This window comes from Isoptericola sp. NPDC019571 (assembly GCF_044389385.1).
GTDB classification, from domain to species: Bacteria; Actinomycetota; Actinomycetes; order Actinomycetales; family Cellulomonadaceae; genus Isoptericola; species Isoptericola nanjingensis.
The window spans coordinates 54,997-100,098 of sequence record NZ_JBIRXZ010000013.1 but is presented as its reverse complement, the minus strand read 5'-3'; the positions used below and the strand labels follow the sequence as shown (position 1 = coordinate 100,098).

At 74.9% G+C, this 45,102-nt stretch carries 44 protein-coding genes; 38 read left to right on the top strand and 6 right to left on the bottom strand.

The genetic code is table 11. The features are described 5' to 3' along the window. Window positions 1–135: 135 nt before the first annotated feature. Together ACH443_RS19515 and ACH443_RS19510 are read right to left on the bottom strand one after the other, a co-directional pair. Window positions 136–1,197: a zinc-binding dehydrogenase gene (locus ACH443_RS19515; protein WP_430557480.1), complete on the bottom strand. Its 1,062-nt coding sequence runs from the start codon at window positions 1,195–1,197 to the stop codon at window positions 136–138. Window positions 1,198–1,286: 89 nt separating this feature from the next. After that, window positions 1,287–1,787 (bottom strand): inorganic diphosphatase, encoded by a 501-nt coding sequence (locus ACH443_RS19510; protein WP_416344998.1) that lies wholly within the window; start codon window positions 1,785–1,787, stop codon window positions 1,287–1,289. A 249-nt stretch (window positions 1,788–2,036) separates the two neighbouring features. Between ACH443_RS19510 and dacB the strand changes: the two genes are divergently transcribed. The 24 genes from dacB to ACH443_RS19390 all read left to right on the top strand — a co-directional run bounded on the left by dacB (window position 2,037) and on the right by ACH443_RS19390 (window position 27,257). Then, window positions 2,037–3,449, top strand: a complete 1,413-nt coding sequence (gene dacB / locus ACH443_RS19505) for a D-alanyl-D-alanine carboxypeptidase/D-alanyl-D-alanine-endopeptidase (protein ID WP_430591239.1) — start codon at window positions 2,037–2,039, stop codon at window positions 3,447–3,449. Between the two features lie 47 nt (window positions 3,450–3,496). Next, window positions 3,497–4,594, top strand: coding sequence for a zinc-dependent metalloprotease (locus tag ACH443_RS19500; protein ID WP_430591238.1), 1,098 nt, complete (start codon window positions 3,497–3,499; stop codon window positions 4,592–4,594). Window positions 4,595–4,609: 15 nt separating this feature from the next. After that, window positions 4,610–5,788, top strand: a complete 1,179-nt coding sequence (tilS, locus tag ACH443_RS19495) for a tRNA lysidine(34) synthetase TilS (protein WP_430591237.1) — start codon at window positions 4,610–4,612, stop codon at window positions 5,786–5,788. A gap of 2 nt (window positions 5,789–5,790) precedes the next feature. Then, window positions 5,791–6,342, top strand: coding sequence for a hypoxanthine phosphoribosyltransferase (hpt, locus tag ACH443_RS19490; protein ID WP_430591236.1), 552 nt, complete (start codon window positions 5,791–5,793; stop codon window positions 6,340–6,342). Between the two features lie 113 nt (window positions 6,343–6,455). After that, window positions 6,456–8,528, top strand: coding sequence for an ATP-dependent zinc metalloprotease FtsH (gene ftsH / locus ACH443_RS19485; protein ID WP_429766773.1), 2,073 nt, complete (start codon window positions 6,456–6,458; stop codon window positions 8,526–8,528). Between the two features lie 23 nt (window positions 8,529–8,551). Beyond that, window positions 8,552–9,139 (top strand): GTP cyclohydrolase I FolE, encoded by a 588-nt coding sequence (gene folE, locus ACH443_RS19480; protein ID WP_429766830.1) that lies wholly within the window; start codon window positions 8,552–8,554, stop codon window positions 9,137–9,139. 7 nt (window positions 9,140–9,146) lie between these two features. Next, window positions 9,147–10,121: a dihydropteroate synthase gene (gene folP / locus ACH443_RS19475; RefSeq protein WP_430591235.1), complete on the top strand. Its 975-nt coding sequence runs from the start codon at window positions 9,147–9,149 to the stop codon at window positions 10,119–10,121. Beyond that, window positions 10,118–12,049: a 2-amino-4-hydroxy-6-hydroxymethyldihydropteridine diphosphokinase gene (folK, locus tag ACH443_RS19470; protein ID WP_430591234.1), complete on the top strand. Its 1,932-nt coding sequence runs from the start codon at window positions 10,118–10,120 to the stop codon at window positions 12,047–12,049. Before folP ends, folK begins: the two co-directional genes overlap by 4 nt. 1 nt (window position 12,050) lies before the next feature. After that, a complete protein-coding gene (locus tag ACH443_RS19465) occupies window positions 12,051–12,539 on the top strand; it encodes a DUF3180 domain-containing protein (protein WP_429766779.1) in 489 nt (162 codons plus the stop codon). A gap of 100 nt (window positions 12,540–12,639) precedes the next feature. Next, on the top strand, window positions 12,640–13,164 hold the full coding sequence (locus ACH443_RS19460; protein ID WP_429766780.1) for a PH domain-containing protein: 525 nt from the start codon (window positions 12,640–12,642) through the stop codon (window positions 13,162–13,164). Further along, a complete protein-coding gene (locus ACH443_RS19455; RefSeq protein ID WP_430557474.1) occupies window positions 13,161–14,780 on the top strand; it encodes a PH domain-containing protein in 1,620 nt (539 codons plus the stop codon). The genes ACH443_RS19460 and ACH443_RS19455 overlap by 4 nt, the downstream gene beginning before the upstream one ends. Beyond that, on the top strand, window positions 14,777–15,769 hold the full coding sequence (locus ACH443_RS19450) for a Rossmann-like and DUF2520 domain-containing protein (protein ID WP_430591233.1): 993 nt from the start codon (window positions 14,777–14,779) through the stop codon (window positions 15,767–15,769). The genes ACH443_RS19455 and ACH443_RS19450 overlap by 4 nt, the downstream gene beginning before the upstream one ends. After that, window positions 15,766–16,698: a pantoate--beta-alanine ligase gene (gene panC / locus ACH443_RS19445; RefSeq protein WP_430557472.1), complete on the top strand. Its 933-nt coding sequence runs from the start codon at window positions 15,766–15,768 to the stop codon at window positions 16,696–16,698. Before ACH443_RS19450 ends, panC begins: the two co-directional genes overlap by 4 nt. A gap of 34 nt (window positions 16,699–16,732) precedes the next feature. After that, window positions 16,733–17,146, top strand: coding sequence for an aspartate 1-decarboxylase (panD, locus tag ACH443_RS19440; protein ID WP_429766833.1), 414 nt, complete (start codon window positions 16,733–16,735; stop codon window positions 17,144–17,146). Window positions 17,147–17,165: 19 nt separating this feature from the next. Continuing rightward, on the top strand, window positions 17,166–18,878 hold the full coding sequence (locus tag ACH443_RS19435) for an L-aspartate oxidase (protein ID WP_429766785.1): 1,713 nt from the start codon (window positions 17,166–17,168) through the stop codon (window positions 18,876–18,878). Window positions 18,879–19,038: 160 nt separating this feature from the next. Then, window positions 19,039–19,992, top strand: coding sequence for a carboxylating nicotinate-nucleotide diphosphorylase (gene nadC, locus ACH443_RS19430; RefSeq protein WP_430591241.1), 954 nt, complete (start codon window positions 19,039–19,041; stop codon window positions 19,990–19,992). Window positions 19,993–20,123: 131 nt separating this feature from the next. Then, on the top strand, window positions 20,124–21,584 hold the full coding sequence (gene lysS, locus ACH443_RS19425; RefSeq protein ID WP_430591240.1) for a lysine--tRNA ligase: 1,461 nt from the start codon (window positions 20,124–20,126) through the stop codon (window positions 21,582–21,584). Window positions 21,585–21,598: 14 nt separating this feature from the next. Further along, window positions 21,599–21,781, top strand: a complete 183-nt coding sequence (locus ACH443_RS19420; RefSeq protein WP_429766786.1) for a hypothetical protein — start codon at window positions 21,599–21,601, stop codon at window positions 21,779–21,781. A gap of 102 nt (window positions 21,782–21,883) precedes the next feature. Beyond that, a complete protein-coding gene (locus ACH443_RS19415; protein WP_429766787.1) occupies window positions 21,884–22,219 on the top strand; it encodes a histone-like nucleoid-structuring protein Lsr2 in 336 nt (111 codons plus the stop codon). A 94-nt stretch (window positions 22,220–22,313) separates the two neighbouring features. After that, window positions 22,314–23,411, top strand: a complete 1,098-nt coding sequence (locus ACH443_RS19410) for a lactonase family protein (RefSeq protein ID WP_430591232.1) — start codon at window positions 22,314–22,316, stop codon at window positions 23,409–23,411. Next, window positions 23,411–24,766: a D-inositol-3-phosphate glycosyltransferase gene (mshA, locus tag ACH443_RS19405; RefSeq protein WP_430591231.1), complete on the top strand. Its 1,356-nt coding sequence runs from the start codon at window positions 23,411–23,413 to the stop codon at window positions 24,764–24,766. The genes ACH443_RS19410 and mshA overlap by 1 nt, the downstream gene beginning before the upstream one ends. Window positions 24,767–24,806: 40 nt before the next feature. Next, a complete protein-coding gene (locus ACH443_RS19400; protein WP_430548225.1) occupies window positions 24,807–25,247 on the top strand; it encodes a nitroreductase family deazaflavin-dependent oxidoreductase in 441 nt (146 codons plus the stop codon). Window positions 25,248–25,356: 109 nt separating this feature from the next. Next, window positions 25,357–26,097: a phosphoglyceromutase gene (locus ACH443_RS19395; protein ID WP_430591230.1), complete on the top strand. Its 741-nt coding sequence runs from the start codon at window positions 25,357–25,359 to the stop codon at window positions 26,095–26,097. A gap of 98 nt (window positions 26,098–26,195) precedes the next feature. Continuing rightward, window positions 26,196–27,257: a DUF4037 domain-containing protein gene (locus ACH443_RS19390; protein WP_430591229.1), complete on the top strand. Its 1,062-nt coding sequence runs from the start codon at window positions 26,196–26,198 to the stop codon at window positions 27,255–27,257. A 187-nt stretch (window positions 27,258–27,444) separates the two neighbouring features. Here ACH443_RS19390 and phoU read toward each other — a convergent pair whose 3' ends face one another. After that, window positions 27,445–28,110, bottom strand: a complete 666-nt coding sequence (gene phoU / locus ACH443_RS19385; RefSeq protein ID WP_380318419.1) for a phosphate signaling complex protein PhoU — start codon at window positions 28,108–28,110, stop codon at window positions 27,445–27,447. Window positions 28,111–28,280: 170 nt separating this feature from the next. Here phoU and ACH443_RS19380 point away from each other — a divergent pair, with 170 nt between their 5' ends. The 6 genes from ACH443_RS19380 (at window position 28,281) to pstB (ending at window position 34,495) form a co-directional block, all read left to right on the top strand. After that, on the top strand, window positions 28,281–29,528 hold the full coding sequence (locus ACH443_RS19380; protein ID WP_430591228.1) for a sensor histidine kinase: 1,248 nt from the start codon (window positions 28,281–28,283) through the stop codon (window positions 29,526–29,528). After that, window positions 29,525–30,241 carry a response regulator gene (locus tag ACH443_RS19375; RefSeq protein ID WP_429766800.1) on the top strand — a complete coding sequence of 239 codons (717 nt, stop codon included), beginning with the start codon at window positions 29,525–29,527 and terminating at the stop codon, window positions 30,239–30,241. The genes ACH443_RS19380 and ACH443_RS19375 overlap by 4 nt, the downstream gene beginning before the upstream one ends. Before the next feature lie 250 nt (window positions 30,242–30,491). Next, entirely contained in the window at window positions 30,492–31,601 is a 1,110-nt protein-coding gene (locus tag ACH443_RS19370; protein WP_430557466.1) for a phosphate ABC transporter substrate-binding protein PstS, read from the top strand. Window positions 31,602–31,709: 108 nt separating this feature from the next. Then, complete coding sequence (gene pstC, locus ACH443_RS19365; protein WP_429766802.1) at window positions 31,710–32,702, top strand: phosphate ABC transporter permease subunit PstC; 993 nt, start codon at window positions 31,710–31,712, stop codon at window positions 32,700–32,702. Next, window positions 32,702–33,670, top strand: coding sequence for a phosphate ABC transporter permease PstA (pstA, locus tag ACH443_RS19360; protein WP_429766804.1), 969 nt, complete (start codon window positions 32,702–32,704; stop codon window positions 33,668–33,670). Before pstC ends, pstA begins: the two co-directional genes overlap by 1 nt. Window positions 33,671–33,715: 45 nt before the next feature. Further along, window positions 33,716–34,495: a phosphate ABC transporter ATP-binding protein PstB gene (gene pstB / locus ACH443_RS19355; protein WP_430591227.1), complete on the top strand. Its 780-nt coding sequence runs from the start codon at window positions 33,716–33,718 to the stop codon at window positions 34,493–34,495. A gap of 73 nt (window positions 34,496–34,568) precedes the next feature. On the opposite strand, the gene ACH443_RS19350 is transcribed toward pstB, so the two are convergent. After that, window positions 34,569–35,060, bottom strand: coding sequence for a hypothetical protein (locus ACH443_RS19350; RefSeq protein ID WP_429766806.1), 492 nt, complete (start codon window positions 35,058–35,060; stop codon window positions 34,569–34,571). A gap of 272 nt (window positions 35,061–35,332) precedes the next feature. On the opposite strand from ACH443_RS19350, the gene ACH443_RS19345 reads away from it, so the two are divergent. The 3 genes from ACH443_RS19345 to ispF all read left to right on the top strand — a co-directional run bounded on the left by ACH443_RS19345 (window position 35,333) and on the right by ispF (window position 37,123). Next, window positions 35,333–35,815: a CarD family transcriptional regulator gene (locus tag ACH443_RS19345; protein ID WP_079570762.1), complete on the top strand. Its 483-nt coding sequence runs from the start codon at window positions 35,333–35,335 to the stop codon at window positions 35,813–35,815. An 82-nt stretch (window positions 35,816–35,897) separates the two neighbouring features. Then, window positions 35,898–36,626, top strand: coding sequence for a 2-C-methyl-D-erythritol 4-phosphate cytidylyltransferase (gene ispD / locus ACH443_RS19340; RefSeq protein ID WP_430591226.1), 729 nt, complete (start codon window positions 35,898–35,900; stop codon window positions 36,624–36,626). Continuing rightward, on the top strand, window positions 36,623–37,123 hold the full coding sequence (ispF, locus tag ACH443_RS19335) for a 2-C-methyl-D-erythritol 2,4-cyclodiphosphate synthase (protein WP_430591225.1): 501 nt from the start codon (window positions 36,623–36,625) through the stop codon (window positions 37,121–37,123). Before ispD ends, ispF begins: the two co-directional genes overlap by 4 nt. A 34-nt stretch (window positions 37,124–37,157) precedes the next feature. On the opposite strand, the gene ACH443_RS19330 is transcribed toward ispF, so the two are convergent. After that, window positions 37,158–37,805: a D-alanyl-D-alanine carboxypeptidase family protein gene (locus tag ACH443_RS19330; RefSeq protein ID WP_430591224.1), complete on the bottom strand. Its 648-nt coding sequence runs from the start codon at window positions 37,803–37,805 to the stop codon at window positions 37,158–37,160. Between the two features lie 87 nt (window positions 37,806–37,892). Between ACH443_RS19330 and ACH443_RS19325 the strand changes: the two genes are divergently transcribed. Both ACH443_RS19325 and ACH443_RS19320 read left to right on the top strand, forming a co-directional pair. Then, a complete protein-coding gene (locus ACH443_RS19325) occupies window positions 37,893–38,618 on the top strand; it encodes a response regulator transcription factor (protein ID WP_430591223.1) in 726 nt (241 codons plus the stop codon). Further along, window positions 38,611–39,741 (top strand): sensor histidine kinase, encoded by a 1,131-nt coding sequence (locus ACH443_RS19320; RefSeq protein ID WP_430591222.1) that lies wholly within the window; start codon window positions 38,611–38,613, stop codon window positions 39,739–39,741. Before ACH443_RS19325 ends, ACH443_RS19320 begins: the two co-directional genes overlap by 8 nt. Before the next feature lie 22 nt (window positions 39,742–39,763). Here the strand turns inward: ACH443_RS19320 and ACH443_RS19315 are convergent, their stop codons facing one another. Beyond that, window positions 39,764–41,179, bottom strand: coding sequence for a D-arabinono-1,4-lactone oxidase (locus tag ACH443_RS19315; protein ID WP_430591221.1), 1,416 nt, complete (start codon window positions 41,177–41,179; stop codon window positions 39,764–39,766). A gap of 147 nt (window positions 41,180–41,326) precedes the next feature. On the opposite strand from ACH443_RS19315, the gene ACH443_RS19310 reads away from it, so the two are divergent. The 3 genes from ACH443_RS19310 to rlmB are packed head-to-tail and all read left to right on the top strand — an operon-like array spanning window position 41,327 to window position 44,996. Next, window positions 41,327–42,526 carry an alanine racemase gene (locus ACH443_RS19310; protein ID WP_430591220.1) on the top strand — a complete coding sequence of 400 codons (1,200 nt, stop codon included), beginning with the start codon at window positions 41,327–41,329 and terminating at the stop codon, window positions 42,524–42,526. A 24-nt stretch (window positions 42,527–42,550) separates the two neighbouring features. Continuing rightward, entirely contained in the window at window positions 42,551–43,975 is a 1,425-nt protein-coding gene (gene cysS, locus ACH443_RS19305) for a cysteine--tRNA ligase (RefSeq protein WP_429766813.1), read from the top strand. A 28-nt stretch (window positions 43,976–44,003) separates the two neighbouring features. Next, window positions 44,004–44,996 carry a 23S rRNA (guanosine(2251)-2'-O)-methyltransferase RlmB gene (gene rlmB / locus ACH443_RS19300; protein ID WP_430591219.1) on the top strand — a complete coding sequence of 331 codons (993 nt, stop codon included), beginning with the start codon at window positions 44,004–44,006 and terminating at the stop codon, window positions 44,994–44,996. Window positions 44,997–45,102 lie beyond the last annotated feature (106 nt).

Sequence of the window (45,102 nt, the reverse complement as noted above, 5' to 3'; positions counted from 1 at the left end):
CCCGCCCCCCGGCCCCCCCCCCCGCGGGGGGGGGGGGGGCGGCCGGGCCCCCCCCCCCCCGGGGGGGGGGGGGCGGGGGGGGGCCCCCCCCCCCGGCCCGCCCGGCCCCCCCCCCCCCCGCTCACAACGGTGGGGTCAGGGGCGCAGCAGCACCTTGGTGGCGCGGCGCTCGTCCATCGCGGCGTAGGCCTCGGCGACGTCGGCGAGCGGCAGCTCCAGGTCGAAGACCTTGCCGGGCACGATCGCCCCGGACAGGACCTCGGGCAGCAGCGTCTCCATGTAACGGCGGGCGGACGCCATACCGCCGCCGATGGTGACGTTGCGGTCGAACAGGCGCCGCACGCTCAGCTCGGGGCCGCCGTTCGGGACCCCGACGAAGCCGACGCGGCCGCCGCCGCGCACGACGTCGAGCGCGGTGTCCATCGACTGCTTGGTGCCGACGCACTCGAGCGCCGCGTCCGCCAGGTCGCCGCCGAGCAGGTCGCGGACGGCCGCGAGGCCCTCCTCGCCGCGCTCGGCGACGACGTCGGTGGCGCCGAACTCGCGGGCCAGGGCGGCCCGGTCGTCGTGGCGGCTCATGGCGACGATCCGCTCCGCGCCCAGGAGGCGCGCGCCGATCACGCCGGACAGCCCGACGGCGCCGTCGCCGACCACGACGACGGTGTCGCCCGCGGAGACGCCCGCGGAGAACGCCGCGTGGTACCCGGTGGACATGACGTCGGCGAGGGTGAGCAGGTGCGGCACCAGCCCCGCGGCCTCGAGCTCGGCCTCCGGCCGGCCCACGGGGAAGAGGGAGTGCTGCGCGAGCGGGATGCGCACGCGCTCGCCCTGGGCGCCGTCGACCGGGTTCCCCCAGCGGTCGGTGGAGCCGAAGCCGGTGACGAGGTCGCAGGCCGCGGGGTAGCCCGCCCGGCAGGCCTGGCACTCGCCGCAGCTCATGGTGAACGGCAGGATCACGAAGTCGCCGACCCGCGCCGACGTCACGTCGGCGCCGAGCTCCTCGACCACGCCCACCAGCTCGTGGCCGATGGGGCGCGGCCGCTTCACGGTCGTGACGCCGCGGTACGGCCACAGGTCGGAGCCGCACACGCAGGCGGCGACGACGCGGACCACCGCGTCGCCCGGGGTGAGGATCTTCGGGTCCGGGCGGTCCTCGACGCGGACGTCGCGGGGCCCGTGGATGACGGCTGCACGCATGGGTTCACGGTAGACGCCTCCGCACGGTCCGGGGACGACGGCGGCGCCGCACCCCCGGTGGGGTGCGGCGCCGTCGAGGGTCCGGGCGGTCAGTGACCGTCGTAGTAGCCGGTGTCCTTGGCGCGCTGGAAGGAGCGCTCGATCTCGGCCTCGGCGTCGGCGCGGCCCACCCAGTGGGCGCCCTCGACGGACTTGCCGGGCTCGAGGTCCTTGTAGACCTCGAAGAAGTGCTGGATCTCCAGGCGGTGGAAGTCGGAGACGTCGTCGATGTCCTGCCGCCACGCGGCGCGCTGGTCACCGAGCGGCACGCAGAGCACCTTGTCGTCGCCGCCGGCCTCGTCGCGCATGCGGAACATGCCGAGCGCGCGGCAGCGGATCAGGCAGCCGGGGAACGTGGGCTCCTCCAGCAGCACGAGCGCGTCCAGCGGGTCGCCGTCCTCGCCGAGGGTGCCCTCGATGAACCCGTAGTCGTCCGGGTAGCGGGTCGAGGTGAAGAGCATGCGGTCGAGGCGGATGCGACCGGTCTCGTGGTCGACCTCGTACTTGTTCCGCTGGCCCTTCGGGATCTCGATCGTGACGTCGAACTCCACTGTTCCTCCATGCTCGGGACGTGCTCGGGAGATGCTTCGGACATGCTCGCTGCGGGCATGCTCGGTGCGGACGCCCTGTCAAAGTGTGCCATGCGCGGGCACGCCCGCCCGGTCCGGTGCGGCGGCGTCGAACCGCGGACGGACGTGGGAAGATACGCACGGAGCGCGCCACGGGGTCCGGGCTGTGACGATGCTCACGGACGGCTCCCGGACGACTCACGGACGACTCACGGGGCGCGGGAGGACGACATGGGGTGGCGGGCCAGCGTCGGCGCCACCGTCACGACAGTGGTCGTGCTCTTCAGCGGCTATCTCGTGGCGGACGCCCTCGACGTCGTCCCGGGCATGCTCACCACGGCGCCCCCGCCCGCACCGGCGGCCCCCTTCCCGACGGCACCCGGCGCCACCACCGGCCCGACCCCCGAGCGCTCGCTGCCCGACCTGCCCTCCGACGCGCCGGAGCCCGCGGCGTCCGCCGTCGGCAAGCTCGTCACCGGGCTGACGAAGGACGACCGCCTGGGCAAGCGGGTCGGCGCCGTCGTCGTCGACGCCGCGTCCGGCGAGACGCTCGGCGCGGCCGCCCCGGACCGGCCGATGATCCCCGCCTCCACGCAGAAGCTCTTCACGGCCGTGGCCGCGCTCGCCGGCCCGGGCGGCGACACGACGCTCCCGACGACGGCGGTGCTCGACGACGAGACGCGCCTCGTGCTGGTGGGCGGCGGCGACATGATGCTCGCGGCCGGCTCCGGCGACCCCGACGCGGTGAACGGCCGTGCCGGACTGGGCGACCTCGCGGACCAGGTGGCCGCGCAGGTGCTGGACGCCGGGCAGGACACGGTGACCCTCGGCCTGGACGACACGCTGTTCTCGGGCCCGGCCGTGCCCGCCGACGTGCCCGCCGCGGACGTCAGGGACGGCTACACCGCCCCGGTCGCCGCCCTCGCCGTCGACGTCGCACGCACCACGGACGAGGAGTACGCGCCGCGCGAGAAGGATCCGGCGATGGCGGCCGCACGCACGTTCGCGAAGGCGTTGGAGAAGCGGGGCGTCGCCGTGCGCGGCGAGGTCTCCCGCGAGGAGGCGCCGTCGTCGGCGCGCGAGGTCGGCCGGGTGGAGTCCGCGCCGCTGCGCGACGTCGTCGGCGACATGCTGCGCCGCTCGGACAACACCATCACGGAGGTCGTGGGCCGCATCGTGGCGCTCGACGCCGGCGAGCCCGGCACCGGCACGGCGGCGATCGAGGCCGTGACCGCGCAGGTCGAGGAGCTCGGCGTCGACATGGACGGCGCCAGGCTCGTGGACCTGTCCGGGCTGGGTCGCGGGTCGCGGGCGACGCCCAGCCAGCTCGCCGCGGTGCTGACGCTCGCCGTGGACCCCGACCACCCCGAGCTGCGCGACGTCGCCGACGGCCTCGCCGTCGCGGGCCTGAACGGCACCCTGCACGACCGCTACCCGACGTCGAACCCCGGCCGCGGCTACGTCAACGGCAAGACGGGGAGCCTGCCGAAGGTCACGGGCCTGGCCGGCACCGTCGTCACGGCCGACGACCGGCTCCTGGTGTTCGTGACGCTCGCGGACAAGGTGCCCGAGGGCGGTTCCGCCGGCGCGCGGGTGATCTTCGACGACTTCGCGGGGAAGCTCGCCGACTGCGGCTGCCGGTAGGCCCCGTCGACGCCGGCGGTACGCCCGGCGATGGTTACCGTGGTCCCGTGACCACGCCAGCCCCCGCCGCCGAGCCCCTGCTGGACTGGACGGCGGCGGCGCAGATCGCCGGGCGGCTCGCGCGCCCGGGCGCCACGGCCCCCCGCGACGACCTCGACGCCCTGGTCGCCGGGCTGCGCTCCGCGGCCGGGGACGCCGTCGGGCACGTGCTGGAGGTCACGGGCATGACGCCGGCGACGCCGCGCGTGGAGGGCGTGCTCGGCGACGTGCACGTGGTGGACCGGGCCGGCTGGGCCCGCGCCAACGCGCAGTCGATGCGGGCCATGACCGACCCCGTGATGGCGGTGCTTGCCGGGGAGATGCCGGCCACGTCGTCGGCGGCGCGGCTGGCCGGGGCGGCGGAGGTCGGAGGCCTGCTCGCGCTGCTGTCGGGCCGCGTGCTCGGGCAGTTCGACCCGTACGGTGCCGGCCACGCCCCCGGTCACGGCCGGCTGCTCCTCGTAGCGCCGAACGTGCTGCAGGTCGAGCGGGCGCTCGGGCTGCGCCCCGGGGACTTCCGCCTGTGGGTGTGCCTGCACGAGCAGACGCACGCCCTCCAGTTCGCCGCGGCGCCGTGGCTCGCCGACCACCTGGTGGGGCGCGTCGGCGACCTGATGAGCGGCGTCACCCGCGGCTCGGTCGCGATGGCGCACGCCCCGCTGCGGGAGAAGGCCGCGGTGGTCGGCCGCACCGTGCTGCGGGCGGTGCGCGGCGAGCTCGTCACGCCGCTCGACGGCATCCTCGGACCCGAGCAGCGGCGCGAGCTCGAGGAGATCACCGCCGTCATGGCCCTGCTCGAGGGGCACGCCGACGTGATGATGGACGCCGTCGGGCCGCGCGTCGTGCGCTCCGTGCGCACCATCCGCGCCCGGTTCGAGAAGCGGCGCGACGGCGAGGGGGCGCCCGCGCTGGACGTCGTGCTGCGGCGCGTGCTCGGCATGGACGCCAAGCTCGCGCAGTACCGCGACGGCGCCGCGTTCGTGCGGGCCGTCGAGGAGCGGGTCGGGCGGGACGGGCTCAACGCCGTCTGGTCGGGGCCCGGGTTCCTGCCGTCCGCCCGCGAGATCGCCGACCCGCGCGCCTGGGTGCGCCGCGTGCACGGCTGACGACGGGCGGACGACATGGCCCGCGTCGACCCGGCGCTCGCGGCGGCCCGCGCGGCCGTGCGGGCCGAGCTGGCGGACCTCGCGCGCGACCGCGGGCTGGCGGCGGGCGACCTGGTGCTCGTCGCGTGCTCCGGCGGCGCGGACAGCCTCGCGCTGGCGGCGGCCGCGGCGCTCGAGGCGCCGCGGGTGGGCCGGTCGGTGCGCTCGGCGGGGTTCGCGGTGCGGGTCGGGGCGGTCGTCGTGGACCACGGGATGCAGGAGGGCTCGGACGTGGTGGCGGCCACGGCGGCCGCGCGCTGCCGCGACCTCGGCCTCGACCCGGTGCTGGTGCGTCGGGTCCGGGTGGACGCCGGCCCGGGCGCGGACGGCCCGGAGGGTGCCGCCCGCGCCGCCCGGTACGCCGCGCTCGACGGCGTGGCCGACGAGACCGGGGCCGTCGCCGTCCTGCTCGGCCACACGCTCGACGACCAGGCGGAGTCCGTGCTGCTCGGGCTGGCGCGGGGGAGCGGGGCGCGGTCGCTGGCGGGGATGCCCCGGCGCCGGGGCCGCTACCGCCGGCCGTTCCTCGGCCTGCGCCGTGCGCAGACCGAGGCGGTGTGCGCCGCCGTCGGCGTGGACTTCTGGACCGACCCCACCAACCTGATGCCCGACGGCGCGGAGGGCGTCGACGGCGAGGGCGGCGCCGCCGTGCCCGCCCGCACGCGGGTGCGTGCCGCCGTCGTGCCGGTGCTGGAGGACGCGCTGGGGCCGGGCGTCGTCGAGTCGCTCGCGCGCACCGCCGGCCAGCTGCGCGCCGACGCCGACGCGCTCGACGCCCTGGCCGCCGACCTGCTCGCCGCGGCCACCCTCCCCACCGGCGAGCTGTCGGACGTCCAGCCCACCGGGGCGCACCAGGCCTCTGACCGCACCCTGGTGCTCGACGTCGGCCCCCTCGCGGAGGCGCACGCCGCGCTGCGTCGTCGTGCCCTGCGGTCGGCGGCGCTGGCCGTCGGCTGCCCACCCGGAGCGACGACGGCGCGGCACGTGGACGCGCTGGACGCGCTCGTCGTCTCGTGGCGTGGGCAGGGAGACGTCCACCTGCCGGGCGACGCCCGAGCGCTCCGCGCGTGTGGCAGGCTCTACCTGCGCCCCGCCGAGCCGCACCCCGCCGGGGCGGCGCACCCCCCAGCCCCAACCCCGCCCCTCGAGGAGTGACCGTGGACCAGTCGGACGTCGAAGGCGACCTCGCCAACATCCTGCTCACCGAGGAGCAGATCGGCAGCAAGCTCGACGAGATCGCCGCACGGATCGACGCGGACTACGCGGGCCAGGACCTGCTGCTCGTCGGCGTGCTCAAGGGCGCCGTCATGGTCATGGCGGACCTCGCGCGCCGCCTGCACCACCCGGTGCAGATGGACTGGATGGCGGTGTCCTCGTACGGGTCGGGCACCAAGTCGTCCGGCGTCGTGCGCATCCTCAAGGACCTCGACGCCGACCTCACGGGCCGCAACGTGCTCATCGTCGAGGACGTCATCGACTCCGGGCTCACGCTCTCGTGGCTCGTCGCGAACCTGCGGTCCCGCGGCCCGGCGTCGGTGGCGATCGCCACCATGCTCCGCAAGCCCGACGCCGCGAAGGTGGACGTCGACGTGCGCTACGTCGGCTTCGACATCCCGAACGAGTTCGTCGTCGGCTACGGCCTCGACTACGCCGAGAAGTACCGCAACCTGCCGTTCGTCGGCACGCTCGCGCCCCACGTCTACTCCTGACGAGCGCCGTCGCGCCCTGGGCGAACACCCACGGTTCGTCCACACTCGGCGTGTAGCGTCGTGAACCACACGTTGCCCGACGGAAGGGAAGCGGGGAACCGTCCCCGTCGCCGATGAACATCAAGAAGATCCTGAGCGGCCCGATCATCTGGATCGTGGTCGGCCTGCTGCTCGTCTCGCTGGCCTTCAGCGCGTTCAACACCGATCGGGTGTCGCGGATCGAGACCTCCCAGGGGCTCGAGCTGCTCGCCGGCGACACGGTCGACCACGCCCTCGTCGTGGACGGGGAGCAGCGCGTCGAGCTGGAACTGAGCGAGAAGTACGTCACCGGCGCGGGCACCGAGAGCGAGCAGGACCACGGCACGAAGGTCGAGTTCTTCTACGTCGAACCGCAGGGCGACACCGTCGCGACGGCCGTCGAGAAGGCGGACCCCCCGAAGGGCTTCGACTCCGAGAACCCGCAGCCCAGCTTCTGGAGCTCGATCCTCGGGTTCCTCATCCCGTTCCTGCTCATCGGCGTCGTGTTCTGGTTCATCCTGTCGAGGGCGCAGGGCGGCGGCCGCAACGGCGTCATGGGCTTCGGCAAGTCCAAGGCCAAGCTGATCAGCAAGGACATGCCGCAGGTGACCTTCGCCGACGTCGCGGGCGTGGACGAGGCGGTCGAGGAGCTCCACGAGATCAAGGAGTTCCTCGAGGACCCGGCGAAGTTCCAGGCCGTGGGCGCCAAGATCCCCAAGGGCGTGCTGCTGTACGGCCCGCCCGGAACCGGCAAGACTCTCCTCGCGCGCGCCGTCGCCGGCGAGGCCGGGGTGCCGTTCTACTCGATCTCCGGCTCGGACTTCGTCGAGATGTTCGTCGGCGTCGGCGCCTCCCGTGTGCGCGACCTGTTCGAGCAGGCGAAGAACAACTCGCCCGCGATCATCTTCGTCGACGAGATCGACGCCGTCGGCCGCCACCGCGGTGCCGGCATGGGCGGCGGGCACGACGAGCGCGAGCAGACCCTGAACCAGATGCTCGTCGAGATGGACGGCTTCGACGTCAAGACGAACGTCATCCTCATCGCCGCCACCAACCGGCCCGACATCCTCGACCCGGCGCTGCTGCGGCCCGGCCGCTTCGACCGCCAGGTGGCCGTCGAGGCCCCCGACCTCAAGGGCCGCGAGCACATCCTCAAGGTGCACGCGCAGGGCAAGCCGATGGTCGAGAGCATCGACCTGGCCGTCGTCGCGCGCCGCACGCCCGGCTTCACCGGTGCGGACCTGGCGAACGTCCTCAACGAGGCCGCGCTGCTCACCGCGCGCAGCGGCGCCCAGCTGATCGACGACCGTGCGCTGGACGAGGCCATCGACCGCGTCATCGCCGGCCCGCAGAAGCGTACCCGCGTGATGAAGGTCAAGGAGCAGAAGATCACCGCGTACCACGAGGGCGGGCACGCCCTGGTCGCGGCGGCGATGCGCTACACGGACCCCGTCACCAAGGTGACGATCCTGCCGCGCGGCCGGGCCCTCGGCTACACGATGGTGATGCCGATGGAGGACAAGTACTCCACCACCCGCAACGAGCTGCTCGACCAGCTCGCGTACGCGATGGGCGGCCGCGTGGCCGAGGAGATCGTCTTCCACGACCCGACCACGGGCGCGAGCAACGACATCGAGAAGGCCACGGCGACCGCGCGCAAGATGGTCACCGAGTACGGCATGAGCGAGAAGGTCGGCGCGATCAAGCTCGGCAGCGGGTCCGGCGAGCCGTTCCTGGGCCGCGACATGGGCCACCAGCGCGACTACTCCGAGGCCGTCGCCGGCACCGTCGACCACGAGGTGCGCAAGCTCGTCGAGGCGGCGCACGACGAGGCGTGGCAGGTGCTCACCCAGTACCGCGACGTGCTCGACGACCTGGTGCTGCGCCTGCTGGAGAAGGAGACGCTCAACCAGGCGGAGCTCGCCGAGGTCTTCGCCCCCGTCGTCAAGCGCGAGCCGCGCGACGTGTGGCTGTCCAGCGAGCAGCGCACGGTGCACACGCGCGGCCCGATCATGACGGACGCCGAGCGCGCCGCGTCCAACGGCAACGGTCAGGCCGTCGTGCCTCAGGACGAGGCCGCCATCGTGGGCAACGAGCACGACCTGCAGGAGGCCGGGCCCGGCCTCGGCAGCGACACCGAGCCGCCGGCGGCGGGGGACAACCGGTGACCGACCCGGTGACGGACCTGGGCATGCGGGCTCCCGTCGACGTGCCGCCGTACGACGCCGCCCGCGCGGAGGCCGCGGTCCGCGAGCTGCTGCTCGCGGTCGGCGAGGACCCGGACCGCGAGGGCCTCAAGGAGACGCCGGCCCGCGTGGCCCGCGCGTACCAGGAGATCTTCGCGGGGCTCCGCCAGGAGCCGGAGGACGTGCTCACCACGACCTTCGACATCGGCCACGAGGAGATGGTGCTGGTCCGCGACATCGAGGTGTACTCGACGTGCGAGCACCACCTCGTGCCGTTCCACGGCGTCGCGCACGTGGGCTACATCCCCAACACCGACGGTCGCATCACGGGTCTGTCGAAGCTGGCGCGCCTCGTCGAGGTGTACGCCCGCCGCCCGCAGGTGCAGGAGCGCCTGACGACGCAGGTGGCGGACGCGCTGGTGCGCATCCTCGAGCCGCGCGGCGTCCTCGTGGTGGTGGAGTGCGAGCACCTGTGCATGTCGATGCGCGGGGTGCGCAAGCCCGGCTCGCGGACCGTCACGTCGGCGGTGCGCGGCATCATGCAGAACGCGACCACGCGCGCCGAGGCCATGAGCCTCATCACGGGACGGTGACCCGGGCATGACGGCGCACCCGCGCGACGCGGTGGTCGCCGGGCTCCCGGAGCTGTCCGGCGTGGGCCGGTGCCTCGTCATGGGCGTCGTGAACATCACGCCCGACTCGTTCTCCGACGGCGGCCGGTGGTTCGACGCCGACGCGGGCGTGCAGCACGGCCTCGACCTGCTGGCCGAGGGCGCCGAGATCCTGGACGTGGGCGGCGAGTCGACCCGGCCGGGCTCGGCCCGCGTGGACGAGGCGGAGGAGCTGCGCCGCGTGGTCCCCGTCATCGAGCGGCTGGCCGCGCACGGCGCCGTCGTGTCGGTGGACACGACCCGCGCGTCCGTCGCCGAGGCGGCCGTCGCGGCAGGGGCGCGGATCGTCAACGACGTGTCGGGCAGCTACGCGGACCCCCGCATGGGGCACGTCGTGGCGGAGACGGGCGTGGCGTACGTCGCGATGCACTGGCGCGGCCACGCGGACGTCATGGACAGCCTCGAGGTGTACGAGGACGTCGTCGCGGAGGTGCGCGACGAGCTCGCCACGCGCATGGACTCGCTGGTCGCGGTGGGGGTGGACCCGGAGCAGCTCGTGCTCGACCCGGGCCTGGGCTTCTCGAAGGCCGGGGTGCTGAACTGGCCGATCCTCGCGCATCTGGACGCCCTGAGCTCCCTCGGTCGTCCGGTGCTGGTGGGCGCCTCGCGCAAGCGCTTCCTGGGGCACCTGCTGGAGGGCACGCGCGGCCTGTCCGCCGACGAGCCCGCGCCGCCCCTCGAGCGCGACGACGCCACCGCCGCGATCTCCGCGCTGTCCGCCGCCGCCGGCGCGTGGGCGGTGCGGGTGCACGCCGTGCGCGCCAGCGCCGACGCCGTCCGGGTCGCGGACGCCTGGACGTCGGCCTCCCGCGACGTGTTGGATGCCGGGATGACCGCACCGGTACACCCCACCCACGCCGTGGGCGGAGCAGGAACCGCCGCTGATGAGGAGGGCCCCTCGTGACGTTCGCCGCAGCCGTACCGGGACCGGACGGACAGCCGCTCGACCAGATCCGCCTCGCCGGCGTCACGGCGACGGGGCACCACGGGGTGCTCGCGCACGAGCGCGCCGACGGCCAGGTCTTCAGCGCCGACGTCGTGCTGCACCTCGACACCCGGGCCGCCGCGTCGTCGGACGACCTCGGTCAGACCGTGAGCTACGCGGACGTCGCCCAGGACGTGCACGACGTCCTCGCGGGCTCCCCGGCCGACCTCGTGGAGACCGTCGCCGAGCGGATCGCCGCCGTCGTGCTCAGCCACGCGGCCGTGCAGGCCGTCGACGTGCGCGTGCACAAGCCGCAGGCGCCGATCCCGGTCCCGTTCGACGACGTCGCGATCGTCGTGCGTCGCGACCGCGCTCGCACGCCCGTGGTCGACGCCGCCCCGGCCGCCGAGCCTGCCGAGGCGGCGGTGCCCGTCGCGGCGGCCGTGCCCGTCCCGCCGCTCGAGCCGGCGGTGGCGCACGCGCCCGTGCCGCCGGCCCCGGTCACGGCGGTGCCGGTCGAGCCCGCCGATGCCGCGGCCCCCGCCGAGGCGCCCGCGCCGCCCCCGGCAGACCCGCTGGACGCCACCCCCGCCGAGCCGGTCGACGTCGTGCTGGCGCTCGGGGCGAACCTCGGGGACGCGCAGGTCACGCTCCGCCAGGCCGTGACGGACGTGGACCGCCTGCCGGGCGTGCAGGTCATGGAGGTCTCGCCGCTCGCCCGCACCGCCGCCGTCGGGGGGCCGGAGCAGCCGGACTACCTCAACGCGGTGCTCGTCGTGCGGACCACCCTGTCGCCGCGCGACCTGCTGCGCAGCACGCAGCAGGTGGAGGCCCAGCACGGTCGCGTCCGCGAGGAGCGCTGGGGACCGCGGACCCTCGACGTCGACATCGTGCAGTACGGGTCGCTCGTCGTGACGGCGCCCGACCTCGAGCTGCCGCACCCGCGCGCGAAGGAGCGGGCCTTCGTGCTCGTGCCGTGGGCCGAGGTGGCGCCGGACGCGGTGCTCGGCGGGCCCGGCGGCGGCCCGGTCGGCCAGCTCGCGGTGACCGCCCCCGACCGGGCCGGCATCCGCTGGCTCGCCCTCGACTGGCTGACCGGCCCGACGCAGAGCACCGGTCAGGTCTCCGCGGCGGCGGCCGACGCGGCGCCGTCCGCCCCGGTGCCGCAGTCCGCACCGGCGGCGCCCGCCGACCAGCCTGACGACCAGGCTGCCCACCAGCCCGCCGACCGGCCCGGGCACGACCCCGCCGACGAGGCCCAGGCGTCGTACGCGCCGGAGGCCTACGCCGAGTCGTACGCGCCGGAGTCCTACGCCCCTGAGGCCTACGCGCCGGAGGCGTACCCCGCGGAGCCCGCACAGCCCGCCGAGCCCGCGTCGGGCGGCAGCCCGGTCGTGGAGCAGCAGTACGCGCCCGAGCAGTACGCGCCCGAGCAGTACGCGCCGGAGCCGTACCTGCCGGTGCCCCCGGCGGCCGAGCCGCCCGTCGTCGAGCCCCCGGTCGTCGAGCCGGCTGCCGTGCCGGAGCCGCGCCGGGAGGACCCGCCCGCACCGGGGGCGCGCGCCGTCGTGCCCGACCCGTTCGGCCCCGACCCCGACCAGCCGGTCATGCCGCGCCCGTTCGCACCCGTCGGGCCGCCCGCGCCGATCCCCGCGGAGCCGCGCGGCGACGCCCCGGAGCCCCCGCACGCCCCGGTGCCCCCGGCCCCGACGGGCCCGTTCCCCGCGCCCGCCTCGTCGTCGTTCGCCCCGCCGCCCCCGCGGCACGACCCGGTGCCGCCGGCCCCCGCGCCCGTCGCCGACCTGCCCGCCTTCCCGGACCCGTTCGCCCCGCTGCCGGACGCGCACCCCGGCCCGCTGCCCGGTCGCGCCGCCCCGCAGGAGCGGCTCGGGGAGGACGGCCGCTGAGATGCGCCGCACCTCCGTCCGCCTCCTCGCCGCCGTCGCCGCCGTGGTGGCGGTCGGCGGTGCCGGGCTGCTCCGGCTGCTCGAGTCGCGCGGCGTCTACCTGCCCACCGTCGCGTGGGTGGAGGACGTCGCGATGCTCGCGCTGGCGGGCGTCATCTTCTGGATGGGCTGGGCGGTGCGCGCGTACCAGAAGGGCGACCGCCCGGACCTCGACCCGATGCGCGCGGCCCGCACGTTCGTGCTCGCCAAGGCGGGGGCGCTGACCGGCGCCCTGCTCGCCGGGCGGTACGTCGCGAGCGTGCTCGTCGTCCTGGGTCAGCTGCAGATCGAGGCCCGCCGCGACCAGGCGGTCGCCGCCGCCATCGCGGCGGCGTGCGCCGTGGTGCTGTGCGTCGTGGGGCTGGTCGTGGAGAAGTTCTGCCAGCTGCCGCCGTCCGACGACCCCGACGGGGGCGACACCGAGGAGCACGCGGACCCCCTGCCGTCGTGACCGGCACATACCGGTGTCGTCCGGAGGTCGGACGCCAGACGGTGCGGAAGGGCCGGTCGGACGATGTGGCCGGCGGGGCCCCGGATGGAAGGATGGACCCATGACCAGCATCCCCGCGGGCGCCGACCCGTCGACCACGCGGCAGACCGGTCCCTTCGACCCGCCCGGCGTCGCCTGGCAGGGCGTGTCGCCCCGGCTCGTCCCGGCGCGCCTCATCTCGACGTCCGCGACGCTGGCCGTGCCGATCGTCGCGGGCGTGGTGCTCGCCGTCCTCGTCTCGCCGTGGTTCTGGCTGCTCGCCGGGGTGCCGGCCGCGCTGCTGGTGTGGGCGCTGCTTCTGGTGCCGCGCCAGGTCCGCGCGATCGGGTACGCGGAGCGCGACGACGACCTGCTGATCCGCAAGGGCATCATGTTCCGCACGCTCGTCGTCGTGCCCTACGGCCGCATGCAGTACGTGGACGTGGAGGCGGGTCCGCTGGACCGCAGGCTCGGCATCGCGAAGGTGCAGCTGCACACCGCGTCGGCCAGCACCGACGCGGACATCCCCGGCCTCGTGCCCGACGAGGCCGAACGCCTGCGTGACCGCCTCACCGCGCGGGGCGAGGCGAGGCTGGCGGGCCTGTGAGCGAGCCGAGCCCCGAGCGGGCCCCTGAGGCGGGTCACGCGCCGACGCACGAGCCGGCCGGGCAGGAGCAGGAGTGGCGCCGCGTGCACCCGGTCACGCCGTTCGTGCGGGGCTGGGCGGCCGTGGTGGCGATCCTGGTCATCGGCGGGCAGCAGGTGCTCGACGACGTGTCGAACGCGGTCAGGGCGGTCGACTCGATCCGCAGCCTGTGGTGGGCGGTGATCCTCGCGCTGGTGCTGCTCGTCGCGATCATCTTCGGCTACGCGGCGCTGGCCTGGCGCATGACGGCGTACGCGGTGGACGACGACGCCGTGCGGCTGCGCAAGGGCATCCTGTTCCGCCAGCAGCGGCACGCCCGCCTCGACCGGCTGCAGGCGATCGACGTGCGGCAGCCGCTGCTCGCGCGGCTGTTCGGGCTGGCGGAGCTGCGCCTGGAGGTGGCGGGCGGCTCCGACTCGGGCGTGGCCATCGGGTTCCTCAAGGAGGCGGACGCGCAGCGCCTGCGTGCCGACCTGCTCGCGCGCGCGGCCGGGGTCAAGGCGGCCCGTCGCACCGACCTGTCCGACGCACGGCCCACCGGAGCACGCCCAGGGTCCGACACCGTGTCGGCGCCCGGGGACGCGTCCGACGCCCAGCCCGCCGGAGCAGCCCACGCGTCTGACGACGGGCAGGACGGCGTCGCGCCCGAGGCGCCCGAGCGCCAGGTGTACGAGGTGCCGGCGACGCGCCTGCTGCAGTCGCTGCTGCGGATGCCGGGGGTGTGGATCGGCGTCCTGGTGCTCGTCGGCGTCGGGGTGGCCGTCGCCGTCACCCGCGAGGTGAGCATCCTGTTCTCCGCGCTGCCCGCCATCCTCGGCGTCGGCGGCTACATCTTCCAGCGGTTCGCGGGGGAGTTCGGCTTCCGGGCCGCGCTGTCGCCGGACGGCATCCGGCTGCGCCACGGCCTGCTGGAGACCCGTGCGCAGACGATCCCGCCGGGCCGCGTGCAGGCGGTGTCGCTCACGCAGGGCCCGCTGTGGCGTGGGCCCGACTGGTGGCGCGTCAAGGTCAACGTGGCCGGCTACGGCGGCGGCGAGGGCCAGCAGCAGGGCGAGCAGCAGCACGTGCTCCTGCCGGTCGGGCCTCGCGAGGAGGCACTCACGGCGCTGTGGCTGGTGCTGCCCGACCTCGAGGTCGAGAACCCCGACGACACGCTGGCCCTGCTCGACGAGGCCCTCACCGGCGACGCCCGCACCGACCGCTGGTTCGTCACCAGCCCGCGCAGCGCCCGCCTGCTCGACCCGTGGAGCTGGCGCCGCAACGGCTACGCGGTCACGGGCCGCGCGCTGCTGGCGCGCGGGGGCCGCTTCGTCCGCTCGCTCGAGGTGGTGCCGCACGAGCGCACCCAGTCCCTCGGGATCGAGCAGGGTCCGTGGCAGCGCCGGCGCGGCCTCGCGTCGTTCGTGCTGCACTCGACGCCCGGCCCGATCAGCCCGGCCGTCCACCACCTCGCCGAGGACGAGGCCGCGCGCCTGCTCGGCGAGCAGTCCGCCCGGGCCCGCGCCGCCCGCGCCCACGCGGGGCCGGAGCGCTGGATGGAGGGGCAGACGGAGGCGCAGATGGAGGGGCGAGGGTGAGCGTGCCCGACGGCGGCCGCCCGGACTCCGCGCCGCCGTCCGCGCGGCCCGGCCGCCTCGGCGTCGGCGTCGTCGGCGCCGGCCGGGTGGGCGCCGTGCTCGGCAGCGCGCTGCGCGCGGCGGGCCACACGGTGGTGGGCGCGAGCGGCGTCAGCGAGGAGTCGCGGGAGCGGATCGCGACACTCCTGCCGGGCGTGCCGCACCTCGAGGTGACCGACGTCGTGGAGCGTGCCGAGATGGTGCTGCTCGCGGTGCCCGACGACGCGCTCGCGGAGGTCGTGAGCGGCCTGGCGGCGCTCGGCGCGTGGCAGCCCGGGCAGCTCGTCGTCCACACGTCCGGCCGGTACGGCGTGGGTGTCCTCGACCCGGCGCGGAAGGCCGGTGCCATCCCGGTGGCGCTGCACCCGGCGATGACGTTCTCGGGCACGTCGCTCGACCTGCACCGGCTGGAGGGCTGCACGTTCGCGGTCACGGCGCCGGCGGCCGTGCAGCCGATCGGCCAGGCGCTCGTCGTCGAGGTCGGCGGGGAGCCGGTGATCGTCGCGGAGGAGGCCCGCGGGCTCTACCACGCGGCCCTCGCGCACGGCGCGAACCACCTCGTGGTGCTGGTGGCGCAGGCCGCCCAGGCGCTCGCGGCGGCCGGCGTCGAGCAGCCGGGGCGCGCGCTCGCGCCGCTCCTGTCCGCCGCGCTCGACGGCGCGACGCGCGCCGCCGACGTGGCCGACGGCCCGGGGGCGATCACGGCCCTCACCGGCCCGGTGTCGCGCGGCGACGTCGGCACGGTGCGCACGCACCTCGACGCCCTGCGGGCGCTGGCGGCCGGGACGGGCGCCACCGACGTGCCGGCGTCGTACACCGAGCTGTCGCGCGGTGCCACGAGCCGTGCGCTCGCGGCCCACCGCATCGACGACCGCGCGGCGCGCGAGCTGCTCGACGCCCTCGCGCCGCCGCCCGCGTCCCACCCCGACGACCCGCAGGAGCCCCGATGACCACCACCCCGCACACGCCCGCCGTCGTGAGCTCCCGGGCGGACCTGCACGACGCGCTGGGGGCATGGACGCTGTCCGGCCCGGAGCCGACGGACCGCCGCGCCGTCGTCATGACCATGGGCGCCCTGCACGAGGGGCACCTGCAGCTGGTGCGGGCGGCCCGCGAGGCGGCCGGCCCCACCGGCCAGGTGATCGTGACGATCTTCGTCAACCCGCTGCAGTTCGGGGCGGGGGAGGACCTGGACCGCTACCCGCGCGACCTGGGCGGCGACGTCGCGAAGCTGGCGGGCGTCGGCGCGGACGTCGTCTTCGCGCCCACCCCGGACGTCGTCTATCCCGACGGCGACCCGATCGTGCGGGTGTCGGCGGGCCGGGTCGGCGAGGTGCTGGAGGGCGAGACGCGCCCCGGCCACCTCGACGGCGTGCTCACCGTGGTGCTCAAGCTCATGCACCTGACGCGCCCCGACGTCGCCCTGTTCGGGGAGAAGGACGCCCAGCAGCTGTTGGCCGTGCGCCGCATGGTGCGCGACCTGGACGTGGACGTCGAGGTGCTCGGCGTGCCGATCGTGCGCGACGCCGACGGGCTCGCGCTGTCCTCGCGCAACGCCTACCTCTCCGACGACGAGCGGGCCTCGGCGCTCGCGCTCTCGAGGGCCCTGCGCGCGGGCGCGGACGCGGCCGGCGGGGGTGCGACGGCGGTCGTGGAGGCGGCCTCGGGAATCCTTGAGGCGGAAGCCGGTGTTGAGGTGGATTACCTCGCACTCGTCGACCCGACTACCGTGGACCCGGTGCCCGCGGACTTCCGCGGCCCCGCCCTCCTCCTCGTGGCGGCGCGTACGGGCGCCACCCGACTGATCGACAACCAGGCCGTGGACCTCGCCGGCAGCCCTGCCACCAGCGCGGATCCCCAGGAGAACGCCAGTGACTGAGCACGCGAACCGCCCTGCCTCCCTGCAGCGGCCGATGATGATCGGCAAGATCCACCGCGCCACGGTGACGCAGGCGGACCTGCACTACGTCGGCTCGATCACCATCGACGCCGACCTCCTCGACGCGGCCGACCTCTACCCGGGCCAGCAGGTCGACGTGGTGGACGTCACCAACGGCGCCCGCCTCACGACCTACGTCATCCCGGGCGAGCGCGGCGGCCGCCAGGTGAGCATCAACGGCGCGGCCGCGCACCTGGTGCACCCGGGGGACACGGTCATCGTCATCGCCTACGGGATGCTGTCCGACGCCGACGCGCGCACCTACTCGCCGGCCGTCGTGTTCGTCGACCCGGAGAACCGGATCGTCGAGCTCGACGACGACCCGGGCCAGGTGCCCGACGGCTTCGGCCTGGAGTCCAGCGGCGTGCCCTTCGCGGCCGTCCGGTGACGCCCCCGGTGAACCGTCCGTGACCGGGCCGCGGCTGGCCCGCGCCCTCGCCGCCCCCGCCCCCGGCTGGACGACGGCCGCCGACGCGATCGTCGTCGGCACCGGCATCGCCGGGCTGACCGCGGCGCTGGAGCTGCGCTCGCGCGTGCCCCGCGTGCTGCTGGTCACCAAGGGCGCCCTGTCGTCCGGCTCCACGGTGTGGGCGCAGGGCGGCATCGCCGCGGCCCTGCACCCCGACGACACCCCCGACGCCCACCTCACGGACACCTTGGCGGCCGGCGGCGGCCTCAGCGACCCGGAGGCCGTGCGCGTGCTCGTCACGGAGGGCCCGGACCGCGTGCGCGAGCTCGTGGCCCGCGGCACGTCGTTCGACGTCGGCCCGGACGGCGGCATCGCCCTCACCCGCGAGGGCGGGCACCGCGCCGACCGCATCGCGCACGCCGGCGGCGACGCGACCGGGGCCGAGATCTCCCGCGCCCTGGTCGCGCAGATCGAGGCGGTGCGCGACGACCCGGGCATCGAGGTGCTCGAGAACGCGCTCGTGCTCGACGTCCTCACCGGCGCCCCGGGCCGCGACGGGTGCCGCTCGGTCGCCGGCGTCACGCTGCACGTGCGCGGCGCGGGCAGCCGCGACGGCGTCGGCGCCGCGCTGGCGCCGGTCGTGGTGCTCGCGACCGGCGGCATCGGCCAGGTGTTCCGCTCGTCGACCAACCCGCCCGGCGCGACGGGGGACGGCATCGCCGCCGCGCTGCGCGCGGGCGCGGCCGTGGGCGACCTGGAGTTCGTCCAGTTCCACCCCACCGTGCTGTGGCAGGGCATGGGCGCCAAGGGGCAGCTGCCGCTCATCAGCGAGGCGGTGCGCGGCGAGGGCGCGCTGCTGCTCGACGTCGACGGCGCCCGCTTCATGCCGGCCGAGCACGAGCTGGCCGAGCTGGCGCCGCGGGACGTCGTCGCGCACGCCATCGTGCGGCGGATGGCCGCGACGAACGCCGATCACGTGCTCCTCGACGCCCGCCACCTCGGGGCGGGCTTCCTGCGCCGCCGCTTCCCGACCATCACGGCCCGCCTGCTGGCGCAGGGCATCGACTGGACCGAGGAGCCGGTGCCGGTGGCGCCCGCGCAGCACTACCACTCGGGCGGCGTCGTGACCGACCCGCGCGGCCGCACCTCGGTGCCCGGCCTGTACGCGGTCGGGGAGGTGGCGTGCACGGGCGTGCACGGCGCCAACCGGCTGGCCTCCAACTCGCTGCTCGAGGGCCTGGTCTTCGCGCACCGCGCCGCGCGCGACGTCGTGCGGCAGGTCGAGGACGGAGGGCCGCGCCGGGCCCCCGAGCCCGAGGAGCGTCCGGGCGGGGCGGCGCTCGTCGCGGCGGCGGCGCGCTCGCGCGTGCAGCGCGCGACGTCGGACGGCGCGGGCCCGGTGCGGTCGGCCGAGTCGCTGGAGCGCGCCGCGCAGGCGCTGGCCGGTGTCCGGACGGACGCCCACCGCGCGACCGACGTCGTCGCCGACCCGCAGGTCGCCGAGTGGGAGACCACCACCGTGCACCAGGTCGCCAGCGCGCTGGTGCACGCCGCCGGCGTGCGCGAGGAGTCCCGCGGCGGGCACTTCCGCACCGACTTCCCCGCGCCGGACCCGGCGTGGCGGCGCCGCGTCACGCTCGCCCTCGACGAGGACGGCATCCTCCACGAGGTCGTACGAGCCCGCGAGGTAGTACCGAACCTGCCGAGGTAGTACCGAACCTGCCGAGGTAGTACCGAACCTGCCGAGGTAGTACCGGACCTGCCGAGGTAGTACCGGACCTGCCGAGGTAGTACGAGATTCCGCGAGGGAGCACTACCTGGGCAGGTCCGGTACTCCCTCGCGGACGGTAGCGTTGCGCACCGTGACCGACCTGCGCCCGGAGCTCTCCCGCGACCTGCCCGTGCACGACCAGCCGTCCGCCGTCGAGCCGGGGCTGGACGGCGCGTGGGTCGCCAGCGTCGTCGAGACCGCGCTGGACGAGGACCTCGGCGCGGCGCCCGGCCGCGACGTCACGACGCAGGCCACGGTGCCGGCGTCGGCCACGGGCACCGCGGATCTCGTGGCCCGGTCGACGGGCACCGTCGCGGGGCTCGTCGTGGTGGCGGAGGTGCTGCGCCAGGTCGCCGGCCGTCTCGGGCTCCCGGCCCCGACCGTGACGTTCCACGCGCAGGACGGCGACGCCGTCGCGCCCGGGCAGGTGCTCGCAGCCCTCGCGGGCCCCGTGCAGGTGCTGCTCGTCGCGGAGCGGACGCTGCTCAACCTCGCCTCCCGCGCCTCGGGGGTCGCGACGGCGACGGCGGCCTGGTCGCGCGAGCTCGCCGGGACGGGAGCCCAGGTGCTCGACACCCGCAAGACGACGCCGGGCCTGCGGGCCCTGGAGAAGTACGCCGTCCGCGCCGGCGGCGGCACCAACAAGCGCATGGGCCTGCACGACGTCGCGATGGTCAAGGACAACCACGTCGTCGCGGCGGGCTCGGTGCGCGGCGCGATCGCCGCCGTCCGCCGCACCTTCCCGGACGTGCCGGTCCAGGTCGAGGCCGACACCACCGCCCAGGCGATGGAGGCGCTCGACGCCGGCGCGGACTTCCTGCTGCTCGACAACATGCCCACGCCCGTCCTCGCCGCGACCGTCGCCGCGGTCCGCGAACGCCAGGGGCGCGACGGCGTGCCCGCGCACGTCGAGCTGGAGGCGACGGGCAACCTCACGCTCGACCGCGCCCGCGAGGTGGCCGGCACCGGCGTCGACCAGCTGTCCGTCGGCGCGCTCACGCACTCCGCCCCGATCCTCGACCTGGCGCTCGACCTGCGCCCCGCGGCGGGCTGAGCCCACCGGGCGGGTGTGAGGTGCGTCGCCCGTAGAATCGACGGGTGACCACCCCGCAGAACCCCGCCTCCGCCGTGCCCGCCGTCGACCCCGCGATCGACTCCGCGGCCACGGACGACCTCCCGGAGCAGATGCGCGTGCGCCGGGAGAAGCGCGACCGGCTCCTGGAGCAGGGCGTCGAGCCCTACCCGGTGAGCCTGCCTGTCACGCACTCGATCGCCGAGGTGCGGGCCGGCTACGAGCACCTGGAAGCGGGTCAGGAGACGGACGACGTCGTCGGCGTCGCCGGCCGCGTCGTGTTCCTGCGGAACACCGGCAAGCTGTGCTTCGTCACCCTGCAGGACGGCGAGGGGCGTCGCCTGCAGGCGATGCTCAGCCTCAAGGAGGTCGGCGAGGAGTCGCTGGCGTCGTTCAAGACCGACGTCGACCTGGGCGACCACCTGTACGTGCACGGCCGGGTGGGCTCCTCCCGGCGCGGCGAGCTGAGCGTGTTCGCCGACACCTGGGCGATGGCAGCCAAGGCCCTGCGCCCGCTGCCGGTGCTGCACAAGGACCTCTCGGAGGAGGCGCGGGTCCGCCAGCGGTACGTCGACCTCATCGCGCGGCCCGCGGCCCGCGAGATGGTCCGCACCCGCGCCGGCGTCGTCCGCTCGATGCGCGACAACTTCCACGACCGCGGGTTCCTCGAGATCGAGACGCCGATGCTGCAGACCATCGCGTCCGGCGCCTCCGCGCGCCCGTACCGCACGCACATGAACGCGTACGACATCGACCTCTTCCTGCGGATCGCGCCGGAGCTCTTCCTCAAGCGCGCGGTCGTCGGCGGTATCGAGAAGGTTTTCGAGATCAACCGTAACTTCCGTAACGAGGGTGCGGACTCGACGCACTCGCCGGAGTTCGCGATGCTCGAGGCCTATGAGGCGTACGGCGACTACAACACGATCGGCGCGCTCACCCAGGATCTCGTCCAGAAGGCCGCTCTCGACGTTCTCGGCACCACGACGGTGACCCTTCCGGACGGCGAGGAGTACGACCTCGGCGGCGAATGGACGCAGATCACGATGTACGGATCCCTCTCGGAGGCGATCGGCGAGGAGATCACGCCCGAGACGACCGTCGACCACCTTCTCGCCCTCGCCGAGAAGGCCGAGATCTCGGTGGACCCGAAGAAGACGAACCACGGCAAGCTCGTCGAGGAGCTGTGGGAGCACCACGTGGGCGACGACCTCGACGCGCCGACGTTCGTGCGCGACTTCCCGGTCGAGACCTCCCCGCTGGTGCGCGCGCACCGCACGATCCCCGGCGTCGTCGAGAAGTGGGACCTGTACGTGCGCGGCTTCGAGCTGGCCACGGGGTACTCCGAGCTCGTGGACCCCGTCGTCCAGCGCCAGCGGTTCGAGGACCAGGCGCGCCTCGCCGCCGCGGGCGACGACGAGGCGATGGCGCTCGACGAGGACTTCCTCACCGCGATGGAGCACGCGATGCCGCCGTCGGGCGGCATGGGCATGGGCATCGACCGGCTCCTCATGGCGCTCACCGGCCTCGGAATCCGCGAGACCATCCTTTTCCCGCTCGTCAAGCCGACGGCCTGAACGAAAGTCATCCTATGGACACCTTTCTCGCGATCATGAGCGGGCTCGCCCCGTCGGTCGGCGTGGGCCTGCTGTTCTGGCTCGCGATGCGCAAGATCCTGCACGCGGACCGGAACGAGCGGATCGCGCTCGAGAGGATGGACGCGGAAGAGGCGGCGGCGGCTGCGGCCGCCTCTTCCGAAAGTGAAACTCGCTGAATTCTGTCGCGCGATTCCCGTGCCGGGGATTCGGATTGACAATCGAGTGATCCGAGGGGCATTCTCACTTCTGTCCGAATGTCGTGACCGAGGGGAATCCACGTGGTCCAGAAGCAGCAGATCGTCCTGATCGACGATATCGACGGGGGCGACGCCGACGAGACGGTCACCTTCGCGCTCGACGGGGTCTCGTACGAGATCGACCTCACGGCCAAGCACGCGGCCGAGCTCCGGGACGCCTTCGCCACCTGGATCGGTCACGGTCGCAAGACCACGACGCGGCTGGGCGGCGGCACGCGGAGCGCCGCCCGTCGCACGGGCACCGACCGCGCGCAGCTCGCCAAGATCCGCGAGTGGGCCCGCGAGAACGGCCACAAGGTGAGCGACCGCGGCCGCATCCCCAGCTCCGTCCTCACCGCGTACGAGGCCGCGCACTGACGGTCGCACCCGCACGCCCACGACCCCCGACCGGGCTCCGGTCGGGGGTCGCGCGCGTTCCGGGGCGGCGGTCGTGCGGTCATAGGCTGAGGCCATGACGGAACGGGACGCGCGGGCGCAGCTCTGGGTCGGCACCTACCCGCACCCGGGCGGTGGCCCCGGCAGCGGGGAGAGCATCTGGCGGGTCGCGCTGGGCCCGGACGGCGCGGTGGAGGCGGCGGCGCCGGCCGTGGCCGCCACGTCGCCCTCGTTCCTGGCGCTGCACCCGACGGGGCGCACGCTCTACGCGGTGGGCGAGACCCCCGCGGGGACGCTCTCCGCGTTCCGCGTGGAGGACGCCGCCGACGGCGTCCGGCTCGCGGCGTCAGGCTCCCTCGCGGCGGGGGGCGACGACCCGTGCCACGTGCTGGCCCTCGGGGGCACCGTGTGGGTCGCGAACTACGGCGACGGCGTCGCTGCGTCCGTGGACGTCGACCCGGCGACGGGCGACCTCGCGGCGGAGGGCGTCGTCGCGCACCCCGGCGTGGGCAGCGGGCCCGTCGTCGAGCGGCAGGCCGGCCCGCACGCGCACTTCGTGGCCGAGGCCGGCGACGGCGTGCTGGTGTGCGACCTGGGCGCCGACGTCGTGCGGCGGTACCCCGCCGGGGGCGCCGCGGCGGGCGTCGCGGCCGACGTCGCCGCGGTCCTGCCGCCCGGCACCGGGCCGCGCCACCTCGTCACGCTGCCGGACGGCTCGCTCGTCGTCGTCGGGGAGCTCGACGCCCGCGCGCACGTGCTGGTGCGCGACGACGCCGGGTGGACGGCCGCGGCGGCCGTGCCGGTCTCCCCGGCGGCGGAGGCGGGCCGCGACTTCCCCGCGCACGTCACGCTGAGCGCCGACGGCGCGCGCCTGCACGTCGGCCTGCGCGGCGCGGACGTGCTCGCCGTGCTCGCGGTGGCGACGGACGGCGGGACGCCGGTCCTGCGGCACCTCGCCGACGTCCCGCTCGGCGACGGCGCGTGGCCCCGCCACCACGCCGTCCTCGGGTCCGCGCAGCCCGGCGCGGACGCCGGCGGCGCCGAGACCGTCGTCGTCGCGCTGCAGGGCCGCAGCGAGCTCGCGACGGTCCGGGTCGACCCCGCGACGGGCACCGGCGAGGTGGTGGCGCGGCACGCGCTGCCGACGCCTCCCGCCTGCGTGCTGGAGTCCTGATGACCACCCCCGGCGAGCGGCCCGGTCCGCGGGTGGCGATGCTGTCGGTGCACACGTCGCCGCTCGACCAGCCCGGCACCGGGGACGCGGGCGGCATGAACGTCTACGTCATGGAGCTGGCCCGCGCCCTGGCCCGCCGGGGGGCGGAGATCGAGATCTTCACGCGTGCGACGGCGTCCGCGCAGCCGCGCTGGGTCGACGTCGAGCCGGGGATCCGGGTGGTGCACGTGTCCGCCGGTCCGTACGAGGGGCTGGACAAGAACGACCTGCCCGGCCAGCTCTGCGCGTTCACCGCCGGCGTGCTGCGGGCCGAGGCCCACCGCCCGCCGCACTGGTACGACGTCGTGCACAGCCACTACTGGCTGTCGGGGCAGGTGGGCTGGCTGGCCGCCGAGCGGTGGGACGTCCCGCTCGTGCACACCATGCACACGATGGCGCGCGTGAAGAACGCGGCCCTGGCCCCGGGGGACACCCCGGAGCCCGTGGGCCGGGTCGTCGGGGAGGAGCAGGTGGTCGAGGCCGCCGACGGCCTGGTCGCCTCGACCCGCGAGGAGGCCCGTGACCTCGAGGGGGAGTACCGCGCCGACCCGGACCGCGTGCACGTCGTGGCGCCCGGCGTCGACCTCGAGGTCTTCCGCCCGCTCGAGCCCGCGGCCGGGCAGGACGGCGGGCAGGACGTCGATGCGGCCCGCCGCGCCCTGCGCGAGCGGCTCGGCCTGCCCACCGACCGGAAGATCGTGCTGTTCGCGGGCCGCGTCCAGCTCCTCAAGGGCCCGGACGTCCTGGTCCGCGCGCTCGGGGTGCTGGCCGACCACGCCAGCTCGGGCGACGCCGCCGAGCCCGAGGCGTGGTGCGACGGCGGCGGCTCGCGCGTGCCGACGCTCGTCGTGCTGGGCGGCGCCAGCGGCCGTGCGACGGCGGTGCGCGAGCTCGAGGCGCTGGCGCACCAGGTCGGCGTCACCGACCACCTCGACGTGCGCCCGCCGGTGCCGCGCGAGGAGCTGGTCGACTACCTGCGCGCTGCGGACGTCGTCGCGGTGCCGTCGCACAACGAGTCGTTCGGCCTGGTGGCCGCCGAGGCGCAGGCGGCGGGGACCCCGGTCGTCGCGGCCGCGGTGGGCGGGCTGCAGACGGTCGTGGTGGACGGGACGTCCGGCGTCCTCGTGCCCGACCACAGCCCGTGGACGTGGGCGCGCGAGCTCGGCGACCTCCTCGCCGACGACGAGCGCCGCGCCCGCCTCGCCGCCGGCGCCCGGCGCGCCAGCGAGCGCTTCAGCTGGGACCGCGCCGCCGCGGCGATGCTCGACGTGTACGCCCACGCGGCGAAGGTGCACCGGGCCCGCTCGTCACGGTAGCCCCGGGAATGGATCGCGCGGGCAGGGAATTGCACGTGGCATGCCGATCACCGGAGAGTACGTCCCCAGCCCCTCCACCCGCGCCGCGAACCAGGTCGAGCAGTACGAGAGCTCGGGCGGCACGAAGGGCACGACGATGCGCGGGATGCCCGTCGTCATCCTCACGACCGTCGGCGCGAAGACCGGCGCGCTCCGCAAGGCCCCGCTGATGCGCGTGGAGCACGACGGCACGTACGCCGTCGTCGCGTCGCTGGGCGGCGCCCCGAAGCACCCGGTCTGGTACTACAACGTCCTGGCGAACCCGCGGGTGGAGCTCCAGGACGGCCCGGAGAAGCACGAGTACGTCGCGCGCGAGGTCACCGGCGACGAGAAGGCGCTCTGGTGGGAGCGGTCGGTCGCCGCGTACCCCGACTACGCGGACTACCAGACGAAGACCGACCGCGAGATCCCCGTGTTCGTGCTGGAGCGCGCGGACTCCTGACCCGGCCGCTCGATCCGGCCGCTCGGTCCGGCCACTCGATCCGGACGGCGCGAGTCCGGGATCCGACCCGCGGTGCGGGCGCCGGCGTCCAGCAGGCAGGATGGACCCCATGACCTACACCCTCGTGCTGCTCCGCCACGGCGAGAGCGAGTGGAACGCGAAGAACCTCTTCACCGGCTGGGTGGACGTGCCGCTCTCGGAGAAGGGCGCCGCGGAGGCGAAGCGCGGCGGCGAGCTGCTCAAGGAGTCGGGCGTCACCCCCGACGTCGTGCACACGTCGCTGCTGCGCCGCGCCATCAACACGGCGAACCTGGCCCTCGACGCCGCCGACCGCCACTGGATCCCGGTCAAGCGCAACTGGCGCCTCAACGAGCGCCACTACGGCGACCTGCAGGGCAAGGACAAGAAGCAGGTGCGCGACCAGTACGGCGAGGAGCAGTTCATGCTCTGGCGCCGCTCCTACGACGTGCCGCCGCCCGAGATCGAGCTGGGCTCGGAGTTCTCGCAGGACTCGGACGTCCGCTACGCCGGCGAGCCCATCCCGCGCGCGGAGGCCCTCAAGCAGGTGCTCGACCGGGCCCTGCCGTACTGGGACGGCGAGATCGTGCCGGACCTCCAGGCCGGCAAGACCGTTCTCGTCGCCGCGCACGGCAACTCGCTGCGCGCCATCGTCAAGCACCTCGACGGCGTCGACGACCAGACCATCGCCGGGCTGAACATCCCCACGGGCATCCCGCTGGTGTACGAGCTCGACGAGGAGACGCTGAAGCCGACCAACCCGGGCGGCACCTACCTCGACCCCGAGGCCGCGAAGGACGCCATCGCGGCGGTCGCGAACCAGGGCAAGTGACGCTCGCCCGCTGACGTTCTGGACGGCCCGGCCGACGACGAACCCCCGGTCCCGACAAGGGTCCGGGGGTTCGCCGTTCTCGCTGGCAGCATGGCGACGTGATCACCGGCATCGACCTCTCCCGCGCGTACCACGACGACGTCGTCCGCCCCCTGCTGCTGGGGTGGCGTCCCGGCCTGTCGTACGCCGCGGGTCGGCTGGGCAGCGGGTCCGACGTCCTGGGGCTCGACGACGCGACGTCGCGCGACCACGACTGGGGGCTGCGGCTCACGCTGCTGGTCGACGAGCGGGACGTCGCGGCCGTCGACGCCCACCTGGAGGCCGCGCTGCCGGCCGAGCACGCGGGCCTGCCGGTGCGGTTCGCCACGACCTGGGACCCGGTGGTGCGCCATCGCGTCGAGGTCGCGACCCCGCGCGGGTTCGCGAGGTCGCGGCTCGGGATCGACCCGACGACCGACCTCGACGCCGCGGGCTGGCTGGCGCTCACCGGGCAGAGCGTGCTGGAGGTGACCGCCGGCGCCGTCTTCCACGACGGGCCGGGGGAGCTCGCCGCGGTCCGGGACCGGCTCGCCTGGTACCCGCACGACGTGTGGCTGCACGTCCTCGCGGCCGAGTGGGCGCGGGTCGGGCAGGAGCTGCCGTTCGTCGGGCGTACCGGGGTGCGGGGGGACGACGCCGGCTCGCGGGTGCTCGCGGCCCGGCTGGCGGGGTCGCTGCTGCGGCTCGGCCTGCTGCTGGAGCGGCGGTGGCCGCCCTACCCCAAGTGGCTCGGCACCGCGTTCGCGGGCACGCCCGCGGCGACGACGGCGGGCCCGCGCCTGGACCGGGCGCTCGCGGCCGAGACCTGGCAGGAGCGGGACGCCGCGCTCGGCGCCGCGTGCGACGCGCTGCACGAGCGCCAGCGCGAGCTCGGGCTGCCGAGCCTCGACGGCCCCGCGACGGAGCCGTTCTTCGACCGCCCGTCCCGCGGGCTGGGCGCGCTGCCCGAGCTGTTGCGGGACGCCGCCGGGGACGCCGTGCGCGGCCTGCCCGCCGCCGTCGAGCAGTGGGTGGACGCCGTCGACGTCCTCATGGACGGTCCGCGCCGCGTCGCGCTGGTCCGCGGCCTCGTCGGCGCCGCACCCCCCCGTGCCGAGGTAGTACCCCTCCCGCCGAGGTAGTACGAAGCACGGCGAGGTAGGACGAAGAATGGCGAGGTAGTACCAGAGACCGCGAGGTAGTGCCCTCTGGCGGAGGCAGAGGACCACCTCGGCCAGAAGAGCACTACCTCGCGGTCTCTGGTACTACCTCGCGGTGTTTCGTACTACCTCGCCGAGAGGATGACTCCCTCGTCCAGGACGGGGCGGGTCAGGCGTCGGCGCGGGCGTGCTCGTCGTCGAAGTTGCCGGTGACGAGGAACGTGATCCGGCGCGCGACGGAGACGCCGTGGTCGCCGAACCGCTCGTAGTAGCGGCCGAGCAGCGTGACGTCGACGGTCTCCTGCGTGGTGCCGGGCCACTCCGGGTCGAGCGTCGCGGCGAAGGTGTCCTGGTGCAGGGCGTCCAGGAGGTCGTCGTCCTGCTGCACCTCCGCGGCGAGGGCGACGTCGCGCGTGGCGAGCAGCGCCGTCGTGCGCTGCGCGACGTGCACCGCCGCGCCGTGCATCTTGACGAACGTCTCGCGTGCGGGCGCGGGCACGGCCTGGGCGGGGTACCGCCCGCGGGCGATCTCGGCGACGTGCCGGGCGAGGTCGCCCATCCGCTCGAGCGAGGCGCTGATGCGCAGCGCGGAGATGACGACCCGCAGGTCGGTGGCGACGGGCTGCTGCTGTGCCAGCAGGTGCACGCAGCGCTCGTCGAGCTCGCTCTCGAGCCGGTCGATCGCGTGGTCGGAGGCGATCACCTCCTGCGCGAGCTGGTGGTCGGCCTCCAGCAGGGCGTCGCCCGCGCGCCGGATGGCCGACTCGACGAGCCGGCTCATCTCGATGAGGTCGTCGCCGACCTGGCGCAGCTCGGCCTCGAAGATCTCTCGCATCACAGTCCTCTCGGGGTAATAGGTCTGCTACCAGCCTGACACGGCCCGTGGACGGGCCGGGGGCGCCCAGGTGAACTCCGGGAGGGTCGGAGGTGAACAGTGGGCGACGGCTCGCTGAGCAGTTCCGCTCCGCGACGGATTCCCGGGGCACCGCGACCTACGCTTGCCTCGTGGACGGAATCATCCAGGGCGTGACCGCGGTCGTCGCGGGCATCTTCGGGGTCGTGGTGGGCGTGATCGCGACCCTCGCCTTCCGCTTCTCCGAGCGTGTCCAGCGCCGGTCGCCCGAGGCAGCCCCCGCCGAGCTCGACGAGGGGCTCGTCCGCGTGCTCGCCGTGCTGCGGTCGGCCGCGGTGGTCCTGGACGAGGACGACGACGTCGTGCGGGCGTCCCCGCCGGCGTACGCGCTGGGCGTCGTGCGCAACGACGCCCTGCAGCACCCGGCGATCGTCGACCTGGTGCGCGAGGTGCGTCGGGACGGCGTGATCCGCGAGAAGGAGCTGGAGCTGCCGCGTGGCCCGATCGGGTCGGGCACGGTGCTGCTGCAGGTCCGGGTGGCGCCCGTCGGGCCGGACAAGCTGCTCGTGCTCGCCGAGGACCGCACCGAGGCCCGTCGCGTCGAGGCCATCCGACGCGACTTCGTCGTCAACGTCTCGCACGAGCTCAAGACGCCGGTCGGGGCGCTCGCCCTGCTGGCGGAGACGGTGCAGGACGCCGCGGACGACCCGGTCGCGGTGCGGCGGTTCGCCGAGCGCATGCAGGCGGAGGCGCAGCGGCTGTCCGCCCTGGTGCACGAGATCATCGAGCTGTCCCGGCTGCAGGTGGCGGGGGCGCTGCAGGAGGTTACGACGATCCCGGTGCGCGACGTCGTCGCCGAGGCCGTGGACCGCGCCCGCACCACCGCGCAGGCGAAGAACATCACGATCACGGTCGGCGGCTCGGCCGACGTCCTCGTGTTCGGCGACCACAACCTGCTCGTCACCGCGGTGCGCAACCTGCTCGACAACGCCGTCGCCTACTCGCCGGAGAACACCCGCGTGGGGCTGGGCGTGCGCGTGCGCCGCGGCCTGGTCGAGATCGACGTCGTCGACCAGGGCGTGGGCATCGCCGCCGACGAGCACGACCGGGTCTTCGAGCGCTTCTACCGCGTCGACCCGGCACGCTCCCGCGACACGGGCGGCACCGGCCTGGGACTGAGCATCGTCAAGCACGTGGCGGCCGACCACGGCGGCGACGTGCAGATCTGGTCCGAGCCGGGCAAGGGCTCGACGTTCACCCTGCGCATCCCCGCGGCCGACGTGCCGCAGGAGCTCGCGCAGGGCGACCCGGAGCTCACCCCGGGTCGCACCGAGCAGCACAACCATCTGCACATCCATCAGCACAACCGAGGCACGACGGACGAGGAGGTAGGTGCGTGACGCGCATCCTGGTGGTCGAGGACGAGGAGTCCTACCGGGACCCCCTGACATATCAGCTCACCCGCGAGGGTTTCGAGGTCGTGGAGGCCTCGAACGGGGTCGACGCGCTGGCCGCCTACGACGACGGCGGCGCCGACCTGGTGCTGCTCGACCTCATGCTGCCCGGCCTGTCCGGCACGGAGGTGTGCCGGGAGCTGCGGCAGCGCGGCGACGTGCCCGTCATCATGCTCACGGCCAAGGACTCCGAGATCGACAAGGTCGTGGGACTCGAGCTGGGCGCCGACGACTACGTCACCAAGCCGTACTCCTTCCGCGAGCTGCTGGCCCGCATGCGCGCGGTGATGCGCCGGCGCGGCCCGGCGGCCCCCGAGGCGGCCTCGAACGGGCACGACGACGACGGCGAGCCCGTGCTCGAGGTCGGCCCGGTGCGGATGGACGTGGAGCGGCACACCGTCACGGTGGGCGGCGACGCGGTGTCGCTGCCGCTCAAGGAGTTCGACCTGCTGGAGCTGCTGCTGCGCAACGCCGGCCGGGTGCTCACCCGCGGGCAGCTCATCGACCGGGTCTGGGGCGCGGACTACGTGGGCGACACGAAGACGCTCGACGTTCATGTGAAGCGGATCCGCTCCAAGATCGAGGCCGACCCGGGGGCACCGCAGCTCCTGCTCACCGTCCGCGGCCTGGGCTACAAGCTCGCGGACGACGACGCCTGACCCGCCCGCCGAGGTGGGACGAGATCCGCCGAGGTGGTACGGACCCCCGTACCACCTCGGCGGATCTCGTCTTGCCTCGGCCTTTCCTGCCTGCCACGGGTGCTCCGGTCACCGAGGTGACCAGGCGCCCTGCACTGTTCACCCCTCGTTCACCTGCTCCTGGGTCCCGAGCCACCTTGCGTGCCTAGCGTTCCCGACGAACGCCGGTACTTCGCCGGTGTCCCTCCGTGTGAACAGGATGGAACGAGACGTGAAGCTCAGCCGATTCTCCCGTGCTGGAACCGCCGTGGCGGTCGGCGCGCTGGCCCTGACCCTCGCCGCGTGCGGCTCGGACCCGGCCGCGCCGGGCGCGGAGTCCACCGGTGGTTCGCAGGACGGCGGCTCGTCCCTCTCGGGCGAGCTCAGCGGCGGCGGCGCCTCGTCGCAGGAGTCCGCCCAGGAGGCGTGGCGCGCCGGCTTCCAGACGGCCAACCCCGACGTCACCGTCAACTACGACCCCGTCGGCTCCGGCGGTGGCCGCACCGGCTTCACCGACGGCTCGTACGCCTTCGCCGGCTCCGACGCGGCGCTGGACGAGGACGAGATGAAGGCGGCCGAGGCCCAGTGCGGCGAGGGCGGCGTCATCGAGTTCCCCGGCTACGTCAGCCCGATCGCCATCGCGTTCAACCTCGAGGGCGTCGACTCGCTGAACCTCAAGCCGGAGGTCATCGCGAACATCTTCTCGGGCAAGATCAAGGCCTGGAACGACGACGCGATCGCCGCCGACAACCCGGACGCCGAGCTGCCGGACACCGCGATCACCGTGGTGCACCGCTCGGACGACTCGGGCACCACCGAGAACTTCCAGGCCTACCTGTCCGAGGCCGCCCCCGACGCCTGGGACCACGAGCCCGAGGGCGTCTGGCCGATCGAGGGCCAGGAGTCGGCCCAGGGCACCTCCGGCGTGGTCTCGGCCGCGCAGTCCGGCGACGGCACCATCACCTACGCCGACGCCTCCCAGATCTCCGACCTGGGCACCGTGGCGGTCGGCGTGGGCGACGAGTTCGTGCCCTACAGCGCCGAGGCGGCCGCCGAGGTGGTCGCCCAGTCGCCGCGGGCCGAGGGCACCGCGGACGGCGTGTACTCGATCGAGCTGAAGCGCGACGTCGCCGGCACGTACCCGGTCGTCCTGGTCTCCTACCTCCTGGCCTGCGGCACCTACGCCGACCAGGCGCAGGCGGACCTGGTCAAGGGCTACATGTCCTACCTCGTGAGCGAGGAGGGCCAGCAGGTGGCCGCCGACGCGGCGGGCTCCGCCCCGCTGTCGGCCGACATCCGCGACGCGGTGCAGCCGTCGATCGACGCGATCACGGCCGGCTGACCGTCCTCGCCCTCGCCGGTCGAGCCTGTCGAGACCACGATCCGCGGTCTCGGCAGGCTCGGCCGGCGGTCTCGACAGGCACAACCAGCGGCACGACAAGGAGTACGAGTGACCACCACCGTCAGCCCGCCCCCGCAGCGGGTGCCGGGCAGACCGCGCCGACGCAAGCGGACCACCGACCGCGGCTTCAACCGGGCCTTCCGCTGGATCGCCGTCGGCGCCGGCGTCCTGATCCTCGCGGTGCTGGCCGCCGTCGCGGTGTTCCTGCTGCAGCAGGCCTGGCCGGCGCTGACCGCCGGGTCGGACGAGCTGGCGGCCTCGGTGCCGCGCTACCCCGAGGACACGTCGCTGCTCGAGTACGTCGGACCGCTCGTGTTCGGCACGCTGCTCGCGGCGGCGCTGGCCCTCGCGATCGCGACGCCGGTCGCCATGGGGATCGCCCTGTTCATCTCGCACTACGCGCCGCGGCGGCTGTCCCAGCTGCTCGGCTACCTCGTGGACCTGCTGGCGGCCGTCCCGTCCGTCATCTACGGCCTCTGGGGCATCTACGTGCTCGGCCCGGCCGCGCTGCCGGTGTGGGAGTGGCTCAGCTCCTGGTTCGGGTGGTTCCCGCTCTTCGCCGGCCCCGTCTCGCCCACGTCCCGGGTGCTTGCCACGGTCGCGGTGGTGCTCGCCGTGATGATCCTGCCGATCATCACCGCCGTCGCCCGCGAGGTCTTCCTGCAGACGCCGAAGCTCCACGAGGAGGCGGCGCTCGCGCTCGGCGCGACCCGCTGGGAGATGGTCCGCACCGCCGTGCTGCCCTTCGGCCGGTCCGGCGTCATCTCCGCAGCCATGCTCGGCCTGGGCCGCGCGCTCGGCGAGACGATGGCCGTGCTGATGATCCTGTCGCCCGGGTTCCTGTACTCGTTCAAGATCCTCGACAGCGCGCAGCAGCAGACCATCGCCGCGTACATCGCGCTCGACTTCCCGGAGGCGAGCGGGCTCGCGGTGAACACGCTGATCGCCACGGGCCTCGTGCTGTTCGTCATCACGCTGGCCGTCAACATGGCCGCGCGCGCGATCGTGGCGCGCCGCAAGGACTTCTCGGGGGCCAACTGATGAGCACGACCACCCTCTCGGACCCCGCGGGCCCCACCGACGCCACCGCCCGCACGCGCGCGGCGCTGACCGGCGCCGACGGCGCCCGGCGCCGCAAGGACCGCACGATGACGGTGCTGGTCTGGGCCGCGTTCGTCGTGGCCATGGCACCGCTCGTCTCCCTGGTCTGGACGGTGCTGAGCAACGGCGCCGGCCGCATCAGCATGGACTTCCTCACCCTGTCGATGCGCAACATCTTCGGCGGCGACCCGAGCGGCGGCATCTACCACGCCATCGCGGGCACGCTGATCATCACGGCCCTGGCCACGGTGATCTCGGTGCCGATCGGCCTGCTCACCGCGATCTACCTCGTGGAGTACGGCAAGGGCGCGCTGGCCCGCTCGGTGACCTTCTTCATCGACGTCATGACGGGCATCCCGTCGATCGTGGCGGGCCTCTTCGCCGTCTCGCTGTTCACCCTGATCCTGGGGCCGGGCGTGCGGATGGGCGTCATCGGCGCCGTCGCGCTCTCCGTGCTGATGATCCCCGTGGTCGTCCGCTCCTGCGAGGAGATGCTCAAGCTCGTCCCGAACGAGCTGCGCGAGGCGTCGTACGCGCTGGGCGTGCCCAAGTGGCTGACGATCGTCAAGGTCGTGCTCCGCACGTCCGTCGCGGGCCTGACGACGGGCATCCTGCTCGCCGTCGCCCGCGTCATCGGGGAGACGGCGCCCCTGCTCGTGACCGTCGGCGTCACCGACTCGATCAACTTCGACCCCTTCGAGGGCCGCATGATGACGCTCCCGGTGTTCGCCTACCGCCAGTACAGCCAGGGCCTGGCCACCTGCCCGGGCGGCGAGTCCGCCTCCTGCGTGGCGGACATCGCGATCCAGAACGCGTGGGGCGCGGCGCTCGTGCTCATCGTCCTGGTGCTCGCCCTCAACCTCGTCGGCCGGCTGGTGAACCGCTGGTTCTCCCCGAAGCTGCGCTGACCCGCAGCCGCCGCCCGCCGCAGCCCACCAGAAAGAGACGACACGATGGCACAGCGCATCGACGTGAAGGACCTCAACATCTACTACGGCGACTTCCTCGCCGTGCAGGACGTGTCGATGACGATCGACCCGAAGTCGGTGACCGCGTTCATCGGCCCGTCCGGGTGCGGGAAGTCGACCTTCCTGCGCACGCTCAACCGGATGCACGAGGTGATCCCGGGGGCCCGCGTGGAGGGCACCGTGGAGATGGAGGGCGTCGACCTGTACGGCGACGACATCGACCCGGTGGCCGTGCGCCGCAACGTGGGGATGGTCTTCCAGCGGCCCAACCCGTTCCCGACCATGTCGATCCGCGACAACGTGCTCGCCGGCGTGCGGCTGAACAACCGCCGCATCAGCAAGGCGGACGCCGAGGAGCTGGTCGAGGGCTCGCTGCGCGGCGCGAACCTGTGGAACGAGGTCAAGGACCGTCTCGACCGGCCGGGGTCCGGCCTGTCGGGCGGGCAGCAGCAGCGCCTGTGCATCGCGCGCGCCATCGCGGTGAAGCCGCAGGTGCTGCTCATGGACGAGCCGTGCTCGGCCCTCGACCCGATCTCGACCCTCGCGATCGAGGACCTCATCGGCGAGCTCAAACAGAACTACACGATCGTCATCGTGACGCACAACATGCAGCAGGCGGCGCGCGTCAGCGACCGGACGGCGTTCTTCAACATCGCGGGCACGGGCAAGCCCGGCCGCCTCATCGAGATGAACGAGACGTCGACGATCTTCTCCACCCCGTCCGAGCAGGCCACCGAGGACTACGTCTCCGGCCGCTTCGGGTGACCGGGCGCTGACCCGGGACGGACGAAGGGGCGGGCCGCAGCAGCTGCTGCGGCCCGCCCCTTCGTCGTGCGGGTCAGACGCCCGAGGCGCTCGGCACCCAGGCCGCGTACTCGGGGAGCGTGCCGTCCATGACGGGCAGGAAGAAGTCCTCGTCCACGCCGGCGCCGGACAGCGTCGCGTCGAGGTCGCCGCCCGGGTGGGTGGCGACGGCGCCGAGCTGGGCGTCCACGGCCTGGTCGCCCTCCTGGTCGGCGCTCAGGTAGACGGTCTGCCCGGCGGGCACGGTGAGCGAGATCGGCTCGGCGCCCTCGGCGGCGAGCACGAAGTCGACGTCCTCGGCGGAGGTGTTCGCGAGCGCGCCGAGCACGGCGCCGGGCTCGCCCTCGCCCTCGGAGACGACCATGAGGTTGATGCCGCGCACCTGGTCGGTGAGGTTGACCCGGATGCCGTCGGAGGGGGCGTAGGGCTTGGTGGTGATCGTGGGGGAGCAGGCGGCCAGCAGCAGGGCGCCCGCCATGACGCTGGCGGCGGCGACGAGGCGTGCGGGGCGGGCGGAGCGGGACACGAGCTCTCCTTCGAAGGCGTCGGCTCGCGGGCGCGGGTGGCCGCGCGGGCGCGGGGCATCAGGGTTCCCCCACGTCAGGCGGGGGAGGGCGGGCCTGCAGGGGACCCGTCGACATCCTAGCGACGCCCGGCGCGGGCTGCGTCCATGATTGCGCTTCCAGGCCTCTGACCTGCGCAAACGGGTTCGTCACAGGGGTGCCGGGAGGGCGCGGGGCAGGGGAGTGTCGGCCTCCCCGTGATAAACTTGTCGACTGGGAAAGGGGACATCTGCAGATGACGTTCACAGTAGGCGAGACGGTTGTCTACCCGCATCACGGTGCCGCGCTGATCGAGGAGATCAAGACGCGCAAGATCCGTGGCGAGGAGAAGATGTACCTCAAGCTCAAGGTCGCCCAGGGCGACCTGACGATCGAGGTCCCGGCGGAGAACGTCGACCTCGTGGGTGTGCGCGACGTGGTCGACCAGCAGGGGCTGGACCGCGTCTTCGAGGTGCTGCGCGCGCCCTACACGGAAGAGCCGACGAACTGGTCGCGCCGGTACAAGGCGAACCTCGAGAAGCTCGCGTCCGGCGACGTGATCAAGGTCGGCGAGGTCGTGCGCGACCTGTCGCGCCGCGACGCGGACCGTGGCCTCTCGGCCGGCGAGAAGCGCATGCTCGCCAAGGCTCGCCAGATCCTCGAGTCCGAGGTCGCGCTCGCGGAGGGCGTCGACGAGGAGAAGGCCGGCGCCATCATCGACGAGGTCCTCGCCTCCTGAGGCCTCCAGTCACCAGCGCTGCACGACGGCGACCCGCGGCTCCGGCCGCGGGTCGCCGTCGTCGTTCCGGTACCGTGACGCCGTGACGACGCTCGCGATCCTCACCGCCGCGGGGTCCGGCACCCGCCTCGGCCGGGACCTGCCGAAGGCCCTGGTCGACCTGGCGGGCTTCCCCCTCGTGGTGCACGCCGCACGCCGCCTCGCCGCCTCGGGCGTCGTCGACTCCCTCGTCGTCACGTGCCCTCCGGGCCTCCACTCCGCGGTGCGCGACGTCGTCGCGCAGGACCCGCACGTGGACGTGCCGGTCCGCGTGGTCGAGGGCGGCGGCACCCGGCAGGCGTCCGTCGCCGCCGGCCTCGCGCTCGCCGGCCCGGACGACGACGTGGTCCTCGTGCACGACGCCGCACGCCCGCTCGCGCCGCCGCGCCTGGTGCGCCGCGTCGTCGACGCGGTACGTGCCGGCCACGGCGCGGTCGTCCCGGGGCTGCCCGTCACCGACACCGTGAAGCGCGTCGGGCCGGCATCGTCCGGGAGCGGGCCGGACGTCGAACGCGTCGTCGAGACCCCGGACCGCGCCGTGCTGCGCGCGGTGCAGACGCCGCAGGGCTTCGACCGCGCGCTGCTGGAGCGCGCGCACGCGCAGGGCGCGGCCCGCGCGACGGCGGAGGGGTCGGCGGCGACGGACGACGCGGGGCTGGTCGAGGCGCTCGGCGAGCCCGCCTACGTCGTCACCGGCGAGGAGGCGGCCATGAAGATCACCACCGAGCGCGACCTGCAGGTGGCCGCGCTGCTGCTGGAGGAGGAGTCGTGACCGCGCTTCCCGCAGGCCTGCCGCGCACCGGGCTCGGCGTCGACGTGCACGCCTACGCCCCCGAGGGCTCCGACCGCGAGCTGTGGCTCGGGGGCCTGCGGTGGCCGGGGGAGCGGCCGCTCGCCGGCCACTCGGACGCCGACGTCGCGGCGCACGCCGCCGCCGACGCCCTGTTCTCCGCCGCCGGCATCGGCGACCTCGGCTCGCACTTCGGCACCGGCGAGCCCGAGTGGGCCGGGGCGGCGGGGTGCACCCTGCTCGCCGAGGCGGCCCGCCGCGTGCGGGCGGCGGGGTTCGAGATCGGGAACGTCGCCGTGCAGGTGGTCGGCAACCGGCCGAAGGTCGGCCCGCGCCGCGCGGAGGCCGAGGCGGCGCTCACGGCCGCGGCCGGCGCGCCCGTCTCCCTGAGCGCCACCACGACCGACGGCCTGGGGCTCACCGGCCGCGGCGAGGGCGTCGCGGCGATCGCCACGGCGCTCGTGGTCGCCGTCGGCTGAACCGCTCGGCGCGGGACCCACCGCACCGGGCTGCTCACTGCTGCAGCCGCGGGTCCTGCGAGGGGTCGGCGTACGGCTCCGGGCAGCCCTGGTCGACCGCGTCGGGGCGCAGCTCGACGTGCCACGGCTCGTTCGCGTACACCCGGCACAGCCCGTACGCGGCGCCGTGGTCCGCCACCCACTGGCTGCCGCCCGTCTGCTGCAGGTCGACCGCGTCGCCGGTGACGTGCGACGACGTGTCCGCGGACGCGACCCAGCGGGCCGCCTCGGCCGCGGAACCGTACTGGGCGACCGCCTCGCGCAGCAGCTGGTCCTGGTACGCCGCAGAACGCCAGGCGCTGTTGACGAAGAAGGTGACGCCGTCCTGCTCGGCGTCCGCCGCGGCCGCCTGCAGCGCCGCGAGCAGCGCGGGGTCGAGGTTCGCCAGGGCCGGGAGCGCGTCGTCGAACACGGTGGTGCCGTCGGGGACGTGGCCGGCGGCCACGCCGTCCCGCGCGCCGCGGTCGGGTCGGTCCGCGGGGGCGGTCGCCGGAGCGACCGACGTCGTCGCGGGCGGGGGCGACGACCCCTGGCAGGCCGCGAGCCCGGCCAGCGCGGCGGCGGCCAAGGCGAGCGCGAGCGCGGTGCGGGCCGGTCGGAGGGGCGCGCGCTCGGGTGCGGGGACGTGTCGGTGGTGGAGCATGCCTTCAGTCGAGCCGGGGCGGCGTTGCCCGGGCGTATGCGCTCCTCGATACGCGGACGATAGGCGCCGCTCCGTAGCATCGAGGGCATGCGCGTGCTGATCGTCGAGGACGAGCCGTACCTGGCCCAGGCCGTCCGCGACGGGCTGCGGCTGGAGGCCATCGCGGCGGACGTCGCCGGCGACGGCGACACCGCCCTCGAGCTGCTGAGCGTGAACTCCTACGACGTCGCCGTGCTCGACCGTGACATCCCCGGCCCGTCGGGGGACGAGGTCGCCGCGAGCATCGTCGCCTCCGGGAGCGGCCTGCCGATCCTCATGCTCACGGCCGCCGACCGTCTCGACGACAAGGCCACCGGGTTCGAGCTCGGGGCCGACGACTACCTCACCAAGCCGTTCGCGATGCGGGAGCTCGTGCTGCGGCTGCGCGCCCTCGACCGGCGTCGCGCGCACAGCCGGCCGCCGGTGCGCGAGCTCGCGGGCCTGCGCGTGGACCCGTTCCGCCGCGAGGTCTACCGGGACGGGCGCTACGTCGCGCTCACCCGCAAGCAGTTCGCCGTGCTGGAGGTGCTGGTCGCGGCCGACGGCGGCGTCGTCAGCGCGGAGGAGCTGCTGGAGCGGGCGTGGGACGAGAACGCCGACCCCTTCACCAACGCCGTGCGCATCACGGTGTCGGCGCTGCGCAAGCGGCTCGGCGAGCCGTGGGTGATCGCCACCGTGCCCGGGGTGGGCTATCGCATCGCGGCCCCGCCCGAGGGCGACTCCGGGCACGAGGACGGGCGCGCGGCCCGGAGCGGCGAGGCCCGGCATGGCTAGGAGCCCCGGCCCGAGCGTCCGGCTGAAGCTCACGCTCAGCTACGCCGGGTTCCTCGTGGTGGCCGGCGCGCTGCTCCTCGCCGTCGTGTGGGTCTTCCTGCTGCGGTACGTCCCGGACACGATCATCGTCGACGTCGCGCCGTCCCGTCCCGGACCCGGGCAGTTCGTCCCCAACCGCTCCGACCTGGAGCGCGCCTTCGCCCCGAGGGTCGCCTGGGCGATGGTCTTCCTCCTGGTGCTCGGACTCCTCGGCGGGTGGTTCCTCGCCGGGCGGATGCTCGCCCCGCTGGACCGCGTCACCGACGCCACCCGCCGGGCCGCCGAGGGGTCCCTGTCCCACCGGATCCGGCTCCCTGGACGCCAGGACGAGTTCCGCGAGCTCGCCGACGCGTTCGACGCGATGCTGGCCCGGCTCGAGGCGCAGGTCGCCGAGCAGCAGCGGTTCGCGGCGAACGCCTCCCACGAGCTGCGCACCCCGCTCGCGGTGACGCGGACGCTGCTCGAGGTGGGTGCGCAGGACCCGGACCGGGACACGGACGAGCTCCTGCGGCGTCTCGAGGCCGTCAACGCGCGCGCGATCGACCTCACCGAGGCGCTGCTCCTGCTCAGCCGCGCCGACCGCGGGACGTTCGCGCGCGAGCGCGTCGACCTGTCCCTCGTCGCGGAGGAGGTGGCCGAGACGCTGCAACCCCTCGCGGACGGCCGGGGCGTCGACCTGCAGGTCGCGGGCGACGTCGCCCCCGCGGTGGGGTCGCACGCGCTCCTGCTGCAGCTCGCCACGAACCTCGTGCACAACGCGATCGTGCACAACCTCGCGGAGCACGGCACGGTGCGGGTGGAGACCGCCGTCCGCGGCGACGACGTCGTGCTCACCGTCGAGAACACGGGCGGGCCGCTCGATCCGCGCCTCGTGCCGACGCTCGTCGAGCCGTTCCAGCGCGGCGGCGGGCGCACGCACGGGGAGCACGGGGGCGTCGGGCTCGGCCTCGCGATCGTGCGGAGCATCGCGGAGGCGCACCACGGCACCCTCGCGCTCGCCGCACGGGGCGACGGCGGGCTGCGCGTCACGGTGCGCCTGCCGGGGGAGCGGGCCGCCCCGGTCGCGTGGTGGCCCTCCGCCTAGCCCGTGCCGTCAGGCCGTGGCGTCAGTCCGCCGCGCCGAGGACGGTGTCGGTGTAGCCGTTGCGGAAGACGCCGCCGGGATCGATGGCAGCGCGCACGCGGGCGACGTCGGCCAGGGGGTAGTGGTCGGCGAGGTGCTCCGCCGTGCGGGTGTGCATCTTGCCCCAGTGCGGCCGCCCGCCCGCCGCGGCGAAGATCTGCTCGGCCGCGCTGAAGTACCGCTGGTGGGGCATCGGTGCGTACTGGTGCACCGCGACGTACGCCGTCTCGCGACCGTGCGCCGTCGAGAGCCAGACGTCGTCGGCGGCGGCGAAGCGCACCTCCACCGGGAAGGGGACGGGCTCGCCGGACGCGCGCAGCCAGGCGTCGAGCTCGTCGAGCACGTCCCGCAGCGCGGCGCGCGGCAGGGCGTACTCCATCTCGACGAACCGGACCCGGCGCCGGGTGACGAAGACGTCGGCCGACGGCGCCACGTACGTCTTCGCGCCCAGCGCCCGCGCGCTCACCGCGTTGAGGCGGGGGACCAGGCCGGGGGCGGCGAACGCGAGGCGGTTCACCACCTCGAAGGCGCCGTTGGACAGCACCTCCTCGTCCAGGAGGGCGCGGGCCCGGGAGCCGGCGGTGCGCACGGCGCCGAGGCCTCCGGCGCGGGCCGCCGCCCAGGCCTCGATCTCCTCGGCCGTCGCGCGGTTGTTCCGCTTCGTCAGCGCCCGGCGGGTGCCGGGGAACCAGTAGAACTCCGCGTGGTCGTTGCCGTCGACGTACTCGTCGAGCTGCTCGAGCACGCGGTCCAGCGGCCACGGCTCCTCCTGAGCGCGCAGCCAGAACGCGGGCACCACCTCGAGCGTGACCGCCGACAGCACGCCCGCGACGCCGAGGCCCAGCCGGGCCACCTCGAACAGCTCGCGCTCGGGCGATCCCGGGGCCGCGGCGTCCGACGCCGACCGGACCGCGCCGTCGGCGCCGACCACGCGGACGCCGCGCACCTGCGTCGCGAGGCCGCCCAGCCGGGCGCCGGTGCCGTGCGTGCCGGTCGAGATCGCGCCCGCGACCGACTGGCGGTCGATGTCGCCGAGGTTGCGCATCGCCAGCCCGAGCGCCGCGAGCAGGCGGTTGAGGTGGTGCAGGCGGGTGCCCGCCCGGACGGTGACGAGCGACGTGCCGTCCGGCTGGGGCGCCACCGCCTCGATACCGCTGAGGTGGTCGAGGCCGAGGTGCACGCCGTCGGTCACGGCCGCGGCGGTGAAGGAGTGGCCCGCGCCCATCGCCCGCACCCGCGTCCCGTCGGCGGCTGCCCGGGCGACGACGGCACCCAGCTCGCCCTCGTCGCGCGGCGCCAGGCGGCGCGCAGGCTGCCACGAGTGCGTGCCGCCCCAGGTGCGCAGCGGGGCGTCGGGGGTGGCGGGGGCCGGTGTGCGGGCGACGGTGCTCGGAGTCACGCGGCACACTCTGCCACGGGCGGCGGCCCGCGCGGATCCCCCTCCGGGTGGATCGTCGGCGACCCGTCGGACCGCCCGTCAGATCACCCGTCGGATCACCCCGCCCGGCCGTCGGACGATGCCCGGCGCCCGGTGTAGCGTGCGGTCATGACCCAGACGGAGCGGCTGGCCCGCGCCACCGCGCACCTGCCGGCTCCCGTGGCCGTGGTCGACCTCGACGCCTTCGACGCCAACGCCGCGGACCTGCGCCGCCGCGCCCGGGGCGTCCCCGTGCGGGTGGCGAGCAAGTCCGTGCGGGTGCGCACGCTCGTCGGCCGGGCGCTCGACGCCGGGTTCCAGGGCGTCATGGCGTTCTCCCTGGCAGAGGCGCTGTGGCTCGTGCAGGAGGGCGTGCGCGACGTGCTCGTCGGCTACCCCACCGTGGACCGGGACGCGCTCGCGCGGCTCGCCGCCGACGACCGCGCGCGGCGCGAGATCACGCTCATGGCGGACGACGCCGCCCAGCTCGCGCTCCTGGGCGCCGCCCTCTCGTCCGCCGCGGTGCCGGCCGGGACGGGCGGCCTCGCCGACGTCGCCGTCTGCCTGGACGTCGACGCGTCGCTGCGCCTCGACGCCGGCCCGCTGCACGTGCACCTGGGCACGCGGCGCTCGCCGCTGCGCACCCCGGACGACGTCGCCGCGCTCGCCCGCCGCGTCGAGGCGCTGCCCGGCGCGCGGCTGCGCGGGCTGATGTTCTACGAGGCGCAGGTGGCCGGGCTGCCCGACACCAACCCGGCCGTCCGGCTGGTCAAGAAGCTGTCGGTGGCCGAGCTGTACGGCCGCCGGACGGCCGTCGTCGAGGCCGTCGGCGCCGCCGTCGGGCACGCCGTGGAGCTGGTGAACTCCGGCGGCACCGGCTCGCTCGAGACGTCGTCGGCAGGGCCGGCGGTCACCGAGGTGACCGCGGGCTCCGGGCTGTTCGTCCCCGGCCTGTTCGACGGGTACCGCTCCTTCGACCCCCGGCCCTCCGCGTTCTTCGGGCTCGACGTCGCGCGGGTGCCCGCCGCGGGCTGGGCGACGGCGTTCGGGGGCGGGTACGTGGCCTCCGGGCCGGCGGGGCGCTCGCGGCTGCCGCGGGTCGCGACGCCCGGCTGGTCGCTCACCGGAACGGAGGGCGCGGGGGAGGTCATGACCCCGCTGCGCCGGCGGGGCGGAGCGCCGCCCCTCGCCGTCGGGGACCGCGTGTGGCTGCGGCACGCCAAGGCGGGCGAGCTCATGGAGCGGTTCGACGTCGTCCACCTGGTGCGCGGCGACGAGATCGTCGAGTCCGTCCCCACGTACCGCGGCGAGGGACGCACCTTCGGCTGAGGGACCGGCCGGTACGCTGGACCGGTGAGCCTGCACCTGTACGACACCGCGACGCGCGACGTGCGCGCCTTCGTCCCCCTGAACCCGGGCGAGGTCGGTATCTACCTGTGCGGCGCCACCGTGCAGGCCCCGCCCCACATCGGCCACCTCCGCCCCGTCATCGCGTTCGACGTGCTGCGGCGCTGGCTGGAGCGCTCGGGCCTGCGCGTCACGTTGATCCGCAACGTCACCGACATCGAGGACAAGATCCTCGCCAAGGCGGCCGCGGCCGGCGTCGAGTGGTGGGCGCACGCCGCCACGCACGAGCGGATGTTCACGCGGGCCTACGACGCGCTCGGCGTCATCCCGCCCACCTACGAGCCGCGCGCCACCGGCCACGTGCCCGACATGGCGGAGCTCATGCAGCGGCTCGTCGACCGCGGGCACGCCTACGCGACCGGCCCCGGCGACGTCTGGTTCGACGTGCGTTCCTGGCCCGCGTACGGCGAGCTCACCCGGCAGCGGCTGGAGGACCTCAACCCCGAGCCCACCGGCGACGACGCCGCGGCGTCCGCCAAGCGCGACCCGCACGACTTCGCGCTGTGGAAGGCGCCCAAGCCGGGCGAGCCGGAGACGGCGTCCTGGGAGACGTCGTTCGGCCGGGGCCGCCCGGGCTGGCACCTCGAGTGCTCGGCCATGGCGCGCCGCTACCTGGGCGACGCGTTCGACATCCACGGCGGCGGCCTCGACCTGCGGTTCCCGCACCACGAGAACGAGCAGGCGCAGTCGCGCGCGGCCGGGTACGGCTTCGCGCAGCGCTGGATGCACTGCGCGTGGGTCACCCAGCAGGGCGTCAAGATGAGCAAGTCGCTGGGCAACGGGCTGCTGGTGAGCGAGCTGCTCGCCCAGGCGCCCGCGCCCGTGATCCGCTACGCGCTCGCGGCGGTGCAGTACCGCTCGATGCTCGAGTGGTCGCCCGACACCCTGGACGAGGCCCGCACCACCTGGGAGCGGCTGTCCGGCTTCGTGGACCGCGCCACCGAGCGCGTCGGCGGGGTGCCCGCCGACGAGGTCGCGAAGGCCGAGCTGCCGGCCGGGTTCGTCGAGGCGATGGACGACGACCTCAACGTGCCCGCGGCGCTCGCCGTCGTGCACGAGCACCTGCGCGCCGGCAACAGCGCGCTGGCGTCGCGCGACGACGCCGCGGCGCGCGAGGAGCTCGTCGCGCTGCGCGGCATGCTCGACGTCCTGGGCCTCGACCCGCACGACCCGCAGTGGGCCTCGGGTGCCGACGACTCCGCCGCGCGCGCGGCCCTGGAGTCGCTGGTCGCCGCTGAGCTCGACGCGCGGGTCGCCGCGCGCGCCGCGAAGGACTGGGCCACGAGCGACGCCATCCGCGACCGCCTCGCGGACGCCGGCGTCGTCGTCCAGGACTCCGCGGACGGCGCCCGCTGGACGCTGACCGACTGACCCGCTCGACCACCTGAGAAGAGACACCATGGCAGGCAACACCCGACGTCCCGGCGCCGTCCGCAAGGCCGGTAGCAAGAAGGGCGCGCAGGTCGGCACCGGCGGGCACAGCCGCAAGGCGCTCGAGGGCAAGGGCCCGACGCCGAAGGCCGAGGACCGTACCTACCACCCGGCGCACAAGCGCAAGGTGGCGGCGGAGAAGAAGCAGGCCGCGCAGTCGCAGAAGGGCGCGAGCAAGGGGGTCGTGCGCGGCACGCGCCGCCCGACCGGCGGCGCCGAGGTGGTCGCGGGCCGCAACGCCGTGCTCGAGGCGCTGCGCACCGACGTGCCGGTCACCGCCGTGCACCTCGCCGCGCGCATCGACCACGACGACCGCACGCGGGAGATCCTCGAGCTGGCCTCGACCCGCTCCGTGCAGCTGCTCGAGGTGAGCCGCACCGAGCTGGACCACCTCACCGAGGGCTCCGTGCACCAGGGCGTCGCCGCGCAGGTGCCGCCCTACGACTACGCGGACGTCGAGGACCTGCTGGACGCCGCCGCCGAGGCGGGCCAGCCGCCCCTGATCGTCGCGCTCGACGGCGTCACCGACCCCCGCAACCTGGGCGCCGTGCTGCGGTCCGCGGGGGCCTTCGGCGCGCATGGCGTCGTCGTGCCGTCGCGCCGCTCGGCCGGCGTCACCGCGTCGGCGTGGAAGGTGTCGGCCGGCGCCGCGGCGCGGGTGCCCGTGGCCAAGGTGACGAACCTGGCGCGGACGCTCGCCGACCTGAAGAAGTCCGGGGCCTTCGTCGTCGGCCTGGACGCGGGCGGTGACGCCACCGTGCGCGACCTCGCGTTCGCCACCGACCCGCTCGTGCTCGTCGTCGGGTCCGAGGGTCACGGACTCTCCCGCCTGGTGCGCGAGACCTGCGACGCCGTCGCGTCCATCCCCATCTCGTCCGATGTCGAGTCGCTGAACGCCGGCGTCGCCGCGGGCATCACGCTCTACGAGGTGGCCCAGGCCCGCCTGACTGCCGCGAGATAGAGAACCCCGAGCCGCGAGATAGAGAAGCGGGGGGGGGGGCCCCCCCCCGGGGGGGGGGGGGCGGGCGGGTGGATATAGGCGGGGGGGGGGGGGGGTTTAGCGCGGG

Excerpts from the sequence above, each read along its gene's own strand:
- ACH443_RS19515 (WP_430557480.1), bottom strand. The coding sequence starts at position 1,197 with ATGCGTGCAGCCGTCATCCACGGGCCCCGCGACGTCCGCGTCGAGGAC.
- dacB (WP_430591239.1), top strand. The coding sequence starts at position 2,037 with ATGGGGTGGCGGGCCAGCGTCGGCGCCACCGTCACGACAGTGGTCGTG.
- tilS (WP_430591237.1), top strand. The coding sequence starts at position 4,610 with ATGGCCCGCGTCGACCCGGCGCTCGCGGCGGCCCGCGCGGCCGTGCGG.
- ftsH (WP_429766773.1), top strand. The coding sequence starts at position 6,456 with ATGAACATCAAGAAGATCCTGAGCGGCCCGATCATCTGGATCGTGGTC.
- folE (WP_429766830.1), top strand. The coding sequence starts at position 8,552 with ATGCGGGCTCCCGTCGACGTGCCGCCGTACGACGCCGCCCGCGCGGAG.
- folP (WP_430591235.1), top strand. The coding sequence starts at position 9,147 with ATGACGGCGCACCCGCGCGACGCGGTGGTCGCCGGGCTCCCGGAGCTG.
- ACH443_RS19465 (WP_429766779.1), top strand. The coding sequence starts at position 12,051 with ATGCGCCGCACCTCCGTCCGCCTCCTCGCCGCCGTCGCCGCCGTGGTG.
- ACH443_RS19460 (WP_429766780.1), top strand. The coding sequence starts at position 12,640 with ATGACCAGCATCCCCGCGGGCGCCGACCCGTCGACCACGCGGCAGACC.
- panC (WP_430557472.1), top strand. The coding sequence starts at position 15,766 with ATGACCACCACCCCGCACACGCCCGCCGTCGTGAGCTCCCGGGCGGAC.
- panD (WP_429766833.1), top strand. The coding sequence starts at position 16,733 with ATGATGATCGGCAAGATCCACCGCGCCACGGTGACGCAGGCGGACCTG.
- lysS (WP_430591240.1), top strand. The coding sequence starts at position 20,124 with ATGCGCGTGCGCCGGGAGAAGCGCGACCGGCTCCTGGAGCAGGGCGTC.
- ACH443_RS19420 (WP_429766786.1), top strand. The coding sequence starts at position 21,599 with ATGGACACCTTTCTCGCGATCATGAGCGGGCTCGCCCCGTCGGTCGGC.
- ACH443_RS19410 (WP_430591232.1), top strand. The coding sequence starts at position 22,314 with ATGACGGAACGGGACGCGCGGGCGCAGCTCTGGGTCGGCACCTACCCG.
- mshA (WP_430591231.1), top strand. The coding sequence starts at position 23,411 with ATGACCACCCCCGGCGAGCGGCCCGGTCCGCGGGTGGCGATGCTGTCG.
- ACH443_RS19400 (WP_430548225.1), top strand. The coding sequence starts at position 24,807 with ATGCCGATCACCGGAGAGTACGTCCCCAGCCCCTCCACCCGCGCCGCG.
- ACH443_RS19395 (WP_430591230.1), top strand. The coding sequence starts at position 25,357 with ATGACCTACACCCTCGTGCTGCTCCGCCACGGCGAGAGCGAGTGGAAC.
- phoU (WP_380318419.1), bottom strand. The coding sequence starts at position 28,110 with ATGCGAGAGATCTTCGAGGCCGAGCTGCGCCAGGTCGGCGACGACCTC.
- pstA (WP_429766804.1), top strand. The coding sequence starts at position 32,702 with ATGAGCACGACCACCCTCTCGGACCCCGCGGGCCCCACCGACGCCACC.
- pstB (WP_430591227.1), top strand. The coding sequence starts at position 33,716 with ATGGCACAGCGCATCGACGTGAAGGACCTCAACATCTACTACGGCGAC.
- ACH443_RS19345 (WP_079570762.1), top strand. The coding sequence starts at position 35,333 with ATGACGTTCACAGTAGGCGAGACGGTTGTCTACCCGCATCACGGTGCC.
- ACH443_RS19330 (WP_430591224.1), bottom strand. The coding sequence starts at position 37,805 with ATGCTCCACCACCGACACGTCCCCGCACCCGAGCGCGCGCCCCTCCGA.
- ACH443_RS19325 (WP_430591223.1), top strand. The coding sequence starts at position 37,893 with ATGCGCGTGCTGATCGTCGAGGACGAGCCGTACCTGGCCCAGGCCGTC.
- ACH443_RS19320 (WP_430591222.1), top strand. The coding sequence starts at position 38,611 with ATGGCTAGGAGCCCCGGCCCGAGCGTCCGGCTGAAGCTCACGCTCAGC.
- ACH443_RS19310 (WP_430591220.1), top strand. The coding sequence starts at position 41,327 with ATGACCCAGACGGAGCGGCTGGCCCGCGCCACCGCGCACCTGCCGGCT.
- rlmB (WP_430591219.1), top strand. The coding sequence starts at position 44,004 with ATGGCAGGCAACACCCGACGTCCCGGCGCCGTCCGCAAGGCCGGTAGC.